This window comes from Streptomyces sp. NPDC059255 (genome assembly GCF_042752355.1).
In the GTDB taxonomy this organism is placed as follows: domain Bacteria; phylum Actinomycetota; class Actinomycetes; order Streptomycetales; family Streptomycetaceae; genus Streptomyces.
In genome coordinates, this window is the sequence record NZ_JBHYZP010000005.1 from 285874 (window position 1) to 338221 (window position 52348).

The following is a 52348-nucleotide window of genomic DNA, read 5'->3' on the forward strand; positions in this document are numbered from 1 at the left end:
TCGCCGGTCCCGTCCGGTACGGGGGCCACCTCCCGGCCCGCGCGGAAGCCGGTGAGCGTGCCGAACGGCGGCCGGGCGCGCCGTACATGCGCGTAGTCCACGGCGACCGCGAGCCCCCGCTCCAGCGTCCCGACCGCCGCCGCCCAGGCCTCGTCGCGGGGGCGGCCGATCTCCGCCCGGCTGCCGGGCCCGGCCGGCGGCCACCAGCGGTCGAGCCAGCGCGCGTCCGCGCCGCCGACCGGACCGCCCAGCTCCTCGGAGCCGTCCGGCCGCACCAGGACGTACCGTACGGTCCCCCCGGGATCCGTCCCGGCGATGTCGAGCGGCACATTGTCCAGCCACTCGTTGGCGAAGAGGAGCCCGTGGACCCCGGCCGGCGGCTCCGCGCACCACTCCACGCGCGGGTCGAGCCCCGGCGGACGCGCGGCGCGCTCGACGGCGTACGGATGCACGGTCAGCCCCTCCGGAACCGCCCCCAGCACGCCGGTCAGCAGCTCGCCCCGGCCCGCGCCGACATCGACGAACGCCACCTCGTCGCGGTCGAGCAGCCGCGCGGTCCGCACCAGCAGCCGGGCGACCGCGGCGGCGAAGAGCGGGGAGGCGTGCACCGAGGTGCGGAAGTGTCCCGCGGGGCCCTCGGGGCGCAGATAGAACCCCCCGGGGCCGTACAGCGCCGCCTCCGCCGCCGGGCGCCAGCGCACCGGCCCCGGGCCGCCCCGGAGGCGGGGCGCGCCCCGGGGCCCGCCCGCCGATTCACCTGCCGACTTACCCGTCTCATCCGTCACGGCGCCAAGTCTCCACCTTGGGGAGTACGCTTCCGCCGACCGGATCGATCCTCCGGTTGACCCTCAGGCTTATCCACTTCCCTACGCTGGGTTACGTGCAGCGCTTCTACGAGTTCCTCCGCCGACACCCGACGGGCGTCGACAGCTTCTGGGCTGTCCTGCTCTTCGGGATCTCGTTGTTGTGGGCGGTCCAGCAGAATCTCGGCGTCGAACGACGGCTGATCGCCATGGCGGTGGCCGTACCGCTGTCCCTGGCCGTGGCGCTGCGGCGGCGCGCACCCGAGAGAATGCTGCTGCTGGTGGCGGCCGTGGGGGTCGCGCAGCTCGTGCTCGGCGTGCACCCGGGGCCGGCCGACTTCGCGATGCTGGTCGTCATCTACACCGTCGCCGCGCGCGGCGGACCGCGCTGGGGCCCCCGGTTCGCGCTGGCCGGTAGCCTGCTCGCCGCGCCGCTGTCCCAGCTCCGCTGGCCCATGACGGAGGAGGGCATCGCCGGCCGGATCTTCCTGACCGTGGTGCTGACGGTGCCGTTCGTGCTGGCCTGGGTGCTGGGCGACTCGATGCGGACCCGCAGCGCCTACTTCGCGCAGCTGGAGGAGCGGGCCACCCGGCTGGAGAAGGAGCGCGCGGCGCAGGCCAAGGTGGCGGTCGCCGCCGAGCGCGCCAGGATCGCCCGCGAGCTGCACGATGTCGTCGCGCACAACGTGTCGGTGATGGTGGTCCAGGCGGACGGCGCCGCCTATGTCCTGGACGCCGCGCCCGACCAGGCCAAACAGGCCCTGGAGACCATTTCGACCACGGGGCGGCAGGCGCTCGCGGAGATGCGCCGGCTGCTGGGCGTGCTGCGGACCGGCGACGCCAAGGAGAGCGGCGAGTACGTTCCGCAGCCCGACGTCGGACAGATCGAGGACCTGATCGAGAACGTACGGGCGGCGGGCCTGGCCGTGGACTTCAAGATCGAGGGCACCCCGCGGCCGCTGCCCAGCGGCGTGGAGCTGACCGCGTACCGCATCGTGCAGGAGGCCCTCACCAACTCGCGCAAGCACGGCGGCCCGGACGTCGGGGCCAGCGTCCGGCTCGTCTACTTCGACGACGGGCTCGGCCTGCTCGTGGAGGACGACGGCCGGGGCGCGGCGCACGAGCTGTACGAGGACGGCGGCGCCGACGGACGGGGCCACGGGATGATCGGCATGCGGGAGCGGGTCGGTATGGTCGGCGGCACGCTGGACGCGGGCCCGCGGCCGGGCGGCGGCTTCCGGATCAGCGCGCTGCTGCCGCTGAAGGCAGCACACTAGTGTCCGGGCCGGTGTCCTGGCCGCGGACGCCCTGCCCGGTCCCTCCGTACGCCCCGCACGCCCCGGCCCCCGGCTCCTCCGGACCGCCGTACCAGCCGGCCCCCTGATACCCCCTACGGACAAGGACCCCCGATGTCGATCCGCGTGATGCTCGTCGACGACCAGGTGCTGCTGCGGACCGGGTTCCGTATGGTGCTGGCCGCGCAACCGGACATGGATGTCGTCGCGGAGGCCGGGGACGGCGCCGAGGCGATCGAGAACCTGCGCTCCACCGACGTGGACGTCGTGCTCATGGACGTACGGATGCCCCGGCTGGACGGCGTCGAGGCGACCCGCAGGATCTGCGCCGTGCCCGATGCCCCGAAGGTCCTGATCCTCACCACCTTCGACCTCGACGAGTACGCCTTCTCCGGGCTCAAGGCCGGGGCCAGCGGCTTCATGCTGAAGGACGTGCCGCCGGGCGAGCTGCTGAACGCGATCCGCGCCGTCCACAGCGGCGACGCGGTCGTCGCGCCGTCCACGACACGGCGGCTCCTCGACCGCTTCGCGCCGATGCTGCCCAGCAGCAATAAGCCGGAGCACCGGGAACTGGAGCGGCTGACCGACCGGGAGCGCGAGGTCATGATGCTGGTCGCGCAGGGCCTGTCGAACGGTGAGATCGCCGGCCGTCTCGTGCTCTCCGAGGCGACCGTGAAGACGCACGTCGGCCGGATCCTCACCAAGCTCGGGCTGCGCGACCGGGTCCAGGTGGTCGTCCTCGCCTACGAGTCGGGACTGGTCAGGGCGGGTGGCGGGGCGGGCTGATCCGGATGCTGGTGTGGCTCAACGGCCCTTCGGAGGCGGCAAGACCCAGACCGCCTTCGAGATCCACCGGCGGCTCCCCGGCAGCGTCGTCCGCGACCCGGAGCACATCGGCTTCGGCCTGCTCCGCACGCTGCCGCCCGCGCTGCGCGGCGACTTCCAGAACCTGACCGCCTGGCGGCAGGGCGTGTACGAGGCTCTCGATCCGGCCCTGCGGGAACACGACGGCACGGTGATCGCCCCGATGACCCTGGTCGACGCCGGCTACTTCGACGAGATCGTCGGCCGGCTCCGCGAGAACGGCCACGACGTGCGGCACTTCGCGCTGCCGGCCGAGCGCGCGACCGTACTGCGGCGGCTGACCGAGCGCGACCGGGGGCGGGGGCTGCAGCGCGAGAGCTTCGCCGTCAGGAAACTGGACCACTGCCTGGAGGCGCTGGCCGAACCGCTGTTCGCCGAGCATCTGCACACCGGCCGGCTGACGCTTCCCCAGGTCGCGGACCGTGTCGCCGCCTCCGCCGGGCTGCGGCCGGCACCGAACACGTACGGACGGCGGCGCCACCGGCTGCGCCGGATCCGCGTGGGGCTGCGCCACATCCGCTTCGCCTGACCCGGCTGCCCCGCCTGCCCGCCGCGGTCAGCGCAGCAGTCCCTCCAGGAAGTCGCTGCCGAGCCTGGCCACCACGGCGACGTCGAGCTGGTGCATCACATAACGTCCGCGCCGCCGCGTCGTCAGAAGCCCCGCCTTCCGCAGCACCGCGAGATGGCGGGAGACCTCGGGCGCCGTGATCCCGTGGGCGTCGGCCAGCTCGCTCGTCGTGTGGTCGCCGCGGGAGAGGCTGCGGCACAGCCGGATGCGCGTGGGGTGGGCGACCGCTTCGAGCCGCAGCTTGACCGTCTCCACCGGGGTGACGTCGGCCAGCTCACGGCTCGCCACCGGATACTGCACGACGGGCTGCCAGCCCGGCGCGTACAGCGCGACGAGATGGGGCCGGCCGAACGCGGTGGGCAGGAACGTCAGCCCCGAACCCTGCGCGGTCGTACGGGCGTGGGCCAGCTTGTCCACCACGATCCGCCGCCGCGGCCCGTCCTCCTCCAGGGTCATCGCGGGGGAGACCGCGGCCAGCGCCTCCGCGAGCCCCTTGTGACGCAGGATCTCCGTCTTGTGGCGGGCGTCGGCGGCGAGCTGGCTCCGGACCCGCCGCCAGGTGTCCGCGAAGAACGCCTCGTCGCAGTCCTCCAGCAGCCGCCGTATCCAGGCCCGGACGGCGGGCGGGTCGGCCAGCATGCGCTGGACGAACGCGGCCTGGGCCGGACCGCGCGCCGCCGCCAGATCCAGGGCGCGCCGCCGGGCGCCCTCGTCGGTGAGCGGGGAGTACGCGTCCTCCCCGCGGGCGTTCGGGGCGGCGCAGGAGATCTCCAGCGCGGCCCCGACATAGCGCTCGTCGTCCAGCCGGTCGAGGTCGTCGAGCTCCTCGGCGAGCGTCTCCCGGGGCGTGGGAGGCAGCAGGATGTCCGCGCGCGCCGAACGCCACATGAAGTCCGCCTCATGCAGCCGGTCGGCCAGCTCGGGCTTGAGCGCGGCCTGTGTGGTGGTGATCCAGCCGTGCAGCCGGGCGTGGTGGGCGGGCTCGGACAGCGCGTGCAGCGCGGCGGCCAGCTCGGCCAGTGGTGAGGGGCCGAAGGCGACCCGTTCCTGGGGGAGTCCGGTGACATCGATGAACACGCTCATGACCCCATGCTGCCTTCCCTCCGTCGATTGACGATGCCCGTCAATCGGCGGGCCTGCAGGGCGCAGCCCGGCGCAGGGTGGGTGCATGGACGCCATCCAGCAGCACATGCTCGACAGCTACCGCACGGCCCGTCGGGGCGAGAGCGCCCCACCGCTGCCCGGCAGGTACGACCGCGAGACGGTACGCACGATCCTGGAGTACCGCCGTACGCACCGGGCCACCCCGCACACCGCCTGGTACACCCGGCTCACCCGGCTCCCGCGCCTGCCCCGCAGAGGCTCACCACGGGGCGCCGCCACCCGGTGACGCCGGCCGGTGGTGCCCCGTACAGCCGGCCCGTGACGCTGCCCGGTGCCGCCGGCCCGTGACGCCGCCCGGTGACGCACCTCGGTGCCGCCGGCCCGTGACGCCACCCCGGCGGCTACCGACCGTCACGCCGCCTCGTCCGGCCGCCGTCCGTTCCGCTTTGCGCCCGCCACCTCCTCGTCCCGCCTCGCCTGTTCCTCCCGTACGCGGTCCACGAAGTCCCCGACCGCCGCCCGTATGTCCCGCGCCGACCACTCCAGACCCGGCCGCGTCACGGTCACCTCCGTGAAGGCGACCCCCGGCGGCCCGGCGGGCGCCGGGTGCCAGGCACGGAACAGCGTCACCTCCGTCTCCTCGGCCTGCCGCACCGCCGCTTCGTTCAGCACCTCGGGCGCGTACGGCAGCCACACCTGGAACTGATGGGTGTGCGGCGGCTCGGGGTGGACGCGGAACCACGGCACCGGCGCCGCGGCCAGGCTCTCCGCCAGTGCCCCGGCCACCACGCGCGCGTGCGCGACGTACGAGGGCAGGCGGGGCAGCTCGCGCTCCAGCCCCAGCAGCGCCGACAGGGCGGCCGGGAACTGCTGGAAGACCTGGCCGCCGTAGCGGTGGCGCCAGGTGCGCGCCTCCTCCACCAGCTCCTCGGGGCCCGCCAGCGCCGCGCCCGACAGGCCGTCCAGGGACTTGTAGAAGGACACGTACACGCTGTCCGCCAGGCCGGCGACCTCGGCGAGCGGGCGCCCGAAGTGCGTGGCGCTCTCCCACAGGCGCGCGCCGTCGAAATGCACCACCGCGTCCCGCTCGCGCGCCGCCGCCACGACGGCGGTCAGCTCGTCCCAGGAAGGGAGGACGAAGCCCGCGTCCCGCAACGGCAGCTCCAGCATCAGCGTCCCGAAGGGCTCGGCCAGCTCCCGTATCTCCCGCGCGGTCGGCAGCCGCGGCTCCGTCGTCGGACGGACCGTGAGCAGCCCGCTCACGGCCGACAGCGCGTCACGCTCATGGACCTCCGGGTGGGCCAGCGGATGCAGCGCCACCGTGCGGTTGCCCGTACGCCCCGCCCAGCACCGCAGCGCCACCTGCTGCGCCATCGTCCCCGAGGGGAAGAACGCGGCGGCCGGGAAGCCGAGCAGCCCGGCCACCCGCCGCTCCAGCTCGGCGACGACCCCGTCCCCGTACATGTCCGCGTCCTCGTCCAGGTCGTGCACCTCGCCCGCGTCCGCCGCGAGGGCCGCCAGCCGCTCGCCCAGCCGCAGATCCATGGCGGGGCGCGCCAGCACGCGACGCGACGCCCGCCACGCGGCCAGCCTCCGCCGCCGTACGGCCTCGGCCGCCTCCGCCGCCCCGGCCGGAGGACCGCTCTCCTCGGCCGCGGGTCCGGTCTCCTCGGCCACCGGTCCGGCCTTCTCGGCCGCTCCGGCCGTCCCGCTCGTCTCGTTCATGCGCCGATCATCGCCCACGCCGCACCCGCCGCGTCCGGCCCTGTGGATATCGCCCACAGCCTGTGGACAACTCGGGTGTCGGTGCGAAACGCTGGCGTAGCATGGCGAGAAATCGTCCGGTACCCCCTGCGGACTGGAACGGAAGGCCCTCGCGTGAACGCATCAGCTCAAGAGTCCTTCGATCCCCGGGACCGCCCGGCCCGGCTCACGGTCGGCGTCGTCGGGGCGGGCCGCGTCGGACCGGCGCTCGCCGCGTCCCTCCAGCTCGCGGGACACCGCCCGGTCGCCGTCTCGGGTGTCTCGGACGCCTCCGTACGGCGGGCGGGCGCCCTGCTCCCCGACGTCCCGCTGGTCACCCCGGCCGAGGTGCTGGCCCGCGCCGAGCTCGTCCTGCTGACCGTTCCCGACGACGCGCTGCCCGGGCTGGTCGAAGGGCTGGCCGAGACCGGTGCCGTACGGCCGGGACAGCTCCTCGTCCACACCTCGGGGCGGTACGGCACACAGGTCCTCGACCCGGCGCTGCGGGCGGGCGCCCTGCCGCTCGCCCTGCACCCCGCGATGACCTTCACCGGCACCTCCGTGGACGTCCAGCGGCTGGCGGGCTGCTCGTTCGGGGTCACCGCGCCGGAGGAGCTGCGGCTGGCCGCCGAGGCGCTGGTCATCGAGATGGGCGGCGAGCCCGAGTGGATCGCGGAGGAGGCCCGTCCGCTCTACCACGCGGCCCTTGCCCTGGGCGCCAATCACCTGGTCACGCTGGTGGCGCAGGCCATGGAACTGCTCCGCGCGGCCGGAGTCGCCGCCCCCGACCGGATGCTCGGGCCGCTGCTCGGCGCGGCCCTGGACAACGCGCTGCGCTCCGGCGACGCGGCCCTGACCGGACCCGTGGCGCGCGGCGACGCGGGCACGGTCGCCGCGCATGTCGCCGAGTTGCGCACGCACGCGCCCGGCGCCGTCGCGGGCTACCTCGCGATGGCCCGTACGACGGCGGACCGGGCGCTCGCGCACGGCCTGCTCAAGCCGGAGCTGGCGGAGGACCTGCTCGACGTGCTCGCGGGCGGCGACAGCCTCGGGGACACCCGCGGCGGCGCGGGAGGCACCCGATGAGCGTGATCAGCCCCGCCGGCCCGACGGCGGAAGAGCCCGGCCGAACGGAGAACCCCGGCCGAAGGGGAGAGCCCGCCGGAGCCGGAGCGAGCGCCCGCGACGGAGAGCCCGCCCGAGCCGGAGAGACCAGTGAGACCGGAGTGACGGACCCCATGAGCACAGAGCCCGCGAGCACGGATCCCGCGAGCACGGCCCCCAAGGGCCTCGAACTCGCCGCCACGCGCGCGGAACTCGACCGCGTCCTGGACCGGCGCGCCCCCGGCGCCCGGATCGGCGTCGCGTTGACGATGGGGGCGCTCCACGAAGGCCACGCGACGCTCGTACGGGCCGCCCGCACCCGGGTCGGCCCCCGGGGCCTGGTCGTGGTCACCGTCTTCGTCAACCCGCTCCAGTTCGGCGCGGGGGAGGACCTGGACCGCTATCCGCGCACCCTCGACGCCGATCTGAAGGTCGCGCGGGAAGCCGGCGCCGATGTCGTCTTCGCGCCGGGTGCCGACGAGGTCTACCCCGGTGGCGCCCCTCAGATCACCCTCACCGCGGGCCCCATGGGCGAGCACTTCGAAGGCGCCTCACGCCCCGGCCACTTCGACGGCATGCTCACCGTCGTCGCGAAGCTCCTCCACCTCACCCGCGCCGACGTCACCTTCTTCGGCCTCAAGGACGCCCAACAGCTCGCTCTGGTCCGCCGGATGGCCCGCGACCTGAACTTCCCGGTCGAGATCGTCGGCGTACCGACGGTCCGTGAGGACGACGGCCTCGCGCTCTCCAGCCGCAACCGCTACCTGTCCGTGGCCGAGCGCCGTACCGCCCTGGCGCTCTCCCGGGCCCTGTTCGCCGCCCGCGACCGCCTCGCCGCCCAGCACGCGCTGCGTGCCCGCGCCGCGTCCGCCCCGGCGCCCGGCGCCCGCGCCGCCCGTCTCTCCGCCCTCGGCGAGGCCCGCCTCGCCGCCGACGCCCACGCGGTGGCCGCCGCCGGTACGCCGGGCACGCCGGATCCCGCCGAGACCGCGGCGGGCGGCCCCGGCGCGCCGGGCCGGCCCTGCGGGGCCGACGCCGTGCGGACCGCCGCCCGGGCCGTCCTCGACGAGGCGGCCCGCGCCGTGCCGCCGCTGGAGCTCGACTACCTCGCCCTCGTGGACCCCGCCGACTTCACCGAGGTCCCCGACGGCCACACCGGTGAGGCGGTCCTCGCCGTCGCCGCGCGGGTCGGCACCACCCGGCTGATCGACAACATCCCCCTGACCTTCGGAGCTCCCCAGTGACCGGACGCCCGACCGGAACCGGATCCCCGGCCCGAACCGGCATACGGCTGACCGCCCCCGCCCCCGGCTGGGCCGTCGACGCCGATGTGGTCGTGGTCGGCTCCGGCGTCGCCGGTCTCACCACGGCCCTGCGCTGCACCGCCGCCGGGCTCCGCACCGTCGTCGTCACCAAGGCCAGGCTGGACGACGGCTCCACCCGCTGGGCACAGGGCGGCATAGCCGCCGCCCTCGGCGAGGGCGACACCCCCGAGCAGCATCTCGACGACACGCTCGTCGCCGGCGCCGGACTCTGCGACGAGGAGGCGGTACGCGTCCTGGTCACCGAGGGCCCGGCCGCCGTACGGCGCCTCATCGACACCGGCGCGCACTTCGACACCTCGGCCGAGGGCGCGCTCCAGCTCACCCGCGAGGGCGGCCACCACCGCCGCCGTATCGCCCACGCGGGCGGCGACGCGACCGGCGCCGAGATCTCCCGCGCCCTGGTCGGGGCCGTCCGCGACGCCGCGCTCCGCACCGTGGAGAACGCGCTCGTCCTGGACCTCCTCACCGATGAACAGGGCCGTACGTCGGGCGTCACCCTCCATGTCATGGGCGAGGGGCAGCACGACGGCGTGGGCGCCGTCCACGCCCCCGCCGTGGTCCTCGCCACCGGCGGGATGGGCCAGGTCTTCTCCGCGACGACCAACCCCGCCGTCTCCACCGGCGACGGCGTGGCGCTGGCGCTGCGGGCCGGCGCCGAGGTCTCCGACCTGGAGTTCGTGCAGTTCCATCCGACGGTGCTGTTCCTCGGCGCCGGGGCCGAGGGCCAGCAGCCGCTGGTCTCGGAGGCGGTACGGGGCGAAGGCGCCCACCTCGTCGACGCCGACGGCGTCCGCTTCATGCTCGACCAGCACGAACTGGCGGAGCTGGCCCCCCGCGACATCGTCGCCAAGGCGATCATGCGCCGGATGCGGGAGCAGGGTGTTGAGCACATGTATCTCGACGCGCGGCACTTCGGCGCGGAGATGTGGGAGACCCGCTTCCCGACCATCCTCGCCGCCTGCCGCTCCCACGGGATCGACCCGGTGACGGAGCCGGTCCCGGTGGCCCCCGCCGCCCACTACGCCTCCGGGGGGATCCGTACGGACCTGCGCGGCCGTACGACGGTCCCGGGCCTGTACGCGAGCGGCGAGGTCGCCTGCACGGGGGTCCACGGAGCCAACCGGCTGGCCTCCAACTCCCTCCTGGAGGGCCTGGTCTTCGCGGAGCGCATCGCCGCCGACATCGCCGCCGACATCGCGGACGGCGTCGCCGACGGCATGACGGCCGGGCCCGCCGAGGCCCCCGCCGTCCCGGTCGAACCGGCCGGCACGCCCCATCTCCCGCTGATCGCCCCCGAGGCCCGCGCCGACATCCAGCGCGTCATGTCCCGGGGCGCCGGAGTGCTCCGGTCGGCCGCGAGCCTCCGGGCCGCCGCGACGGCCCTGGAGGCCGTGTCCCAGCAAGCACTGAGCCCCGAGTCCGCCCCGGCCGGCGAGATCCCCGGCGAGACCTCCGACGGAACCCCCGGCAAGGCCGCCGTCCCGGGCGTGGACGCCTGGGAGACGACGAACCTCCTCTGCGTCGCGCGGGTCCTGGTCGCCACCGCCCTGGAGCGCGAGGAGACCCGCGGCTGCCACTGGCGCGAGGACCACCCCGAGCGCGACGACACCGACTGGCGCGCCCATCTCGTCGTCCGGCTCGACCCCGACCCCGACCGCGGCCCGGTGCTGCGCCGCACTCCGACCGCGGCCTTCCCGCCCGTCGATCCCCCGTACCTCCCCGCCGAACCCCCTTCCCACGTCGCCCCGGATTCCGACGTACCCCCACGCCCAGCCAACGCCCCCAGGGAGCCGTAACCGTGAGCACGCCCGAAGTCAGTCCGCGCCCCGAGCCCGTGGACGTACCGCTCATCCAGATCGGCGCCCCCGCCGAGGCCACCACCGGCGGCTGCGGTGACCACTGCGGCTGCGGCGGCGAGGACGGATACGCCCTCGACGGCTCGGACGGCCTGGAGTGCGGTCTCGACCCCGCCCTCGCCCAGCTCCTCGCCGACGCCGGTCTCGACCCCGTCCAGGTCGAGGACATCGCCCATGTCGCGATAGAGGAGGACCTCGACCGAGGCGTGGACGTGACGACCGTCGCGACCGTCCCCGAGGACGCCGTCGCCACCGCCGACTTCACCGCCCGGGAGAGCGGCACGGTCGCCGGGCTGCACATCGCGGAGGCCGTCCTCTCCCTCGTCTGCACGGAGGAGTTCGAGGTCGAGCGGCACGTCCTGGACGGCGACCGCGTCGCGGCCGGCCAGAAGCTGCTCAGCGTCACCGCCCGCACCCGCGACCTGCTCACCGCCGAGCGCAGCGCGCTCAACCTCCTCTGCCGCCTCTCCGGTATCGCGACCGCCACCCGCGCCTGGGCCGACGCGCTCGAAGGCACCGGAGCCAGGGTCCGCGACACCCGTAAGACCACCCCGGGGCTGCGCGCGCTGGAGAAGTACGCGGTGCGGTGCGGCGGTGGCGTCAACCACCGGATGTCGCTCTCCGACGCCGCCCTGGTGAAGGACAACCACGTCGTCGCGGCGGGCGGCGTCGCCGAGGCGTTCAAGGCCGTACGGGCCACCCTGGAGGAGAGGGGCACGCCCGACCTGCCCGTCGAGGTGGAGGTCGACACCCTGCACCAGGTGCGGGAGGTCCTGGACGCCGGCGCCGATCTGATCCTCCTGGACAACTTCACCCCGGCCGAGACCGCCGAGGCCGTCGCCGTCGTCGCGGGCCGCGCCGTCCTGGAGTCCTCGGGACGGCTCACGCTCGGCAACGCGCGCGCCTACGCGGACACGGGCGTCGACTTCCTCGCGGTCGGCGCGCTGACGCACTCCTCCCCGATCCTCGACATCGGCCTGGACCTGCGCGAGGTCGGCGCCTGATGCTGCTCACCATCGACGTGGGCAACACCCACACCGTCCTCGGCCTGTTCGACGGCGAGGAGATCGTCGAGCACTGGCGCATCTCCACGGACGCCCGCCGCACCGCCGACGAACTCGCCGTCCTCCTCCAGGGCCTGATGGGCATGCACCCGCTCCTCGGCGAGGAACTGGGCGACGGCGTCGAGGGCATCGCCATCTGTTCGACGGTCCCCTCCGTCCTGCACGAACTGCGCGAGGTGACCCGCCGCTACTACGGCGACGTGCCCGCCGTCCTCGTGGAGCCCGGCATCAAGACGGGCGTGCCGATCCTGATGGACAACCCGAAGGAGGTCGGCGCGGACCGCATCATCAACGCGGTCGCGGCGGTCGAGTTGTACGGCGGCCCCGCCATCGTCGTCGACTTCGGTACGGCGACGACCTTCGACGCGGTCAGCGTGCGCGGCGAGTACACGGGCGGGGTCATCGCCCCCGGCATCGAGATCTCGGTCGAGGCGCTCGGCGTCAAGGGCGCGCAGCTCCGCAAGATCGAGCTGGCCCGGCCGCGCAGCGTGATCGGCAAGAACACGGTCGAGGCGATGCAGTCGGGCATCCTGTACGGCTTCGCGGGCCAGGTCGACGGCGTGGTGTCGCGCATGGCGCGCGAGCTGTCCGACGATCCGGAAGAGGTGACGGTCATCGCGACCGGCGGCCTCGCGCCGATGGTCCTCGGCGAGGCGTCCGTGATCGACGAGCACGAGCCGTGGCTGACCCTGATCGGCCTGCGCCTGGTGTACGAACGCAACGTCTCCCGCATGTGACCCGCCGGGCGCCCGGCCGGAGAACGGACCGGGCGCCCGTTCCCCGGCCGTGGTACCGCGGACCCGCCCACACGCTCTCCGTACCGCTCTCCGGGCCCGTGAGGATGGCTCACGGGCCCGGAGAGGCCCTTTGCGTGGTCTCGCGACGCGCGTACCGCGGCCGGGCACGCCCGGAGTGGGGTATTAAGCGGATTTTGTCCCTTTGGCGCGTACTGTCGCCCCCATGCCCACGCCCTACGGATCCCGCGGCGGCATGGCCTTCGGCGCTGACGAGCTCTGTGTGCTCCGACGCGCCCTCGCCGCCGCCCTGCACCCCGCCCCGCTCCCGCGCGAAGACGTCCAGGACTGCCTGCGGCTCGCCGAGTCCGTGGACGAGGCGGTACGCGAGGCGGGGCGCATGCGGGCGTTCCTCGTCGCCGATCTGGCCCGGTACCGGCAGGCGCTCCCCGGCTCCGTCTCCGGCTATCTCGAACTGCTCCAGGACGCCCTGGCCACCGGCTACCCGCCGGGCCCCGACGATCTCGCCGCGCTGCGCGCCCTGCGGGGCAATCCGGCCGCCGCGGCCCTGTTCGACCACTGCCGGCTGCTCGCCGGGCGCTCGGTGCGCGCCCGCTTCGCGGGGGTGGGCGCCCCTCGCCGTACGGTCCCGGCGGCTCCCGCGCCCCGCACCCGGCTGCTGGCGCTGCCCGGCGGCCGGGCGGCCGACGGACCGGCGCACCCCCGCGAACCCCGTAAACCCGCCAAGCCGTCCGAGCCCGGCAAACCCGCGAAACCCGCCGAGCGCCCCGAGCCCGCCGAACCCCGGCGCCCCGCCGAGCCCGCCGAGCCGCGTCGTCCCGCGCCGGACAAGCCGATGCCCAAGCCGTCCGAGGTCTTTCCGCCGCGCCGCAGACCCGCGCCCCCGCCGGAACGGCTCGCCGCCGGATAGCTACTCTGGACGGCATGGACTACGTCTCCGCGCTGCTGCCCCCCGTGGTCATGGCCACGTTCTTCACCCTCCTGGTACGGACGATCGTCAAGAGCCAGGGCGGCCCCAACAAGGCCAAGGAGGACGCGGCGGTCGACGCGGCCCTGGCCCGCGCGGAGGCCGCCGGCGCGGGCGCCGCCCCGGACGCGCGCGGCGCCTGAGCGACTTCCGGAGTCGGCGGCCCCCGGGCTACCGGGCCGCAGGATCCATCGCCCCGTCGGACGTACGACCGGAACCCGGTCGTACGTCCTTTTTGTCACGTCAATAACCGGCCATTCGGGCATCTCGTACTACGGTGGCCGGGTGCCCCGTCAATTGGGAGACCTGGAAGACGCCGTCATGACACGCGTCTGGCAATGGAACCGTCCGGTCACCGTCCGGGAAGTCCTCGAAGACCTTCAGCGGGAACGGTCCATCGCCTACACCACCGTCATGACCGTAATGGACAATCTCCATCAGAAGGGCTGGGTACGCCGGGAAGTGGACGGCCGTGCCTATCGATATACGGCGGTCTCCACCCGCGCCGCCTACGCGGCGGCACTGATGAACGAGGCCTGGTCGAAGAGTGACAACCCGGCCGCCGCCCTTGTCGCCTTCTTCGGCATGATGTCGGCCGAGCAGCGCCGGGCCCTTGAGGACGCCGTCCGTATGGTCCGTGTGGACAGTGCGGACGCACCGGATGTCCCGGAAGCTCTCGCGGTCCCCGAAGGCGCCGAAGTCCCCGGAGCCCCCGCGGCTTCCGAAGCCCCGGAAGCGGGGCCGGAAGCAGGGCCGGAAGCGGGGGAGGGCCGGCCGGGAGAGGGCGGCGACGAGGGTTCCGGACCGGGGCGATAGCGTCCGGTCATGCCCTCAGTGCCTCCCGATACCGTGCCGCCCGTTCCCAATGCCGAAGCAAATGCCCTCACCGTACGGCGGGCCAGGACCAGGGACGTACCGGCGGTCCGGCGCCTCGTGGACGCTTACGTGAGCGAAGGCATCCTGCTCGACAAAGCGCCGGTGACGCTTTACGAGGACATCCAGGAGTTCTGGGTCGCGGAACGCGACGCGGACGGGACCGTCATCGGCTGCGGCGCCTTGCACGTGATGTGGGAAGACCTCGCCGAAGTGCGCACACTGGCCGTTGATCCTGCGGTCAAGGGGGTCGGTGCCGGACATCTTCTGCTGGACAAGTTGCTGGAGACGGCCCGCTGGCTCGGAGTGCGCCGGGTATTCTGCCTGACCTTCGAAGTCGAGTTCTTCGCGAAGCGGGGCTTCGTGGAGATCGGTGAGACGCCGGTCGACCGAGATGTGTACCGAGAGCTGCTGCGTTCCTATGACGAGGGTGTTGCCGAGTTCCTCGGTCTCGAACGGGTGAAGCCGAACACCTTGGGCAACAGCCGGATGCTTCTGCATCTGTGATCGTCCGACTCCGCAGAGCTCTATGTCCGAATCGCGTACGTTTCCCGTCCTGTTGCGTCTGTGAACCTCTCCCGGGGGTTTGTGTTTTCCTGAGAAAAGCGGTTTCCTTTCCGCGTACTGCATTTTCGATGAAAGGAAATCCGGTGGCACAGAAGGTTCAGGTCCTTCTTGTCGATGACCTCGACGGCGGCGAGGCGGACGAGACCGTGACGTTCGCTCTGGACGGCAAGACCTACGAGATCGACCTCACCACGGCCAATGCGGACAAGCTGCGGGGTCTCCTCGATCCGTACACCAAGGGCGGCCGGCGTACCGGCGGCCGTGCCGCGGGCAGCCGTGGCAAGGGGCGCCTGGCGGCCGGTGGCAACAAGGACACCGCCGAAATCCGCAAGTGGGCGAAGGAGAACGGCTACAGCGTCAACGACCGCGGCCGTGTTCCCGCCGAGATCCGCGAAGCCTACGAGAAGGCCAACGGCTGAGTATTCGCACGGAGCGTATTTCCGCGCAGCAAGCGGGCCCGGTGGCACTCGGTGGCCGCCGCGTCCACGAGCCGTACGAGATCGGGGGCACCCCCACCACTGCCCCCGTTGCCGTCGCCCCGTCCGGAGAGGGTGAGGGCCGGCAGCGTCGGCTCCACCTCGCGTCCCGGCACGGGGGGCCGCAGCCATACGGCGGCCCCTTGCGCGGTGGCGCCACCGGCCCGCCGCGGGGGAGCGGGGGACCGTACGGGCAGGGTGACGCCCACGGGTGCAGCCGCAGGTGCCGCAACGGGCACAGTCGCGGGCAGGGCGATGGGTAGGGCAGCCGGTGTGACGGCCGGTACGGGGGCGGTCATCCGTCCGCCCGCGCCGAGCGCCGCCAGCTCCAGGGCGATCCCGCCCCAGTCCAGCCAGTCGAGCAGGCCCGGCAACTCGTCCGCGCTCCCCTCGGCCACCAGCAGCCGCGTGAGGCCACCGCAGCCGCTGAGCGCCACCGGGCCGCACGCCGGGCCGATCCGCCGCAGCAGCGCGGCGCCCGCGTCGGCAGGCAGCTCCAGCACGTCGAAACGGACCCCGGTGACCAGCCGCAGCGGCACTCCGGGCACCCCGGGCACCGTCGCCCACCCGAGCCCGTCCTCGTACCATTCCGCGTACCGCCGTGCGTCGCGGTCCTCACGGTTCTCGCGGTCCTCGTGCCGCTCTTCGGACGGCGCGCGGGGAGGCGGAACAGTCGGAGCCATACTCCGGGCAACTCCCGACGCCCGCCCGGAGTTACGGTGAGTTGTCCCCTCGTCGCCCACAGTCCCCGATTCGGGGGCGCGCGGGCGCGTTCAGGAGCGCAAGGGTGTTCGCCCGTAGCGGAGGGAACCGGGGTGCGCCGCATGGAGTGTCCGTGCTTGCGGGTAAGACATTCCTAGTGGGAAGGGGCGACACGCGGTTCAGGACGCCTCACGTTCGCCATCGGCGTAGTGATGCGTGGGGTATCTGCCTGGCCTGCGGGAACATCGTCTCGCACCATCGGGTTGAAGCTGTTGTCCGGCGTTCGGGGCTGGGAGCCTGGGACAGGTAGTCGGCAGTTGGAATGAGCGGTCCCCGCTTGCGGGACTAAGCTGCGGAAGGACAGGGAGGGGACCGACCCCTTTACTGCCTGACCGCTCTGAGGAGCGATTAACGATGTTCGAGAGGTTCACCGACCGCGCGCGGCGGGTTGTCGTCCTGGCTCAGGAAGAAGCCCGGATGCTCAACCACAACTACATCGGCACCGAGCACATCCTCCTGGGCCTTATCCACGAGGGTGAGGGTGTCGCCGCTAAGGCCCTGGAGAGCCTCGGGATTTCGCTCGAGGCGGTCCGCCAGCAGGTGGAGGAGATCATCGGCCAGGGCCAGCAGGCCCCGTCCGGGCACATCCCCTTCACTCCCCGTGCCAAGAAGGTCCTGGAGCTGTCGCTCCGCGAGGCCCTTCAGCTCGGCCACAACTACATCGGCACCGAGCACATCCTGCTCGGCCTGATCCGCGAGGGCGAGGGCGTCGCCGCCCAGGTCCTCGTGAAGCTGGGCGCCGATCTCAACCGGGTGCGGCAGCAGGTCATCCAGTTGCTCTCCGGCTACCAGGGCAAGGAGGCCGCCACAGCGGGCGGTCCTGCCGAGGGCACGCCCTCCACGTCCCTGGTCCTCGACCAGTTCGGCCGGAACCTCACCCAGGCCGCCCGCGAATCCAAGCTCGACCCGGTCATCGGGCGCGAGAAGGAGATCGAGCGGGTCATGCAGGTGCTGTCCCGCCGTACGAAGAACAACCCGGTCCTCATCGGCGAGCCCGGCGTCGGCAAGACGGCGGTCGTCGAGGGACTGGCCCAGGCCATCGTCAAGGGCGAGGTGCCCGAGACCCTCAAGGACAAGCACCTCTACACCCTCGACCTCGGCGCGCTCGTCGCCGGCTCCCGCTACCGCGGTGACTTCGAGGAGCGCCTGAAGAAGGTCCTGAAGGAGATCCGCACCCGCGGCGACATCATCCTGTTCATCGACGAGCTGCACACCCTCGTGGGTGCCGGCGCCGCCGAGGGCGCGATCGACGCCGCCAGCATCCTCAAGCCGATGCTGGCCCGCGGTGAGCTGCAGACCATCGGTGCGACGACGCTCGACGAGTACCGCAAGCACCTGGAGAAGGACGCGGCGCTGGAGCGCCGTTTCCAGCCGATCCAGGTCGCGGAGCCGTCGCTGCCGCACACGATCGAGATCCTGAAGGGGCTGCGCGACCGTTACGAGGCGCACCACCGTGTGTCCATCACGGACTCCGCGCTGGTCGCCGCCGCGACGCTCGCCGACCGCTACATCTCGGACCGCTTCCTGCCGGACAAGGCGATCGACCTGATCGACGAGGCCGGCTCCCGGATGCGCATCCGCCGGATGACCGCGCCGCCGGACCTCCGCGAGTTCGACGAGAAGATCGCCGGAGTCCGCCGCGACAAGGAGTCGGCCATCGACTCCCAGGACTTCGAGAAGGCCGCCTCTCTCCGGGACAAGGAGAAGCAGCTCCTCGCCGCGAAGACCAAGCGGGAGAAGGAGTGGAAGGCCGGCGACATGGACGTCGTCGCCGAGGTGGACGAAGAGCTGATCGCCGAGGTCCTGGCGACGGCCACGGGCATCCCGGTCTTCAAGCTCACGGAGGAGGAGTCCTCCCGGCTGCTCCGCATGGAGGACGAGCTCCACAAGCGCGTCATCGGCCAGAAGGACGCCATCAAGGCGCTCTCCCAGGCGATCCGCCGTACGCGAGCCGGCCTGAAGGACCCGAAGCGCCCCGGCGGCTCGTTCATCTTCGCCGGTCCGTCCGGTGTCGGTAAGACCGAGCTGTCCAAGACGCTCGCCGAATTCCTCTTCGGCGACGAGGACGCGCTGATCGCTCTCGACATGTCGGAGTTCAGCGAGAAGCACACGGTTTCCCGTCTCTTCGGTTCTCCCCCCGGATACGTGGGATACGAAGAGGGCGGCCAGCTCACCGAGAAGGTCCGCAGGAAGCCGTTCTCCGTCGTTCTCTTCGACGAGGTCGAGAAGGCCCACCCCGATATCTTCAATTCCCTTCTCCAGATCCTGGAGGACGGTCGCCTGACCGACTCCCAGGGCCGGGTCGTGGACTTCAAGAACACGGTCATCATCATGACGACCAACCTCGGGACGCGGGACATCTCGAAGGGCTTCAACCTGGGCTTCGCGGCGCAGGGCGACACGAAGACGAACTACGAGCGGATGAAGAACAAGGTCAACGAAGAGCTGAAGCAGCACTTCCGGCCCGAGTTCCTCAACCGTGTCGACGACACGGTCGTCTTCCACCAGCTCACCGAGGAAGACATCATCCAGATCGTCGACCTGATGGTGCACAAGGTGGACGAGCGCCTCAAGGACCGCGACATGGGCCTCGAACTGAGCCCGAGCGCCAAGTCGCTCCTCGCGAAGAAGGGCTACGACCCGGTCCTGGGCGCCCGGCCGCTGCGCCGGACGATCCAGCGGGAGATCGAGGACATCCTCTCCGAGAAGATCCTCTTCGGTGAGCTGCGCCCCGGTCACATCGTGGTCGTGGACACGGAGGGCGAGGGTGACACGAAGAAGTTCACCTTCCGCGGCGAGGAGAAGTCCCCGCTCCCGGACGTCCCCCCGATCGAGCAGGCGGCGGGCGGCGGCCCGAACCTGACGAAGGAGGCGTGACGCGCGGTTTGCGTGCGTGACGCTGCTGGGCTGAGCGCCTGAGCGCTTGAAGGGGCTGCCCCGGACCGTTTCTTACGGGTCCGGGGCAGCCCCTTTTCGCGGCCTAGGCTCCTTCTACGGTCAGGCGGTCGCCGAAGGGTTCGGTGCCGAGGAGGACGGGCAGGGCGCCTGACCACTTGGACGAGACGGTGATCCGCAGCCCGGGGAGACCGTGCAGAGGCGTCAGATCCAGGTCCTCGCCCTCCGGGACCAGGGAGCTGAGGGTGAGCTCCGTGAGGGAGGGGAATGCCTCGGCGACATGTTCGAGCCCGGCGTAGTCGGATCCGATGTGCAGTTCCAGGCTGGTGATCTGCGGTGCTGGAGTGGTGGTGCCGCGTCTGCCGTGGACCAGCCAGGTGCAGGAATCGAGATGCAACGTCAGGGCGCGGAGTGCGGGCCACAGCCTCAGCGTGGAGAGATCGATCCGCTTGCCGCACAGGACGTCGAGGACGACCACGCCGGGGTGGGCACGGGGCAGACTGCTGGTGGAAAGCGTGCTCGGGTACTCGAGAAGCAGTGCGGCGAGTTCGGGGATATGTCTGATCGGCGCCAGTTGCGCCTGGGTGACGCCGTCCAGGCTCAGGTTGAGCAGCTCGATGTGTGTCTTCTTGAGCGAGGAGAATTTGGTGAGCGCCGGGTTGTAGAGGGCGGACAGCTCTTTCAGGAGCGGCAGCCGGTGGACGAACGCCAGATCGGTCAGCGTGGTGTTCTTCGAGATGGACAGATGGCGGACCTCTACTTCGGCCAGATGACAGGTCAGTTGAAGTTCCGAGAAGTCACCTTGGAGCATCAGGGTGCCGAAGGGGGCGAGCCCTCTGAGCAGGCGCAGTTGGTCGATGCTGTCCACCAGGACGGCTTCCTCCGCGAGCGGAATGCCGGCGAGCACTTCACGGGCGTACGCCTCCACGGGGAAGTTTCCCCAGCCCTCCACGAGTACCCTCCGAGCCGCCTGGCTCCCACGCCGGGCGAGCTGTTTCGCGTAGGGAATGGCATCGGCGCCTCCGATGTGGCACAGAAGGTCAGCCGTGCGCGCGGCGCCGTCAGGGTTCAGCTCGGACGGTTCGGGGAGGAGGGGCAGTACGTACTCCCCGAGCGATGCCACCGCCTCCACCTCCGCGCTGTTCTCGGGCGGGAGCAGTGCGCGGATACGGGCGGCGACCGACTGACCGACGATTTCGTCGACCACGACCGTGCCGAGGAGGCAGCGGGCCGCGAGTGTGTACAGGGTCACGCGCTCCGCCCGGTCCGTGGTGTCTGCCCCGTTCTTCAGCAACCCCTCGATCAGCTCACGGACTTCGTGGGGGCGGCAGTGGCCCACCGCCAGCCGGACGGTGTCCTGCCACTGCTCGTTGTGGGCGTTCCGGAGCAACTCCGGGAGCGAGCCGCCTTCCACGAAGGCGCGGGCCGCCAAATAGTCCTGGAACGTTCGGTGGATGAACTGGATCTCGTCGTCGCCGCGTTCCTGGAGCAGACCACTGCGGTTGAGCAGATGCGTCAGGACCCTTGCCGCCGAACCCTGCTTGCCGACCTGGGGCAGCCGTCGCATCGCCACACTGATCTGCCGCTCCGCCACCTCGCGGGAGAGCTGCGCCTGTCCGGCCCGTACCAGCCAGACCGCGAGGGACTGCAGCAGCTCCTGGTGCTCCTCGAAGCCCATCGTGATGCCGTCCGGGTCCGCGATGCCGCGCTGTCTGTCCCGGGTGCCGAGCAGCATCGCGAGCGTGGAGCGGTAGAGCTCCCAGCGGGTGTCCGGCAGGAGGCCGCCCCTGCGGCGGTGCAGGGCGCAGATGACGGCGCAGAGCAACGGGGTCTGGGCGAGGGTGCGCAGAGCATCGTTCTGCCTGAACTGCGCCCGCAGTTCGGTCTCCAGCGAGGTCAGTTCGGCGTGTTCCGCCTTGGCGCGGTCCTGGTCCGCGTAGGTGTCGCATTCGAGGCGTGCGGCCCGGTGCCAGGCCGTGACGAACGCCTGGATGTCCTCGTGGCGCATCGGGAGGAGCTGCAGCTCGTCGAATCTCCCGGAGCGCAGCCACTCCTCCTCGACGGCGAGCGGGCGCACGGTGGCCAGGCAGCGGGTGGCGGGATACAGGTCGAGCAGTTCGTTCAGCCAGACCCGGGTGTTCTCGCGTTGGTCGGGAGGTACCTCGTCCACGCCGTCGACCAGGAGGAAGCCCCGCCCGGCCTCCAGCACCCGCTGCGCCCAGCCCGGGGGCGCGTCGTCCGCCAGGATCTGGGCCACGGAGGGGAGTTGCGCGGGTACGGGCAGCCCGTTGCCCCGTGCGTGCACCGCACGCAGGGGGACGACGAACGGCACCAGGCCGTTGAGATCGGCCAGTTCGGGGCCCAGAGTGCCGCAGGCCGCGTGGGCCGCGAGCCACCAGACCAGGGTGGTCTTGCCCGCACCCGCCTCGCCGCGCAGGAGCGTCCGGGGGCGGCCCGCCAGCAGGCTGTCGATACGGCTCGGCCGGACCGGGGGCGGCCGGTGCGGCTCCAGCCTGTCCGGGCCGCCCGGCCGCTCCCGCCCGCCCGCCTCCAGGCTCAGATACGCCGTGTCCAGGTCCCAGGTCGACTCATTCGTGCCCAACTCGTCGATGCCGAAGATCCGGGTCTTGCGGTAGCGCGCCCTGACGGCTTTCGCGTACCCCTTCTCGAAGCGTTCGTCCTGCGGGTGGACATCGGCCAGCGGCGCGATCCGGAACGTGTCACGGACGGGGACGCCCGCCTCCAGGATCTGGATCATCGGCACGCCCTCCACCCGTAAGTGGCCGCGGCCCCGGGGCACCTCGGTGACGATGCCGAGGAGCACCGCGCCCGCGAAGACCGGGGAGCCGGAGAGGCCCTGGAGAGGGGTGGTGTCGTCGGCGCGTTCCGCCGCTGCCGGGTGGGCCAGTTCGCAGACCAGGGCGGTGCGCAGCCGGCCCGCCGCCGGGAGGACCGTCGCGCGGTACTGGTCCAGTTCCAGGGCGCCGTCCGACCCGTACCGCTGGATGTCCGGGAAGCCGATGATCTCGCAGTGCGGCAGGGGCGCCTCCGTGGCGAGGACGCCGACGCGGAGGCGGCCGAGCGGGGCCGCCGCCTCCGGGGCGAGGATGTCGTGGTCGGTGAGGAGCAGGGCCGCGTCCAGGGTGTCGTCGCGCCACTGGACCTCGGCGGTGACGGTGTCCGCCCGGCCGGGGTGGGCGATCGCCGGCCTGTCCGTGTCGCCGACCACATGCGCGGCGGTCAGCACGGAGCGCGGGGTGAGCAGGACGCCCGACCCCTGCAGCTCCCCGAGGACCGCGACGACCCGGGTGACGCTCACCGCGTGCCGCCGCCGAAGCCCGAGGTGCTGCCGTGGTCCTCGTTGCCGACCTTCCAGGGCGCGCCGGTGCGGGCGTTCCGGGGTTTCAGGGTGAAGGCGACCTTGTGGGTGTGGCCCGAGGTGCGGGAGGCGTCCGTGCCGGCCTCCACCACCCATGCCTTGACCTTCGCGCCGCCCTTGACCTCCTTGCGCAGTTCCAGGGTGAACTCCATCTGGATGTCGCCGACCTCGAAGGCGACGGGGGCGCCGGCGGCGCGGGTGGCGGCGTCGAGAAGCTGGTCGCGTACGGACTGGATCGCGTCGGCCAGTTCGATGCCGTCGAAGTCGTGGTCGTGGTCGTGGCCGCGCTCGTGGTCGTCGGGGCGGGCGTGGGCCGGTGCGGTCATGGTGGTCCCCCGTGGGCGAGTCCTGTTCGTGGAAGCTTCCGAGACTAGGGGGCGCCCCGGGCCTTTGGTCCCGAAACGGACAGTCTTCCTACCCGGTGGCCGTGACAAGGCGCACAGGCGTTTCCGGCGCTACTAGCCGGAGTAGTGCGCGAGGCCCTCGGTCGACAGGGAGTCTCCGCTGTGCGGTGGCTGTGTGGGGGGCGGGACCTGCGGGGCGTCAAGAGGCCGAGGACCGGAGGGCGGTGCTACGACGGAATGTCGTAGATGGGGTGTTTTGGGATGCGGGTGGGTCCGGGTTACCAAGGTGTGGCCAGCCCGGTGCGTGTGTGCCGGGTCCGTTCATGCCTGGAGGTTCATCCCGTATGTCGCAGCGCAACCTGTCCCGTCTGGCCCGCCCGTCCGCTCTTCGTACCCGTGCCGGCGTTCTGGCTGCCGGACTCGGAGTGACGATGGTGGCCGGGACCGGGGCCGCGTTCGCCGCGACCAGTGGTCACGCCGCCCCGGAGAGCTCCTCGGCCTCGGTCGTGAGCTCGGCCGCCGCCGTCCACCACCAGGCCGCCGCACAGGTCAAGGCCGCCGACACCGCGCAGAGCAAGGCCGCGGCCGCCGCCAAGCGGGCCGCCTCCTGGACCGACCCCGTCAAGAAGTACACGCTGAGCGCGAAGTTCGGCCGCGGTGGCTCGATGTGGGCGCACAAGCACTCCGGCCAGGACTTCGCCGTGCCGATCGGTACCGCCGTCCACGCCGCCCACACGGGCACCGTGGTCAAGGCCGGCCCCAACGGTGCCGGTGACGGTCCCGCGTACGGCAACGCGATCGTGATCAAGCACAAGAACGGTACGTACTCGCAGTACGCGCACCTGTCGAAGATCGACGTGCGGATCGGCCAGCCGGTCACGACGGGGCAGAAGATCGCCCTGTCCGGCAACACCGGTAACTCCAGCGGTCCGCACCTGCACTTCGAGATCCGTACGACCCCGAACTACGGCTCGGCCGTCGACCCGGTTCCCTTCCTGCGCTCCGTCGGCGTCAAGGTGTGACACCCGGCGTCGGGTGTCATGGTGTGACACCCGAGCACCGGGGGTGAACCCCGCACGGGGCCGCGTCTCAGGACGCGGTCCCGTGGTGTGCTTTGGTGATCAGTTCGACGGAGACCTCCAGGATGGCCTCGCGCTTCTCCTCGGGGTCTCCTTCGACGTCCTTGAGGGCGAGCATCCCGGCGTGCATGGTGAAGAGCGCACTCACGCACCGGACCTGGTCGGTCATGGACGCGTCGGGGTCTCTGAGCAGGTCGAGCAGCCCCATCATGCGGCCCTTGAAGTTCTCGCCGATGCTCAGTTCGCGTACGGTCGCCTGGTTCTCCTGCATGAAGCGGAACATCGGCGCCGCGCTCGCCAGGGCCGCGCCGTAGCGGCGCAGGATCTCCTGCTTGTTCTCCAGCGTCTTCGGGTGCTCGCGGCCCCAGGCGACCAGTTCGTCGACCGGGCGGGTCAGGTCCTGGAAGAGGCTGACCAGGATGTCTTCCTTGGTCTTGAAGTGGTAGTAGAGCGCCGCCTTCGTGACGTCCAGCCGCTCGGCGATCTCCCGCAGCGAGGTCTTCTCGTACCCCTGTTCCGCGAACAGCTCCAGCGCGACGTCCTGGATGCGCTGGCGGGTGTTCCCGCGCCGCGGGTGCTGCGTGCTGCCCATGGGTGCTCTCCCAAATAACTTACTTGACGCCCGGCAAGTAGAGGTCTACCTTACCGCAGTGTAGTCAGCTAGCCGGGCGGCAAGTAAGGGTCCGCGCGGCATGTGCACCAGGCATCAGGGCGTACCAGGGGAACGGTGGGGACGATGAGTTCGAGCGGGAAAAAGCCAGGGAAGGCCGCGGACGCGGCACCAGGGGCGGGCGACGCTCCGGCGGACGCGGGGTCCATAGCGACCGCGGCGGCCGTGGCGGGGGCCGGGGGGCCCGCGGCCGAGGCGCAGGACGGGGGGCGGCAGCCGCGCAGCGTGCGCGTCGTCCTGCTGGCGCTGATGATCGCGATGCTGCTCGCCATGCTGGACAACATGATCATCGGCACCGCGATGCCGACCATCGTCGGCGAGCTGGGCGGCCTCGCGCACCTCTCCTGGGTCGTCACCGCGTACACCCTCGCCACCGCCGCGTCCACACCGATCTGGGGCAAGCTCGGTGACCTCTACGGGCGCAAGGGCGTCTTCCTCACCTCGATCGTCGTCTTCCTGATCGGCTCCGTGCTCAGCGGCATGGCCCAGGACATGGGCCAGCTCATCGGCTTCCGGGCCGTCCAGGGGCTCGGCGCGGGCGGTCTGATGGTCGGCGTCATGGCCATCATCGGTGACCTCATCCCGCCCCGGGAGCGCGGCAAGTACCAGGGCATGATGGCCGGTGTCATGGCCCTCGCCATGATCGGCGGACCGCTGGTCGGCGGCACGATCACCGACCACCTCGGCTGGCGCTGGAGCTTCTACATCAACCTGCCGCTGGGTGCCGTGGCGCTCGCGATGATCACCGCCGTACTCCACCTCCCCGCCAAGGACCGGTCGAAGAAGGTCAAGGTCGACTACCTCGGCGCCGGGCTGCTGACCGTCGGCATCACCTCGATCGTGCTGGTCACCACCTGGGGCGGTACGGAGTACGCCTGGACCTCCTCGATGATCCTGCTGCTGATCTTCATCGGGGTCGCCGCGCTCGTCGGGTTCGTCGCCGTCCAGACCAGGGCCCCCGAGCCGATCATGCCGCTGCACATCTTCCGGAACCGCAACTTCACGATCATGTCCGTCGTCGGCTTCCTGACCGGCTTCGTGATGTTCGGCGCGGTGCTCTTCCTCCCGCTCTACCAGCAGGCCGTGCAGGGCGCCTCCGCCACCAACTCCGGGCTGCTGCTCCTGCCGATGCTGCTGTCGATGATGGTCGTCTCGCTCGTCGCGGGGCGGATCACCACCAGCACCGGCAAGTACAAGATCTTCCCGATCGTCGGCGGCGGGCTGATGGTCGCCGGGCTCTTCCTCCTCGCGCAGATGGGCCCGGACACCACGCGGCTGACCTCGGGCCTCTACATGGCGGTGCTCGGCGCCGGCATGGGCTTCCTGATGCAGATCACCATGCTCGTCGCGCAGAACAGCGTCGAGATGAAGGACATGGGCGTCGGCTCGTCCACCACCACCCTCTTCCGCACACTCGGCGGCTCCTTCGGCGCCGCGATCATGGGCGCGCTCTTCACCAGCAAGGTGCAGGACGAGATGGCGGCCCGCGTGGGCTCCGGCGGTGCCGGCGCCACGCAGCAGTCCGCGCAGCTCGACGCCGCGAGCCTGGCGAAGCTGCCGGACGTGGTGCGCGAGGCGTACCAGCAGGCGGTCTCCGCCGGTACGCACTCGGCGTTCATGCTCGGCGCGGGGATCGCGGTGATCGGATTCGCCGCGGCGTTCTTCGTCCGCGAGGTGCCGCTGCGGGGCGCGGGGCCGCAGGGGCCCGCCGAGGCCGAGGCGGTGGACGGCAAGGTCCCGCAGGCCGCCTGACCCGCCCGCCGTCCCTCGCCTCCGGCCCTGTCCCGCACCACGGGGCGGGGCCGGAGGCGGCTCCGGAGCGTGACCGTACGGATACCTGCCGGCCGTGAGAGTCCCGGCCTAGTCGTCCGGCTGGTTGAGCAGCATCGGGAAGCTGCCCGTGTTCGTCGGGGCGTGCTCCGGGAGCCAGAGGACCGCGATCGCGCCGGTGACGTGGAGACCATCCCGCTCGACCATCCCCTCGGGGGTCGCGTTACGGAACGTGAGACGGGCGCCCAGCACGCGGGCCTGGCCGGCCGCGATGGTCAGGCCCAGACCGTGCCCGTACCCCGCGCGGTCCGTGGCGCCCGTACGGAAGCGGCTGGGACCCTCGCGGAGCAGCTCCTCGGGGAAGCCGGGGCCGTGGTCCCGTACGCGTACGACCCGCCCCTCCACGGTGACCTCGACCGGCGTCCCGCCGTGCTTGGCGGCGTTGGCCAGCAGATTGCCCAGGATGCGCTCCAGCCGCCGCGGATCGGTGCTGACCCACGAGTCGTGGACCACCTGGACCGCGATGTCGGGGTTCAGGGCGGCCACCCGCCGCACGATGAACTCGCCGAGGGCTATCTCCTGGAGCTCGGCCCGCTCCGACGCGCTGTCGAGCCGCGCCACCTCCAGGACGTCCTCGACCAGGGTCCGCATGGCCTGGGCCCGGTCGCGCACCAGCTCCGTGGGGCGGCCGGGCGGCAGCAGTTCGGCCGCCGTGAGCAGCCCCGTCACCGGGGTGCGCAGCTCATGGGCGATGTCCGCGGTCACCCGGCGTTCGGCCTCGATCCGCTCGTTCAGCGCGTCCGTGAGCGCGTCCACCGCGCGGGCCAGTTCGTCCGTCTCGTCGCGTACGACACCGCCGACGGCCTCGCCGACCCGTTCGTCCGTGTTGCCCTGCGCGACCCGGCCCGCAGCCGCCGCGGCCTTGCGCAGCCGCCGCGAGAGCTGGCCGCCGACCAGTACCCCGAGGGCGCAGCCGCCGAAGACCACCGAGACCGAGCCGATGATCAGCGACCGGTCCAGGTCCTTCATGATCGTGGTGGAGCGGTCGGCGAACTGGCTGTGCAGCGAGAGCACGGTGCCGTTGCCGAGCGGGACGGCCGCCCAGACATCGGGCACCCCGTTCGGCCCGTCCTGCACAAAGGTCGCGCGCCGCCCCTGTTTCATCTTCCGCTCCAGGGAGTGCGGCAGGTTCGGGTCGTCGACCTTCGTGCCGAACTTCGCCTCCTTGGTGCTGTCGTACATCCGCTGCGCGAACAGCAGCCGCTCCAGCTGGACTTCGCGCGCGTTGTCGAGCATCGAGACCCGGGCCGAGTTGTGCACGACCAGGCTCAGGGCGACCGCGACGAGCGCGCTGACCCCCGCGATCGCGATGCTGATCTTCCACCTGACGCCGGTGCGCAGGGCGAGGCGCTTCATGCCTTGAGCTTGTAGCCGAAGCCGCGGACGGTGTCGATACGGTCCTGGCCGATCTTGGTGCGCAGCCGCTGGACATGGACGTCCACGACGCGGGTGTCACCGCCCCAGCCGTAGTCCCAGACCCGCTCCAGGAGCTTGTCGCGGGAGAGGACCGTGCCGGGCGCGGCCGAGAACTCCAGGAGGAGCCGCATCTCCGTCGGGGTCAGCGCCACCCGCTTCCCGCCGCGGCGCACCTCCATGCCCTCCGTGTCGACCTCCAGATCGCCGAAGGAGAGCACGCCCTGCTCGTCGGCCCCGTCCCGGCCGTCCGGCTCCCCGGCCGGGCGGCCCGCGTGGCCGAAGCGGCGCAGCACGGCGCGGATCCGGGCGACGAGCACGGCGCCGTCGAAGGGCTTGGTCACGTAGTCGTCGGCGCCCGCCTCCAGGCCCAGCACCACGTCGATCGAGTCGGCGCGCGCCGACAGCATGATCACGGGCACGGTCGACTCGTCACGGATCCGCCGGCACAGGCTCACGCCGTCCAGGCCCGGCACCATCACATCGAGCAGCGCGATGTCGGGCCGGTCGGCGCGGAACGCCGCCAGGCCGGAGAGTCCGTCCGGCATGGCGGTGACCACGAAGCCGTCGCGCTCCAGCGCGAGTTGGGTGGCTTCGCGGATGACGTCGTCGTCCTCGACGAACAGGACATGGGTCTCTGCCATCCTGCGGCTCTCAGTTCTCGGTGTTCTCGGTCGTCGGTCGTCGGTAGTGGTCTCATGTCGGGCTTCGCCGTCGGCGTGTGTCCTGCCGGCCGGGCGGTGCCGGCCGGGTGGTGCCTGACAGGCGGTGCCGGCCGGGCGGAGCGGGTCAGCCTCCGTCGGCCACCGTGGGCTCGGGCTTCGGGCCGTCGTCGCCGCCGTTGCCCACCGCCCGGTTGAAGTCGTTGCGTACGCGGTACCGCTCGGTGAACCTGCCGTCGCTCCAGCTGTAGGTGACCACGTCCTCGCCCGAGGGGTACGTCATGGGGTCGCCCTTCCCGTACACCTGCTGGGTGACGACCAGTTCGCCGCGGTCGATCGTGGAGTACACCGCGGGCTCCTCGGCCGTGAAGACATTCTCGTACGCGTCGTTCTTCTCGCGGTAGACGAACGTCCCGATGCCGACGGCGTCGCCGCACGTCATCACGTTGACCACCAGGTCGGGCGCGGCGCCGCCGGTCAGGTTCCCGTACGACGTGTCCACCGGGTACGTGTCCTCGGCGCACGGTTTGAGATCGGCCTTGATCCGCCGGCTGACCTTGGGGTCCGTCCTGAGCAGCGCCACCGCGTCGACGGTCGTCGCGGGCGTCACCACCGAGGCCCTGGGCGTGGGAGCGCCCCGCTCGACCGGCGCGGTCACCGCCGCGCCCTCGTCACGGGTCCCCGTACCGCCCGTCGAACAGCCGGCCGCGAGCAGCCCGAGCGCGGCGAGTCCGGCCAGCCCGGCCAGGACCGTACCCCCCGTGGCCAGGGAGGCCGTACCTCCCGACGCCGGGGAACCCCGCCCCACCGATTTCTCTCCCGACCGGTCGGGGCCTCTCAGGCCGCGCACCTCTCCCGCCCCCGTTCCTGACGGCCACCCCGGCCGCCCCGTGCGTCACGACGGACCACCACCGGCTGCTCCGGCGCGTGATCGTCCCGTTCCCGGCTCTGGGCCGCGCGGCTCTCCAGCTCCTCACGGAGCCGGGCCAGCGCGCGGTGGAGCGTGCTCTTCACGGTACCCGCCGACATGCCGAGCGCCGCGGCGGTCTCCTCCGTACTCATCTGCTCCCAGTGTCGCAGCACGACGACACTGCGCTGCTTGGGCGCCAGCACCCCGAGGATGTCCATCAGCAGCGCCCGGTCGGCCCGCTGCTCACTGCCGTCCTCGACGCTCGCGTCGGGCAACTGCTCGGTGGGGACCTCTTCGAGCTTGCGGGCGCGCCACCACTCCGTACGGGTGTTGATCATGACGCGGCGGAGATAGGCGTCGGCGAGGGACTTGTCGGCGATGCCGTCCCAGCGGCCGTACGTACGGGCCAGCGCGGTCTGGAGGAGATCCTGCGCGTCGACGGGATCGGGTACGAGACGCCGGGCGCTCCGCAGGAGTGCCTCCTGCCGGGTACGCACGTACTCCTCGAATCCGAGCACCTCACCCTGCGCCATGCCAATCGCCTCCGACCCCGTGAACACCCGCGCCGTTCGCTGACGGCGCCTCCCTGACGTCACTGAAACTACGGAGCTGTTGTCACGAGGCTGTGCGGGACAGCCGTCGGCGGACGCACGGCTGTCCATCGGTTGTGTAACGGCGACCCGTCGGGTGCCCTGCCGCTCCCGGTCCCGGGGCCCTGGCCCTCCCGGTCCCGGAGCCCGGTCCCGAGATCCGGTCCGGGTCAGCTCTGCGGCAGCCGGTACAGGGCGTTCTCCAGGGGTTCGACCAGTCCGTCCGCGACCAGTCCGTCCAGCGCCCGCGCCCGCTGCACCGGCTCGTCCCACACCGCGTCCAGCGCGGCCTGCGGTACGGGTGTGACGGCCTCCCGCAGTACGGCGAGGAGCTTGCCGCGCACCTGGCGGTCCGTGCCCGCGTACGTCTGGCCGCGCCGCGGCGGCCCGTCGTGGGCGGGCTTACCGGCGAGCTGCCAGGCGCACCGCGCGGCGATCGGGCAGCGCGCGCACCCTTCGTTCTTCGCCGTGCAGATCAGGGCGCCCAGCTCCATGGAGGACGCCGCCCAGGCCGCGGCCGTCGCCGCGTCCTCGGGGAGCAGTGCCCGCGCGAGTTTCCGCTCGGCGGCGGTGGTCGCGTTCGGCGGGTACTGGACGCCGTTCACGGCGCGGGCCAGGACGCGGCGTACGTTCGTGTCGAGCACGGCGTGCCGCTGTCCGTACGCGAACGACGCGACCGCGGCGGCCGTGTACTCGCCGATCCCGGGGAGCGAGAGCAACTGCGCGTGCTCGCGGGGTACGTCACCGCCGTGCCGCTCCGTTATCGCCTGCGCGGCGCCGTGCAGGCGCAGCGCGCGGCGCGGATAGCCGAGCCGGCCCCAGGCGCGCACGGCCTCGCCGGGCGCCTCGGCGGCCAGGTCGGCCGGGCGTGGCCAGCGGGCGAGCCACTGCTCGTACACCGGGAGGACCCGGCTCACGGGGGTCTGCTGGAGCATGAACTCGCTGACCATCACACCCCAGGCGCCCGCCTCGGGGCGGCGCCAGGGCAGATCGCGGGCGTGCGTCTCGAACCACGCGATGACGGGGGTGTGCAGGGCGGAGTGGGCGGGGGCCGACGGGGAGGACTGGAGCGACGGGGCCGACAGGGAGGACGGAGACGACGGAGACGACGGAGGCGACGGGGACGACGGAGGGGTCGGGGGCGTCGAGTGCGCGGAGATAGCAGTCATGGCAGCACCGATCCTGACATGTGCAGGAGCGCGGACGGTGCAGCAGGCAGGCGCACGCCGGAGTACGCCGGACAGCACCACGCGCCCGGGTCAGCGCTGCGCGCCTGGGGCGGTGCCACGTGTCCGGGTCCGGGTCCGGCGTGCCCCAGGGGTACGCCCTTCCGGCCGGGCTTCGATTCCGTCCGTGCTCAGTTCCGTCCGGCGCTGTGGCGTCCACGCGCCACCACCGGCTCGGTCTCGCCCGGTCCCGGGCCCGCCAGCCAGAGCGCCGCCCCGGAATTCGAGGAACGCATCGTCTCGACCAGTCGTTGCAGGGGACGGGCCGCGAGCAGGATGAAGAGCGGGGCCACGACGCCGCCCACCACCAGGCCGACCGCCACGTCGTGCGGGTAGTGAACGCCGACGAAGACCCGGGAGAACGCCATGAGCAGCGCCATCGGCACCGTCAGATAGGCGAGTACGGGGCGTGCGACGACGAGAGCGATCGCCGCCGCCCCGGCGATCGTCGCGTGGTTGCTGGGGAAGGACCAGTCGCCCACGGGCGGGCACGGTATGAGGGAGACGGACCCCGTGACGGTCCGGCAGGGGCGGTCCTCCTGGATCACCGACTTGGACAGTTCACTGCAGACATAGGCGAAGGCGGTCCCGAGCGGGGCGAGCACCGCGACCGCCACGGCACGTGAGCCGGACGGTCTGGCCTGCCACCAGACCATGACGAAGAGGGCGCCGAACAAGAGGAGTCCGGCTTCCGTCCATAGCTCCGCCAGGGACTGGAACCAGGAAGGGGTCGTGTGCGCGAAGTCGAGGACATCGCTGTAGAGGCCGCTGGTTGCGCTGCTGTTCATGGGGAGAACGTACCGATGCCACCGGGAGTTCCCCCAACCGCTACCTGAATACGCATCAGTCGAAGAAAGCCGCCCAGCTCGCGCCTCCGGGATGATGATCCGGAAAACTTGCGCGCATGAGCGGCATGTGGGGCGGGAGTTGGCCCGGATCTCTCGTACAGTTTGCGCCGTGGGATCTTTGCGCAATCCGGTCGGGCCGCTTCCCTCCACCATCTACTGGCGTCGGAGGGCAGTAGCGGCGACGCTGATCGCGCTGCTCGCTCTGCTGGTCGTATGGGTCGTCACCTCCGGTGGGGGTGGCAGCAAGAAGACCGACGGCAAGGGCGACGGCGCCAACCCCGTCACGTCCATCACCCCGGGCCCCTCCGGTTCCGGCCCCGCCATCAGCGAACAGCCGGGCGGCCGCGACGAATCGAGCGGTTCCGGCGACGGCGGCGGAGACCAGGGCGGTACGGACGCGGGTGCCGACGACGGCAAGAACGGCGACACCGGCGCCCCGGGCTCCGGCGGCGACAGCGGCGGCGCCGGCTCGGGCGGCGGCAACGACGCGTCGGACGGTGGCGGTTCCGCCGGCTCGTCCGGCGGGGGCGCGGGCTCCGGCGGGGGCGGCACCACCACCTCCGGCCGGCAGGTGCCCGCGGGCTCCGCGCTGCCGGACTGCGCGCCCGGCTCCCTGACGCTGACCCTCTCCACGACGAAGGTCGGGTACGGCCCCGGCGAGAAGCCCGTGTTCCGGCTGGTCGCCAAGAACACCTCCGAGACCACCTGCAAGGCGGACTTCGGGCCGAAGGCCGTGGTGCTCACGGTGACGGACTCCGACGACGACCAGGTGTGGTCCTCCGAGGACTGCCCCCAGGCCGGCAGCGCGTTCTTCCAGGTCCCGGCGGGCGACACCGTCACCCGCACCGTCGAGTGGGACCGCAAGCGCAGCGCGGCCCGGTGCGCCACCCCGCCCGCCGCCGCGGTCGGCCCCGGAACGTACCTGGTGGAGGCGGCGGCCCCGGGAGCGACGGTGAAGCAGGGGCAGCAGTCGATCCGCCTGGAGAAGGACTGACCCCGGAGCCGGACGTGCCGTAGTCGGACCGTCAGGCGTGCCGTAGCCGGACCGTCAGGCGTACCGCCGTCGGACCGATCGGGCGTATTGCCGTCAAACCGTCAGACGTATCGGCGTCAGACCTACCGGCGTCAGACGTACCGCTCCAGGATCGACGACTCCGCGAGCCGCGACAGGCCCTCGCGGACGCTCCGCGCGCGGGCCTCGCCGACGCCGTCCACCGTCTGGAGGTCGTCCACGCTCGCCGCCAGCAGCTTCTGCAGCCCGCCGAAGTGCTCGACCAGCCGCTCGATGATGGCGCCGGGCAGCCGCGGCACCTTCGCCAGCAGGCGGTAACCACGCGGCGAGACCGCCGAGTCGAGCGTCTCCGGAGAGCCGCTGTAGCCCAGCGCCCGCGCCACGATGGGCAGTTCGAGAAGCTCCGGGTGGGTGAGCGCGTCCAGCTCGACCAGGGCCTCGTCGACCGTACGGGCCCGCTTCGCGGTCGGCTCGGGGACGTAGTCGCGGGCCACCAGATCCCGCTCCGGCTCCACACCCGCGATCAACTCGTCCAGCTGGAGCGAGAGAAGCCGGCCGTCGGTGCCCAGCTCGACCACGTACTCGGCGATCTCCGTGGCGATCCGGCGCACCATCTCCAGCCGCTGCGCCACCGCCGTCACGTCCCGGACCGTCACCAGGTCCTCGATCTCCAGGGCGGAGAGCGTGCCCGCGACCTCGTCGAGGCGGAGCTTGTACCGCTCCAGCGTCGCCAGCGCCTGGTTCGCCCGCGACAGGATCGCCGCCGACTCCTCCAGGACCCGGCGCTCCCCGTTGACGTACAGCGCGATCAGCCGCATCGACTGCGACACGGAGACGACCGGGAAGCCGCACTGCTTGGAGACCCGGTCCGCCGTGCGGTGCCGGGTGCCCGTCTCCTCGGTGGGGATCGAGGACTCGGGGACGAGCTGCACGCCCGCGCGGAGGATCTTCGTGATGTCCTTGTCGAGGATGAGCGCGCCGTCGAGCTTGCACAGCTCGCGCAGCCGCGTCGCGGTGAACTCCACGTCCAGCACGAAACCGCCCGTGCACATCGACTCGACGGTCTTGTCCATCCCCAGGACGATGAGACCGCCGGTGTTACCGCGCAGGATGCGCTCCAGCCCGTCGCGCAGCGCCATCCCCGGCGCGACAGCGCTCAGGGAGGCGCGCATCAGCGCTTCGTTGCCGGAGCCCGCGCCGGACTTTCCGGGTGCTGATGCCCGGTCGTTGGCTGCCACTGCACTCCTCCGGCTCGTACGGATGGGCGAGACCAGGGCAAAGTCTACCGGCGAGCGTTGTCGTCCCGTGGGGCGTCCGCCCGACCTCGGCGCGGCAGCACCCTCAGAGCATCCCCCATGTCGCCCACTTCCGTGACCTTCATCCCGGGCGGGACCTTGCCCGGATCGGTCGGGACGAGCGCCTGTGTGAAGCCCAGACGGTGTGCCTCGGCCAGTCTGCGCTGGACGCCCGTGACCCGTCTGACCTCGCCCGCGAGCCCGACCTCGCCGATCGCGACCAGATTCTTCGGCAGGGGGGTGTCGCTCGCCGCCGACGCCAGCGCGAGGGCCACCGCGAGGTCCGCGGCGGGCTCCGTCAGCTTCACGCCGCCCACCGTCGCGCTGTAGATGTCGCGCTTGCCGAGCGCGCTGATCCGGCCGCGCTGCTCCAGCACCGCCAGCATCATCGACACCCGGGAGGTCTCCAGGCCCGAGGTGGTGCGCCGGGGCGAGGGGATCTGCGAGTCGACCGTGAGCGCCTGCACCTCGGCGACGAGCGGCCTGCGCCCTTCGAGGGTGACCGTGAGGCAGGTGCCCGGTACGGGCTCGTCGCGCCGGGTCAGGAAGAGGCCAGACGGGTCGGCGAGGCCGGTGATCCCTTCGTCGTGCAGCTCGAAGCAGCCGACCTCGTCCGTCGCGCCGTACCGGTTCTTCACGCCGCGGACCAGCCGCAGCCGCGCGTGCCGGTCGCCCTCGAAGGAGAGCACGACGTCCACGAGGTGTTCCAGCAGCCGCGGGCCCGCGATCGCGCCGTCCTTCGTCACGTGCCCGACCAGCAGCGTCGCCATGTCGCGCTCCTTCGACGCCCGGATGAGCGCCCCCGCGACCTCCCTGACCTGCGCCATCCCGCCCGGCGCCCCGTCGATCTCGGGGGACGCGACGGTCTGCACGGAGTCCATGATCAGCAGTGACGGCTTGACCGCGTCGAGATGGCCGAGGACGGCGGAGAGGTCCGTCTCGGCGGCGAGGTAGAGATGGTCGCTGATCGCCCTGATCCGGTCGGCGCGCAGCCGGACCTGGCTGGTGGACTCCTCGCCCGTCACATAGAGCGTCCGGTGCGCGTCGCTGGCCGCCTTCGCCGCGACGTCCAGCAGCAGGGTGGACTTCCCGACGCCCGGCTCGCCCGCGACCAGCACCACGGCCCCGGGCACCAGCCCGCCGCCGAGCACCCGGTCCAGCTCGGGCACACCGGTCGAGCGCGCCGTCGCCGTACGGATGTCGACCTGGCCGATCGGGAGCGCGGCCGTGGAGACCCGGCCCGCCGCCGTCGTCCGCACGGCAGGCGCGCCGTACTCCTCGACCGTGCCCCACGCCTGGCATTCGGGGCAGCGGCCGAGCCACTTGGCGGTCGTCCAGCCGCACTCGGTGCAGCGGTAGGACGGCCGGTCCTTGGATTTCGTACGGGCAGCCATGGCGTCACCGTATAGGGACCCGCCGACACCCGGGGCCCGGCTTCCGGGGCGGTGCCGCGGTCGTCGTGGGACCCGGACAGTGCGCGGGCGAAGTAAGTCGTACAAGGGAGGGCTCTGTACCACTTCCGACTCATCGAAACACGACAACCGTGTCCCCCTTTGAGGGATAGATTCACCCGTAAGGATTAAATGTGCTCAAGGGGTGTGAAGGGTGCGGGCCGCCCTGTCTACCGTCGCCAGGTGATGAGCAGCAGCCCCGAAACCTCCGCGGACACCACCGGCGCACACACCGGCGCGGAGCGTGCGCTCCGTCGGGCGCCCCGAGCGGTGGCGCAGCGCCCTCCGGCGCGGTACGAGCCGTATCTGGACGGCCTGTTCACCTACTGCCTCTCCGTGCTCTGCGACCACGACGCCGCCACCGAGGTGCTCGGCGACGTCCTGGCCATCTCCGAGCGCCAGTACGGCCGCTGCCCCTCCGGCGCCGGGGAGCGCAGGGCCTGGCTCTACGCCCTCGCCCGCTGGGCCTGTCTGCGCAAGCTCACCGCACAGCGCCGCACCCCCGCACACGCTCCCGCGCGGACCCCGGCACAGGCCCCCCTGCCGGCTCCCGCGGTCGCGCCGGAGACCGCCGAGCGCCGGCGGCGCGAACTGGCCCTGCTGGCCTGGCCCGAGGCCGCCGGTACGACGCCCGAGCAGCGCGAGGTCCTGGAGCTGGCGGTACGCCACGGGCTCGGCCCGAACGATGTCGCCGCCGTACTCTCCAAGGAGCCCGCCGCGACCAGGGAGCTGCTCGCCTCCGCCGCCTGCGAGGTCGAGCGGACCCGCGCCGCGCTCGCCGTGGTGGACACCGGCGGCTGCCCCTCCGTCGCCCGGCTCACCGGCGACCACCGCGTACTGCTCTCCGCCGCGCTCCGGCGCGAGCTGGTCCGCCACGTCGACGACTGCCCGCGCTGCCGCCGCGCCGCGGAGCACGCCGACGCGGCGGGGCCCTGGCCCGGCTCGCGCACGACACCGCCCCTCCCGGCCGGCCCGTCCGGCGCGGGGGAGGCGCCCTCCCCGCTGCCGCTCGTCGAGGCGCCGCGCGGCGCCGCCTACACCGCCATGATCCAGACGCCGCGCGCCCGCGCCGCCGCCCCGCGCTTCGGCCGTAACGGCTTCCCCATGGACCCCAAGGACCGCGCCGCCCGCCGCGACCGGCTGCGGGCGCGGGCCGTGACGACCACCGTCGTGGCGACCGTCGTCGCCGCGCCCGTCCTCGCCCTCTGGGCGGCGTACCGCGGGGCGCCGGGGACCGGTGAGGGCCGCGACGGCGCCTCGGTCACCGCGGCCGAGACCGCGGGCCCGCCCGCCCTGGACGGGCATCCCCCGAACGGCACCGACGGCACGGACGGCATTGACGACTACCCGCACGACGACCCGTACGAGCGCTACGAGCACTACGCGAACGCGGGCAGCGCCCAGAACCGGCCCGGCGCCCGCTTCCCCGGGGGCGGCCGCGCGCCCGCCGTCTCGGTCGAGATCGTCAGCGACGGTACGGGCGCGCCGCCGCCCGGCGAGGGCCGCCCCGGCCCTGGCCCGCTCACCGTCGAGGCGCGGCCCGCCGGTGCCGCCACCCTGATCACGCTGCGGGCCACCGGCGGCGAGCGCGTCGCCTGGACGGCCGGGACCCGGGCCCCCTGGCTCACGCTGAGCCGCCACTACGGCACGCTCGCGCCCGGCGAGTCCGTCACCGTCCGCGTCTCCGTGGACCACGGGCGCGAACCGGCGGGCCCGTGGAGCGCCCGGGTCGCGCTCTACCCGGCGGGCGCCGCCGTACGGATCCACGGGTACGGGGCCAGGCCCGCGCGCCCCGGACACCCGGGCCGCCCCGGGCCCGGCGGGCCGACCTGGGCCGGTCCTTCGGCCCCGGGCCCCGCGAGCCCCTCCGGCCCCGCGAGCCCCTCGGACTCCTCGCCCACCGTCCCTGGCGGCCCGACCGGCGGTACCGGATCCTCCGCACCCTCCGCCCCAGGACCGGGGCCGGGCGGTCCGACGCAGCCGCCCCCCGACCCGGACCCGCCCGATCCGGGCCCCACCGGCAGTTCCGGTACGAGTCCCAGTGCCGGTCCCGGCTCCACGGCCCGCGTCAGCCCCGGTGCCGGCACCGGGCCCCGCTGACCGGCGTCAGCCCCAGGTCAGCCGCGCGTCAGCCCCGCGGCGGGTCCGCCGGGTGCGGTGCCAGCAGGGGAAGCTCGCTCGCCAGGCGCCGCTCGCAGAGCTCCACCAGCCGGTCGTACCCCTCCTTGCCCATCAGCTCCGTGAGCTCGGGCCCGTACGTCCTGTACACCGGCTCGCCCGCGCCGTGCGCCGATGTCGCCGACGTGCACCACCAGTGCAGATCGTGACCGCCCGACCCCCAGCCGCGGCGGTCGTACTCCCCGATCGACACCTGGAGGACGCGCGTGTCGTCGGGCCGGTCGATCCAGTCGTACGTACGCCGTACCGGCAGCTGCCAGCAGACGTCCGGTTTCGTCTCCAGCGGCTCGCGCCCCTCGCGCAGCGCCAGGATGTGCAGCGAGCACCCCGCGCCCGCCGCGAAGCCGGGCCGGTTCTGGAAGATGCAGGACCCCTCCCAGCGCCGCGTCTGGCGCTCCCCGTCGTCGTCGGTCTGCGTCCAGCCCGTGGCCGTCCCCTCCTCGTGGAACTGCCACAGCTCGGGCGTGAGGCGCGCCACATGCTCCGCGACCCGCGCCTCGTCGTCCTCGTCCGAGAAGTGCGCGCCCAGCGTGCAGCAGCCGTCGTCGGCGCGGCCCGCCTCGATGCCCTGGCAGCCGCTGCCGAAGACGCAGTTCCACCGTGACGTGAGCCATGTCAGGTCGCAGCGGAACACCTGCTCGTCGTCGGCCGGGTCCGGGAACTCGACCCAGGCGCGGGCGAAGTCCAGGCTCTTCTCGTCGGGCACGGCCCGGTTCTCGTCGGGGTTCTTCGGGCCTTTGGCTTTGCCCGGCTTCGTCTTTTTCGTCTTCGGCACATGCCCAGCGTATGCGCGGATCGCAGTAGCGTTCCGTTTCATGAGACTCGGAGTCCTGGACGTCGGTTCGAACACCGTGCACCTGCTGGCGGTCGACGCCCACCGCGGTGCCCGCCCGCTGCCGGCGCATTCGCACAAGGCGGAGCTGCGCCTCGCCGAACTGCTCGCCCCCGACGGAGCCATCGGCCCCGACGGCGTCGACCGTCTCGTGGCGACGATCGCGGACGCCCTCCAGGCGGCCGAGGACAAGGGCTGCGAGGACGTCCTCCCCTTCGCCACCTCCGCCGTACGGGAGGCCACCAACGCCGACCAGGTCCTCGCCCGCGTCAAGAGCGAGACCGGGGTCGATCTGGAGGTCCTCACCGGCGAGCAGGAGGCCCGTCTGACCTTCCTCGCCGCCCGCCGCTGGTTCGGCTGGTCCGCGGGGAAACTCCTCGTCCTGGACATCGGCGGCGGCTCGCTTGAGATCGCGTACGGGATCGACGAGGAGCCGGACGCGGCCGTCTCCCTGCCCCTGGGCGCGGGCCGGCTCACGGCGGGCTGGCTGCCCGGGGACCCGCCCGACCCGATCGACGTGAAGGCGCTGCGCCGCCACGTACGGGCGCGGATCGCCCGTACGGTCGGGGAGTTCGCCCGGTTCGGCAGCCCGGACCACGTGGTGGCCACGTCCAAGACCTTCAAGCAGCTCGCCCGGCTGGCGGGCGCGGCCAGGTCCGGCGAGGGGCTGTACGTGCAGCGCGAGCTGAGCCGCACCGCCCTGGAGGAGTGGGTGCCGACCCTCGCCACGATGAACGCCGTCCAGCGGGCCGGGCTCCCCGGCGTCTCCGAAGGCAGGTCGGCCCAGCTGCTGGCGGGCGCGCTGGTCGCGGAGGGCGCGATGGACCTGTTCGGGGTCGAGACGCTGGAGGTCTGCCCGTGGGCGCTGCGCGAGGGCGTGATCCTGCGGAGGCTCGACCAACTCGCGCCGTGACCGTGTGAGGGCTGTGACCGTACGAATGGTGACAGCCGGCCGAGCCGCGCCCGGGAGGCCGCCTGGAGGCCCCCCGGAGGCCGCTGTACCGGGCCGGGCCGATGGCCGCGCCGCCGGGGCCCGTACGCTGTCCTCGTGGCAGATCCAGTGGTGCGCATCCCGGATACGAAGGTCGCGCTGTCGACGGCCTCGGTCTATCCGGAGTCCACGGCGACGGCCTTCGAGATCGCCGCCCGCCTCGGATACGACGGCGTCGAGGTCATGGTCTGGACGGATCCCGTCAGCCAGGACATCGAGGCGCTGCGCCGGCTCTCCGACTACCACGGCATCCCGGTGCTCGCCGTCCACGCGCCCTGTCTGCTGATCACCCAGCGCGTCTGGTCGACGGACCCGTGGGTGAAGCTCCAGCGGGCGCGGGCGGCGGCCGAGAGCCTCGGCGCCTCCACGGTGGTCGTGCACCCGCCGTTCCGGTGGCAGCGCCAGTACGCGCGCGACTTCGTCTCCGGTATCTGGCGGATGGCGGACGAGACGGACGTGCGGTTCGCCGTCGAGAACATGTACCCGTGGCGTTACCGCGACCGTGAGATGCCGGCGTACGCGCCCGGCTGGGACGTCACCCAGGACGACTACCGGCACTTCACCCTCGATCTCTCGCACACCGCGACCTCCCGCAGCGACGCCGTGGCGATGGCGGGCCTCATCGGTGACCGGCTGGGCCATGTCCACCTCGCGGACGGCAACGGCTCGGCGAAGGACGAGCACCTGGTGCCGGGGCGCGGTACGCAGCCGTGCGCCGAGCTGCTGGAGGGGCTCGCGGGCAGCGGCTTCGACGGCCATGTCGTGATCGAGGTCAACACCCGGCGCGCGATGTCGGCGGCGGAGCGGGAGGCGGATCTCGCGGAGGCGCTGGCCTTCGCGCGGCTGCACCTCGCGTCGCGCCCCGCCACCGCGGCCCCGTCTCCTTCCGCCGCACCCGCTTCCTCCGGCTCGTCCGGCTCGTCCGGCTCGTCCGGCTCCTCCGCCTCGTCCGGCTCCGGCGGCGCTGCCGCTGCCGCTGACGCGCGGTCCCAGGGCGCGGCGGCGGGCGCGGGCGCGCCGGCCGGCCGGGGGTCCCGGTCGCCTCGTACGTCCCGCAAGTCCCGTGGCAACGGCACCTCGGACGCCTCCGGAGCCCGCCCCTCATGACCACCGGCGCCACCCCCCGTCGCCGGGGCCGCCCGGCCCGCAAGGACGCGGAGTCCGGCCCCGGCGCCCGGCAGAAGATCCTTGACGCCGCCCGCGCGGAGTTCGCGGCGCGCGGCTACGACAAGACGTCCGTCCGCGGCATCGCCAAGGCGGCCGGCGTCGACCCCGCGCTCGTCCACCACTACTTCGGCACGAAGGACGAGGTGTTCGCGTCCGCCGTCGAGATCTCCTTCGAACCCGCCCTGACGGTGCCCGCCAAAGTGGTCGCCGGAGACCCCGGCACGATCGGGGAACGGCTCGCCCGCCAGTTCTTCGCCGTCTGGGAGAACCCGGCGACCCGGACCCCGCTGCTGGCCGTCATCCGTTCCGCGCTCACGCGCGACGCCGCGGCGGCGGTGCTGCGTACGTTCGTGCTGCGCCGGCTGCTCGGCCAGGTCGCGGAGCGGCTCGACGTACCGGATCCCGAGTTCCGCGCGGAGCTCTGCGCCTCCCACATGGTCGGGATCGCGCTCCTGCGGTACGTGATCAAGGCGGAGCCGCTGGCGTCGGCGGACATGGAGCAGATCATCACGATGGTCGCGCCCACGCTCCAGCGCTACCTCACCGAGGCGTGACCCTGCCGCACCGAGGCGTGACCCTGCCACCAGGTTCCGGGCCGTCGGCCGCACCGGCTGCCCGAAAGGTGAACAGGCGTCCCGTATTCCGGACGGCATGTCCAGATCTTGGATCCGGGGCGTACGCTCGAAGAAGTCATTTCTGCCGAAGGACTCGGCCGAAGGATCTGCTGAAGGAGCGAGAGACGATGCCCGAGCTGAGGTCCCGCACTGTCACCCACGGACGCAACATGGCGGGCGCACGTGCCCTGATGCGGGCCTCGGGCGTAGCGAGCGAGGACATCGGCAAGCCGATCATCGCGGTGGCCAACTCCTTCACCGAGTTCGTGCCCGGGCACACCCACCTCGCGCCGGTCGGCCGGATCGTCTCGGAGGCCATCAAGGCCGCGGGCGCGGTGCCCCGCGAGTTCAACACGATCGCCGTGGACGACGGCATCGCGATGGGCCACGGCGGCATGCTCTACTCCCTGCCGTCCCGCGACCTGATCGCCGACTCCGTCGAGTACATGGTCGAGGCGCACTGCGCGGACGCGCTGATCTGCATCTCCAACTGCGACAAGATCACCCCGGGCATGCTGATGGCCGCGATGCGCCTCAACATCCCGACGGTCTTCGTCTCCGGCGGCCCGATGGAGGCCGGCCGGGCGACGCTCGTGGACGGTACGGTCCGGAAGCTCGACCTGATCAACGCGATCTCCGACGCGGTGAACGACAGCGTCTCGGACGAGGACATCCTCCGTATCGAGGAGAACGCCTGTCCGACCTGCGGCTCCTGCTCCGGCATGTTCACCGCCAACTCGATGAACTGCCTGACCGAGGCCATGGGCCTCTCCCTCCCCGGCAACGGCTCGGTGCTCGCCACGCACACCGCGCGCAAGGCGCTCTACGAGAACGCGGGCCGCACGGTCGTCGAGATCACCAGGCGCCACTACGAGCAGGACGACGCGTCGGTCCTGCCGCGCGCCATCGCCACCCGCGCGGCCTTCGACAACGCCATGGCGCTCGACATCGCCATGGGCGGCTCCACCAACACGATCCTGCACCTGCTCGCCGCCGCCCAGGAGGCCGAGCTGGACTACGACCTCAGCGACATCGACGCCGTCTCGCGCCGCGTCCCCTGCCTCGCCAAGGTCGCGCCGAACGTCGCCCCGGGCGGCACGTACTACATGGAGGACGTCCACCGGGCCGGCGGCATCCCCGCCATCCTCGGCGAGCTGTACCGCGGCGGTCTGCTCAACGAGGACGTCCACACCGTCCACGCCCCCGGCATCAAGGAGTGGCTGCAGACCTGGGACGTGCGCGGCGGCTCGCCCTCCGAGGAGGCCGTCGAGCTGTGGCACGCGGCCCCCGGCTGTGTCCGCTCCGCCGAGGCGTTCTCGCAGTCCGAGCGGTGGGACACGCTCGACACGGACGCCGCGGGCGGCTGCATCCGCGATGTCGCCCACGCCTACTCCAAGGACGGCGGTCTGGCGGTCCTGAAGGGCAACCTGGCCGTCGACGGCTGCGTGGTGAAGACCGCGGGTGTCGACGAGTCGATCTGGACCTTCGAGGGCCCGGCCGTCGTCTGCGAGTCACAGGAGGACGCCGTCGAGAAGATCCTCCGCAAGGAGATCACCGAGGGCGATGTGATCGTCATCCGGTACGAGGGACCGCGCGGCGGCCCGGGCATGCAGGAGATGCTGTACCCCACGTCGTACCTGAAGGGCCGTGGCCTCGGTAAGTCCTGCGCGCTGGTCACCGACGGCCGTTTCTCCGGCGGTACGTCGGGTCTCTCGATCGGCCACGCCTCGCCGGAGGCGGCCTCGGGCGGCACGATCGCGCTGGTGAACGACGGCGACCGGATCCGGATCGACATCCCGAACCGATCGATCGAGCTGCTGGTCGGCGACGCGGAACTCGCGGCGCGCCGCGAGGCGTTGAACGGTGTGTACGCGCCGGCGAGCCGCGAGCGCAAGGTCTCGGTGGCGCTGCGCGCGTACGCCGCGATGGCGACGAGCGCGGACAAGGGCGCGGTCCGGGACATCTCGCGCCTCGGCTGACTCCCTTACGCGCTCACGCCACAGCCCGTGCCCCGGGCCCCGGCCCTCACGACGGAGGGCCGGGGGCGTCACCAGGACGCGGGGTCCCGGCCCGCGACGGCGAAGACGGACCCGTCGGGAGCACTCCCGAAGACCGTCATCCCCTCGGAGTCGGAGTCGGGGTCGGTGCCGGAGCCGACTCCGGCGGAACGACGGTCCTCGGCAACGATGCCGAGGACGGGCGCGGGCAGCGTGGGTACGAGCGTGTCGGGCCCTGCGGCCATCCTCGGCTTCGTCTGCCCCAGCAGCACCCCGCGCCGCGCGTCCACGGCGAGCAGCCGGCCGTCACCCGCGCTCAGATAGACCCGCTCCTCGGCGGCGGCGGGGCGTGAGGCGCGCGTCACCGAGGTCTCCAGCCGCCAGCGCACACCGCCGGCTTTCGCGCCCGAGTCCTTCGCGCCCGAGTCCTTCGCGCCCGTGTCGACGGCGAGCAGCGCCCCCGAGTAGCCGATGACGTACACGGTGTCGCCCACGACGGTCGCCTGGGCCTGGTCGACGGGTGCGCCCAGCGGCACCCGCCGTTCCGTACGGCTCGACGCGTCCAGCCGTACGACCGCCTCCGTGAAGCCGTCGACATCGTTCGCGAGCAGGAAGAGCGCGTCGTCCGAGGCGCCCACCGGGGCCAGCCCGCCCGTCAGCCGCTCCTCCCAGCGCACCGCACCGGTGGCCGGGTCGATCGAACGCACCTCGGTCGCCGAGCCGTCCCCCGAGGGGGTCGCGGCGAACAGCGCGCCGTCGGTGCCGCTCGCCGCCGTCCAGACCGTGCCGGTGCCGCCGAGCCGCTCCGTCCAGCGTTCGTCGCCGGTCGCGCTGTCCAGGGACCGTACCCGCCCGTCGTACGAGACCAGGAGGACCGAGTCGCCGCTGTGCCGGACCGTGGCGTACGCGGAGACGTCGGCGCCCCAGCGCTCGGCGCCCGAGACCGGGTCGAGCGCGGCCAGCCGCTTTGTGCCGCCCGCGCCGTGCGCGACGACGTGCAGGAGCCCGCCGGAGAGGACCGGCGCGGTGTCGTCGTCGGCGTCGTCGGCGGCGTCCGCCGCCCCGGCGGCCTTCACGGACCAGGCGGTGCGGCCGTCGAGGGGGTCGAGCCGGGTGGTCGTGCCACCGGGGCCCGCGCAGTAGACGGCCGTGGTGTCGGCCGCGCAGACGGGAGCCTTGTCGGGACCGTCGCCCAGGGTCGTCTCCCACGGCTCGAACGCCCGGGAGGGCTCCGCGTCCGTCCTGGCGGGGGCGCCGTCCCCCATGGCCCGTACGCCGAAGAATCCCGCACAGGCCACGGCCACCAGCGCCACCGCGCCCGCCACCGTGCGCACGCGGCGCGGCGACCGAGCGGGGGACGAGGACGGCGACGCAGACAGAGAAGGAGCGGTAGAAGAAGGAGCGGTAGAAGAAGGAGAAGGAGAAGGTTCAGGGAACGGCGATCGGACGGCCCCGGAGCCCCGCGCGTGATTGGTCGGTACGGAGCCCGGACCGGAGCCGGCGCCGTCGCCCGCGCCCGGACGCGCGCCGGAGCCCTGGCCGGAGCCGGCACCCGGGCCCGCACTCTCGACCGGATCCGGCCCGCGCTGCGCCGGTACGAGCGCACTCGCCCCGTACGGCCCGCGCAGGTCGTACGCGGTGGACGACACCACACCGTCCGGCGCCGACCAGTCCGGAGCCGCCCGCGACGTACGCAGCGCGCCCATCACCTCGTCCGGCGTCGGCCGGTCGGCCGGGTCCTTCGCGAGACACCCACTGATCACCGGAACGATCCGCTCCGGTACACCCGTCAGATCCGGCTCGTCGTGCACCACCTGATAGGCGACGATGTACGGGCTGTCCGAGTCGAAGGGACCCCGCCCGGTCGCCGCGTGCACCAGGACCGCGCCCATCGCGAACACATCGGCGGCGGGACCGACTTCGCGCGGTCGCTGGAACTGCTCCGGCGCCATGAACGGCGGCGTGCCGATCAGCTTGCCCGTTTCCGTCCGCAGATCGCTGTCGGCGGGGCGCGAGATACCGAAGTCGATGACCTTGGGCCCGTCCGACGCCAACAGGACATTGCTGGGCTTCAGATCGCGGTGCACGACCCCGGCGCGGTGGATGTCCCGCAGCCCTTCGGCGAGCCCCGCCCCGAGCCGGACCAACTCCTCGGTGCCCAGCGGCCCGTTCCGCTTCACCCGCTCGGAGAGGGTGGGCCCGTCGATGAACAGGGTCGCCATCCACGGCCGTACGGCCTCCGGATCGGCGTCCACGACAGGCGCGGTGAACGCCCCGCTCACCCGCCGCGCCGCCGCGACCTCCTGCTGGAAGCGCGCTCTGAACTCCGGGTCCGAGGCGTGGTTGGCATGGATGACCTTGACGGCGAGCCGCAGCCCCGAGGCGGAGGTGGCGAGATGGACCTCGCCCATTCCGCCGGAGCCCAGGGCTGATTCGAGCAGGTACCGCCCGGCGTACTCCGGACGCTCCGCTTCCGGGGCCGACCCGGTGTTGCGCAGTGGTGGCATCGCCCACCCCCGTGTATTCGTGCGCAAGCGCGACGCACGGAGCCTAGTCGATGGTGCGTGCTATCCAGCCATGGGTTGCTAGCCTGCGCGGCGCAGAGCACACACCGTCAATGGGGGAGGACCGCATGGCAGTCGACGAGGTTGAGAACACCGTCAGATCCGGGGGAGAAACCACGGCAACCGAGACAGAAGCAGCTACGGCCACGGCTACGGCTACGGCCACGGCCGCGGAAGTGGGGACCCTGGCGGCCAAGCGCTACGCGGTCCACCCGGACTACCGGGTGAACGTCCGCAGCGGTCCGGGCACCAACTACCAGCTCGTCAGGGTGCTCCAGTACGGCGCGAGCGTGCCGATCAACTGCCAGAAGCCGGGGGAGTGGATCACGGGCCCGTACGGCACGACGAACCTCTGGGACAACATCGCCAACGGCGAGTTCATCTCGGACGCGTACGTCTACACGGGAAGCAGCGGCTACGTCGCTCCCCGCTGCGCCTGAGACCCGCTGCGCCGAACCCCCACCGCGCCTGAGCCCCCACCGTGCCTGAGCCCCCACTCCGGGCGCCGGGGATAATCGCCCCGTGAGCGAGCACCCCGAGCACTCCCAGCCCCCCGCCGACGCCACCGCGACCGCGTCCGCCGCCTCCACCAGGAACGTACGGGGCGGACGTGGCCGCGGCGGCCCGGAGCCCGAGGCCATCGTGTTCTTCGGGACGACCTGGCTCGCCCGCGACGCCGGGTACGCCGCCCGCCGCGTCGCCGTCGCCCTCGGCTCCCTCACCACCGCGGTCGCCGCCTGCTTCGTCCTCCGCTTCGCCTACGAGGGCCTGGAGATCGCGAAGGTGGGCTCCTTCGTCGGCCTGCTCCTCGTCGTGATGTTCGCGGTGTGCAGCGCCATCGCCTTCCGCAGAACCTGGGACGGCTTCACCCGCCGCCCGGCCGACCCCGCCCACGAGGATTCGCTGCGCAGTGTCAAGGCGATCGGCTTCATGGGCTCGCTGATCGCCTACTTCCTGCGCTCCCTGGCCGAGGCCCCGGGCGAGGGGCTGCGCCGCAAGGAGTACGAAACGGCCCTGGCACAGTACGAACGCCGCCGCACCGCCCGCGCGGGCAACCCGGCCGCCCGAGCCGCGGCCAAGGAGAAGGGCAAGGGCAGGAACAAGGGCAAGAACACGGGCGGGAACCCCCAGCGCGCGTGACCCGAGCACATCTGGCCCGTTCCCCGTCCCCGGCACCACGATGGGGACATGACTCCCCAGACGCCTCCCGCCAACAGCCCCACGAACAACTCCACCAAGAGCTCCACCAATAGCCCTACTGCCCCCTCTCCCGCCGCCCCTCCGCGCCCTTCCCCCGGTCCGACCGCGCGCGCCTTCTCCTTCGACGCCGTCGCCGACCAGTACGACGAGGCGCGCCCCGGCTACCCGCCGGCCCTCTTCGACGCGGTCGAGGAACTGACCGGCCGCCCGCTCCGGGGGTCCCGCGTCTTCGACATCGGTGCCGGCACCGGTATCGCCACCCGCCTGCTGCGCGCCCGCGGTGCCCGGGTCACCGCGGTGGAACCGGGCCCCGGCATGGCGGCGCGGCTGCACCGTACCCAGCCGGACGTCCCTCTCATCCGCGGCCTCGGCGACGCCCTGCCGCTCGCCGACGGCTGCGCCGACCTGATCACGTACGCCCAGGCCTGGCACTGGACCGACCCGGCCCGCTCCCTGCCCGAAGCACTGCGTGTGCTCAGGCCCGGCGGCGCGCTCGCCCTGTGGTGGAACGTCGCGGACGCCGGGGTCCCCTGGATCGCCGACCAGGACGAACGGATCCACCGCTGGGCCGACGACGGTGCCCACGGCGCGCACAGCCTCCCCGGCCAGGGCGGAGACCTTCCGGCGGAGCTGCGCCCGGCCGAGCGACGGGTGGCGTGGACCCGCCGCGTCCCGCTCGACACCCACCTCGCCCACCTCGGCAGCCACTCGATCTTCCGGATGCGCGGCGAAGCGGCCACGGCCGCCTTCCTCGCGGCAGAGCGCGCGCGGCTGCTCACCCTCTTCCCCGACGGGAGCGTCGAGGAGGCGTACGTGGTGGAGCTGACCCTCATCCGCCGCCCCTGACCCCCCATCCACCGCCCCTGACCCTTGATCCGCGCCCCGGAAGAGGCGCGCCCCCGTCCCTCGTCCCCCATCCCCCGTTTCCCCGTGCGGCGCTTGACGAGTCCGTCCACCGGAGCCATTATTCATCACATGATGAATTTGTCGGCGGCCGCTGCTGTGCACGCCCGCGGCCTCACCGTCCACCGAGGCGACCGCGCCGTCCTGCGCGGTGTCGACTTCTCCGTACCGCCCGGCCGGATCACCGGACTCCTCGGCCCCTCCGGCTGCGGCAAATCCACCCTGATGCGCGCCGTCGTCGGCACCCAGGCCCGGGTCACCGGCGCCCTCGACGTCCTCGGCCGCACCGCGGGCGACCCCGCGCTGCGCGCCCGTATCGGCTACGTCACCCAGGCGCCCTCCGTCTACGACGACCTGACGGTCCGCCAGAACCTCGACTACTTCGCCGCCGTCCTCGACCCCGGCCGCGCCCGCCGTACCGCCCGCAGAGAGGCCGTCGATCGCGCCATCACCGACGTCGACCTCGCCTCCCACACCGGCTCGCTGGCCGGACGGCTCTCCGGAGGCCAGCGCAGCCGGGTCTCCCTCGCCGTCGCCCTGCTCGGCGCGCCGGAACTCCTCGTCCTCGACGAGCCCACCGTCGGCCTCGACCCCGTACTCCGCCGCGACCTGTGGGCCCTCTTCCACCGCATCGCCGCCGACCGCGCCGCGACGATCCTCGTCTCCTCCCACGTGATGGACGAGGCCGAACGCTGCCACCAGCTCCTCCTCATGCGGGAGGGAGAAGTCCTCGCCCAGGACACGCCCGAAGCCCTGCGCACCCGTACGCACACGGAGACCGTCGAAGCGGCCTTCCTCCACCTGGTCGACGAGGCCAACGCACACCAGGGGACCCCCCGATGACGACCACCGGCTCCAGCACCCCCGCCACCCCCGCCACCCCCGCCACCACAGGCACCACAGCCACCGGCGCCGGGACCCGTCGCGCCCCGGCGCCCCGCACCCGCCCGTTCTCCGCCGCCCGCACCCTGGCCACCGCCGCCCGCGTGCTGCGCCAGCTCCGCCACGACCCGCGCTCGATCGGGCTGATGATCATCGTCCCGTGCGCGATGCTCCTCCTGCTCCGTTACGTCTTCGACGGCAGCCCGCGCACCTTCGACTCCATCGGCGCCTCGCTGCTCGGCATCTTCCCGCTGATCACGATGTTCCTGGTGACCTCCATCGCCACCCTGCGCGAACGCACCTCGGGCACCCTGGAACGCCTCCTCGCCATGCCCCTGGGCAAGGGCGACCTGATCGCCGGCTACGCCCTCGCCTTCGGGCTCATCGCCGTCGTCCAGTCGGTGCTCGCCACCGGCCTCGCCGTGTGGGCCCTCGGCCTGGAGGTCGTCGGCTCCGCCTGGCTGCTCCTCCTGGTCGCGCTCCTCGACGCCCTGCTCGGCACGGCGCTCGGCCTCTTCGTCTCGGCCTTCGCCTCCTCCGAGTTCCAGGCCGTCCAGTTCATGCCCGCGGTGATCTTTCCGCAGCTCCTGCTCTGCGGACTGTTCGCGCCCCGGCCCGCCATGCACCCCGTACTGGAGGCCATCTCCAACGCGCTGCCCATGTCGTACGCCGTCGACGGCATGAACCAGGTCCTGCGCCACCCCGACATCACGGGCGACTTCGTCCGCGACGCCGTGATCGTCGCGGGGTGCGCCGTCCTCGTCCTCGGCCTGGGAGCCGCCACGCTCCGCCGCCGTACGGCCTGACCGCGCGGCGGAGACCGGCTCGGGCGACCGCCCCTCGGACACCTCACGCACGCGGACCGCCTCCGGTGCGACGATGGGGAGAAAGCCCACCCCCTACGGCGAGGTGACTCCGCACATGACCCAGACCGTCGCAGTCCTCGGCACCGGAAAGATCGGCGAGGCCCTGCTCAGCGGCATGATCCGGGCCGGCTGGCGAGCGGGCGACCTGCTGGTCACCACGCGCCGCGCGGACCGGGCGGCGGAGCTCCGCGACCGGTACGGCGTCGAGCCCGTCACCAACGCCGACGCCGCCAAGCGCGCCGACATCCTCATCCTGGCGGTCAAGCCCCAGGACATGGGCACGCTCCTCGACGAACTCGCCCCCCACCTCACCGCCGACCGCCTGATCATCAGCGCCGCCGCCGGTATCACCACGGCCTTCATCGAGGAACGTCTCGCCCCCGGCACCCCCGTCGTGCGCGTCATGCCGAACACCCCCGTCCTGGTCGACGAGGGCATGTCCGTCATCTCGGGCGGCAGCCACGCGCTCCCGGCCCATCTCACCCACGCCGAGGAGATCTTCGGCGGCGTCGGCAAGACGCTGCGCGTCCCCGAGTCCCAGCAGGACGCCTGCACGGCCCTCTCCGGCTCCGGCCCGGCGTACTTCTACTACCTGGTCGAGGCCATGACCGACGCGGGCATCCTCCTGGGCCTGCCCCGAGCCCAGGCCCACGACCTGATCGTCCAGGCCGCCATCGGCGCCGCCGTCATGCTGCGGGACAGCGGCGAGCACCCCGTGAAGCTCCGCGAGGCCGTGACCTCTCCGGCCGGAACCACCATCAGCGCCATCCGGGAGCTGGAGAACCACGGGGTACGCGCCGCCCTCATCGCGGCGCTGGAAGCCGCCCGCGACCGCAGCCGCGCCCTGGCCTCGGGCAACGGCTGAGGCCGTAACCCCGGGCTCAGTCGGCGGGCAGCAGGCCCACCGCCCGGTACGCGGCGTCGACCACGGGCCGGGCGATGTTCCTGGCCCGCGCGGCTCCGTCCTTCAGTACGACGTCCACCTGACCGAAGTCCGCGGCCAGCACCGCGTGCCGTTCCTGCACCGGCCGCAGCAGCTCGATCACGGCGTCGGCGGTGGCCCGCTTCAACTCCCCGTACGACGTGAACGCCTCGGCCAGCGCCGCCGGATCCGCGGGCTTCTCCCCGCCGGTGGCCCCGCCCGGGTCCCCGCACCCGGCCAGGATCTCCAGCAGATTGGCCACGCCCGGTTTCGTCTCCGGGTCGTACTCGACCTCCCGGCCGCTGTCCGTCACCGCACGCATGATCTTCTTCCGCACCACATCGGCGTCGTCCAGCAGATAGATGATCCCGGCGGTCGACTCATGGGACTTTCCCATCTTCGACGTCGGCTCCTGAAGATCCATGACCCGCGCGGCCACGGTCGGCCGGGTGGCCTTCGGCACGGAGAAGGTGTGCCCGTACCGCTGGTTGAACCGGGTGGCGATATCCCGCGTCAGCTCCACATGCTGGGCCTGGTCGTCGCCGACCGGTACCTCGTCCGTGCGGTAGGCGAGGATGTCCGCCGCCATCAGCACCGGATACGACAGCAGGGAGAACCGCACACTCTCCCCGGACGCGAGGGCCCGCATGCTCTTCTCCTTGTACTGGATCATGCGCCGCAGCTCCCCGTCGGTGGCCGTGCACTCCAGGAGATAGGAGAGCCGCGTGTGTTCGTCCACATGGCTCTGGACGAACACGGTGCACAGGGCGGGATCCAGCCCGGCCGCGAGCAGCAGCGTCGCCGCCTGGCGACTGAGCCGGCGCACGCGGGCCGGATCATGTTCGACGGTCAGTGCGTGCAGGTCCACGACGCTGAACAGCGCGTCGGCCCGGTGCTGATCGACCTCGACCCACCGGCGTACGGCCCCGAGGTAGTTGCCCAGCGTCAGGGGCCCGGTCGGCTTGACCCCGCTGAAGATCCGCGTCATCTCTGATTCACCCTCTCGGTAGGAGCAGCCACTTCTCGCGGCCGGTCCCCGAGCTGGGAAAATGCGAACGGCCGCCGAAGCGGCGGCCGTTGAACGCATACGTGTGAGGCGGCCGCCGTCAGGCGGCCCACCACTGAAGGACGCACGCATGCGTTGTCATGCCCCTCAGACTACTGGTCCAACCCCTCAAGTTGACACGCCCCACACAGGAACGTAATGTTCTCCGAGCTGTCCGACGTGAGCACCGGTCCCGTGCCGGTCCCCGGACAGTCATTCCGCAGGACCTACGACGAGTGAGCGACTCCATGTCGCTTTGCTTTGCGTACGCCTATGCGAAATGAGGAATCGACGCTCGAACCGAACGTCGGCACCGAAGCCCCGATTAGCGTCGGAGCCCAGGATTCCGCTAAAGTCTCACTCGTCGGAACGGCCGCAGGGCCGGGAGGACAAGCCCCGCTGACTGGGAATCAGGCCCGAAAGGATCTGGTAGAGTCGGAATCGCCGGAAAGGGAAA

45 protein-coding genes and 2 pseudogenes (1 of these 47 cut by a window edge) are annotated in these 52348 nt (G+C 72.4%); 29 read left to right on the forward strand and 18 right to left on the reverse strand.

Annotated elements, in window-relative coordinates; all coding sequences use genetic code 11:
* On the reverse strand, positions 1-701 hold the 5' portion of the coding sequence (locus ACFXKG_RS10080) for an SAM-dependent methyltransferase (protein WP_384835298.1). 289 nt of this gene lie to the left of the window's left edge; the window shows 701 of its 990 coding nt (coding positions 1-701); its start codon is at positions 699-701; its stop codon lies beyond the left edge, outside the window.
* A gap of 179 nt (positions 702-880) precedes the next feature.
* Here ACFXKG_RS10080 and ACFXKG_RS10085 point away from each other — a divergent pair, with 179 nt between their 5' ends.
* The 3 genes and pseudogenes from ACFXKG_RS10085 to ACFXKG_RS10095 all read left to right on the forward strand — a co-directional run bounded on the left by ACFXKG_RS10085 (position 881) and on the right by ACFXKG_RS10095 (position 3491).
* A complete protein-coding gene (locus ACFXKG_RS10085; RefSeq protein ID WP_384835152.1) occupies positions 881-2080 on the forward strand; it encodes a histidine kinase in 1200 nt (399 codons plus the stop codon).
* Between the two features lie 132 nt (positions 2081-2212).
* Entirely contained in the window at positions 2213-2884 is a 672-nt protein-coding gene (locus ACFXKG_RS10090; RefSeq protein ID WP_384835155.1) for a response regulator, read from the forward strand.
* A gap of 5 nt (positions 2885-2889) precedes the next feature.
* A pseudogene (locus tag ACFXKG_RS10095) lies at positions 2890-3491 on the forward strand (AAA family ATPase).
* Positions 3492-3518: 27 nt separating this feature from the next.
* Here ACFXKG_RS10095 and ACFXKG_RS10100 read toward each other — a convergent pair.
* Positions 3519-4613, reverse strand: a complete 1095-nt coding sequence (locus ACFXKG_RS10100) for a DUF5937 family protein (protein WP_384835158.1) — start codon at positions 4611-4613, stop codon at positions 3519-3521.
* An 85-nt stretch (positions 4614-4698) separates the two neighbouring features.
* Between ACFXKG_RS10100 and ACFXKG_RS10105 the strand changes: the two genes are divergently transcribed.
* Positions 4699-4920, forward strand: coding sequence for a hypothetical protein (locus tag ACFXKG_RS10105; RefSeq protein ID WP_384835161.1), 222 nt, complete (start codon positions 4699-4701; stop codon positions 4918-4920).
* Positions 4921-5045: 125 nt separating this feature from the next.
* Here the strand turns inward: ACFXKG_RS10105 and ACFXKG_RS10110 are convergent, their stop codons facing one another.
* Complete coding sequence (locus ACFXKG_RS10110; RefSeq protein ID WP_384835164.1) at positions 5046-6359, reverse strand: threonine aldolase family protein; 1314 nt, start codon at positions 6357-6359, stop codon at positions 5046-5048.
* Positions 6360-6512: 153 nt separating this feature from the next.
* Here ACFXKG_RS10110 and ACFXKG_RS10115 point away from each other — a divergent pair, with 153 nt between their 5' ends.
* The 10 genes from ACFXKG_RS10115 (at position 6513) to ACFXKG_RS10160 (ending at position 15307) form a co-directional block, all read left to right on the forward strand.
* The gene (locus ACFXKG_RS10115) at positions 6513-7463 is read left to right on the forward strand and encodes a Rossmann-like and DUF2520 domain-containing protein (RefSeq protein ID WP_384835167.1); all 951 of its coding nucleotides are present in this window, start codon (positions 6513-6515) and stop codon (positions 7461-7463) included.
* A gap of 152 nt (positions 7464-7615) precedes the next feature.
* A complete protein-coding gene (gene panC / locus ACFXKG_RS10120) occupies positions 7616-8725 on the forward strand; it encodes a pantoate--beta-alanine ligase (protein WP_384835170.1) in 1110 nt (369 codons plus the stop codon).
* Positions 8722-10602: an L-aspartate oxidase gene (locus ACFXKG_RS10125; RefSeq protein WP_384835173.1), complete on the forward strand. Its 1881-nt coding sequence runs from the start codon at positions 8722-8724 to the stop codon at positions 10600-10602. The genes panC and ACFXKG_RS10125 overlap by 4 nt, the downstream gene beginning before the upstream one ends.
* A 2-nt stretch (positions 10603-10604) precedes the next feature.
* On the forward strand, positions 10605-11666 hold the full coding sequence (gene nadC / locus ACFXKG_RS10130) for a carboxylating nicotinate-nucleotide diphosphorylase (protein ID WP_384835176.1): 1062 nt from the start codon (positions 10605-10607) through the stop codon (positions 11664-11666).
* Positions 11666-12463: a type III pantothenate kinase gene (locus ACFXKG_RS10135; RefSeq protein ID WP_384835179.1), complete on the forward strand. Its 798-nt coding sequence runs from the start codon at positions 11666-11668 to the stop codon at positions 12461-12463. The genes nadC and ACFXKG_RS10135 overlap by 1 nt, the downstream gene beginning before the upstream one ends.
* Before the next feature lie 253 nt (positions 12464-12716).
* Complete coding sequence (locus ACFXKG_RS10140) at positions 12717-13391, forward strand: hypothetical protein (protein WP_384835302.1); 675 nt, start codon at positions 12717-12719, stop codon at positions 13389-13391.
* 14 nt (positions 13392-13405) lie between these two features.
* Positions 13406-13591 (forward strand): hypothetical protein, encoded by a 186-nt coding sequence (locus tag ACFXKG_RS10145; RefSeq protein ID WP_384835182.1) that lies wholly within the window; start codon positions 13406-13408, stop codon positions 13589-13591.
* A 142-nt stretch (positions 13592-13733) separates the two neighbouring features.
* The gene (locus tag ACFXKG_RS10150) at positions 13734-14264 is read left to right on the forward strand and encodes a BlaI/MecI/CopY family transcriptional regulator (RefSeq protein ID WP_384835185.1); all 531 of its coding nucleotides are present in this window, start codon (positions 13734-13736) and stop codon (positions 14262-14264) included.
* A 9-nt stretch (positions 14265-14273) separates the two neighbouring features.
* Entirely contained in the window at positions 14274-14828 is a 555-nt protein-coding gene (locus tag ACFXKG_RS10155) for an amino-acid N-acetyltransferase (protein ID WP_384835188.1), read from the forward strand.
* A gap of 143 nt (positions 14829-14971) precedes the next feature.
* Positions 14972-15307: an Lsr2 family protein gene (locus ACFXKG_RS10160; protein WP_365806118.1), complete on the forward strand. Its 336-nt coding sequence runs from the start codon at positions 14972-14974 to the stop codon at positions 15305-15307.
* Here ACFXKG_RS10160 and ACFXKG_RS10165 read toward each other — a convergent pair.
* A complete protein-coding gene (locus ACFXKG_RS10165) occupies positions 15286-16047 on the reverse strand; it encodes an SCO3374 family protein (protein WP_384835191.1) in 762 nt (253 codons plus the stop codon). The two genes, ACFXKG_RS10160 and ACFXKG_RS10165, sit on opposite strands and share 22 nt — an antisense overlap.
* A gap of 433 nt (positions 16048-16480) precedes the next feature.
* Between ACFXKG_RS10165 and ACFXKG_RS10170 the strand changes: the two genes are divergently transcribed.
* Positions 16481-19003, forward strand: a complete 2523-nt coding sequence (locus ACFXKG_RS10170; protein WP_365806116.1) for an ATP-dependent Clp protease ATP-binding subunit — start codon at positions 16481-16483, stop codon at positions 19001-19003.
* Positions 19004-19106: 103 nt separating this feature from the next.
* On the opposite strand, the gene ACFXKG_RS10175 is transcribed toward ACFXKG_RS10170, so the two are convergent.
* Positions 19107-22340 carry an NACHT domain-containing protein gene (locus ACFXKG_RS10175; RefSeq protein ID WP_384835194.1) on the reverse strand — a complete coding sequence of 1078 codons (3234 nt, stop codon included), beginning with the start codon at positions 22338-22340 and terminating at the stop codon, positions 19107-19109.
* The gene (locus ACFXKG_RS10180; protein ID WP_384835197.1) at positions 22337-22726 is read right to left on the reverse strand and encodes a trypco2 family protein; all 390 of its coding nucleotides are present in this window, start codon (positions 22724-22726) and stop codon (positions 22337-22339) included. Before ACFXKG_RS10180 ends, ACFXKG_RS10175 begins: the two co-directional genes overlap by 4 nt.
* Before the next feature lie 362 nt (positions 22727-23088).
* On the opposite strand from ACFXKG_RS10180, the gene ACFXKG_RS10185 reads away from it, so the two are divergent.
* Positions 23089-23766, forward strand: coding sequence for a M23 family metallopeptidase (locus tag ACFXKG_RS10185; protein ID WP_384835200.1), 678 nt, complete (start codon positions 23089-23091; stop codon positions 23764-23766).
* Between the two features lie 67 nt (positions 23767-23833).
* Here the strand turns inward: ACFXKG_RS10185 and ACFXKG_RS10190 are convergent, their stop codons facing one another.
* Entirely contained in the window at positions 23834-24415 is a 582-nt protein-coding gene (locus ACFXKG_RS10190) for a TetR/AcrR family transcriptional regulator (RefSeq protein WP_384835203.1), read from the reverse strand.
* Positions 24416-24559: 144 nt separating this feature from the next.
* On the opposite strand from ACFXKG_RS10190, the gene ACFXKG_RS10195 reads away from it, so the two are divergent.
* The gene (locus ACFXKG_RS10195) at positions 24560-26245 is read left to right on the forward strand and encodes an MDR family MFS transporter (protein ID WP_384835206.1); all 1686 of its coding nucleotides are present in this window, start codon (positions 24560-24562) and stop codon (positions 26243-26245) included.
* 108 nt (positions 26246-26353) lie between these two features.
* On the opposite strand, the gene cseC is transcribed toward ACFXKG_RS10195, so the two are convergent.
* The 6 genes from cseC to ACFXKG_RS10225 all read right to left on the reverse strand — a co-directional run bounded on the left by cseC (position 26354) and on the right by ACFXKG_RS10225 (position 31912).
* Positions 26354-27679: a two-component system sensor histidine kinase CseC gene (cseC, locus tag ACFXKG_RS10200; protein WP_384835210.1), complete on the reverse strand. Its 1326-nt coding sequence runs from the start codon at positions 27677-27679 to the stop codon at positions 26354-26356.
* Positions 27676-28380 carry a two-component system response regulator CseB gene (cseB, locus tag ACFXKG_RS10205; RefSeq protein ID WP_384835213.1) on the reverse strand — a complete coding sequence of 235 codons (705 nt, stop codon included), beginning with the start codon at positions 28378-28380 and terminating at the stop codon, positions 27676-27678. Before cseB ends, cseC begins: the two co-directional genes overlap by 4 nt.
* Before the next feature lie 145 nt (positions 28381-28525).
* Entirely contained in the window at positions 28526-29137 is a 612-nt protein-coding gene (locus tag ACFXKG_RS10210) for a hypothetical protein (RefSeq protein WP_384835305.1), read from the reverse strand.
* 98 nt (positions 29138-29235) lie between these two features.
* A complete protein-coding gene (locus ACFXKG_RS10215; RefSeq protein WP_384835216.1) occupies positions 29236-29841 on the reverse strand; it encodes a SigE family RNA polymerase sigma factor in 606 nt (201 codons plus the stop codon).
* A 227-nt stretch (positions 29842-30068) separates the two neighbouring features.
* Complete coding sequence (locus ACFXKG_RS10220) at positions 30069-30983, reverse strand: A/G-specific adenine glycosylase (protein WP_384835308.1); 915 nt, start codon at positions 30981-30983, stop codon at positions 30069-30071.
* 272 nt (positions 30984-31255) lie between these two features.
* Positions 31256-31912: a phosphatase PAP2 family protein gene (locus ACFXKG_RS10225; RefSeq protein WP_384835219.1), complete on the reverse strand. Its 657-nt coding sequence runs from the start codon at positions 31910-31912 to the stop codon at positions 31256-31258.
* A gap of 169 nt (positions 31913-32081) precedes the next feature.
* On the opposite strand from ACFXKG_RS10225, the gene ACFXKG_RS10230 reads away from it, so the two are divergent.
* A complete protein-coding gene (locus ACFXKG_RS10230) occupies positions 32082-32966 on the forward strand; it encodes a hypothetical protein (protein WP_384835222.1) in 885 nt (294 codons plus the stop codon).
* 131 nt (positions 32967-33097) lie between these two features.
* Here ACFXKG_RS10230 and disA read toward each other — a convergent pair whose 3' ends face one another.
* Positions 33098-34222, reverse strand: a complete 1125-nt coding sequence (gene disA / locus ACFXKG_RS10235) for a DNA integrity scanning diadenylate cyclase DisA (RefSeq protein ID WP_384835225.1) — start codon at positions 34220-34222, stop codon at positions 33098-33100.
* Positions 34223-34266: 44 nt separating this feature from the next.
* Positions 34267-35673, reverse strand: a complete 1407-nt coding sequence (gene radA / locus ACFXKG_RS10240; RefSeq protein ID WP_384835228.1) for a DNA repair protein RadA — start codon at positions 35671-35673, stop codon at positions 34267-34269.
* A 243-nt stretch (positions 35674-35916) separates the two neighbouring features.
* Between radA and ACFXKG_RS10245 the strand changes: the two genes are divergently transcribed.
* Positions 35917-37830, forward strand: a complete 1914-nt coding sequence (locus tag ACFXKG_RS10245; protein WP_384835230.1) for a hypothetical protein — start codon at positions 35917-35919, stop codon at positions 37828-37830.
* A gap of 28 nt (positions 37831-37858) precedes the next feature.
* On the opposite strand, the gene ACFXKG_RS10250 is transcribed toward ACFXKG_RS10245, so the two are convergent.
* Positions 37859-38683, reverse strand: coding sequence for a hypothetical protein (locus ACFXKG_RS10250; protein WP_384835233.1), 825 nt, complete (start codon positions 38681-38683; stop codon positions 37859-37861).
* A gap of 40 nt (positions 38684-38723) precedes the next feature.
* On the opposite strand from ACFXKG_RS10250, the gene ACFXKG_RS10255 reads away from it, so the two are divergent.
* The 4 genes and pseudogenes from ACFXKG_RS10255 to ilvD all read left to right on the forward strand — a co-directional run bounded on the left by ACFXKG_RS10255 (position 38724) and on the right by ilvD (position 43491).
* Complete coding sequence (locus tag ACFXKG_RS10255) at positions 38724-39653, forward strand: Ppx/GppA family phosphatase (RefSeq protein ID WP_384835236.1); 930 nt, start codon at positions 38724-38726, stop codon at positions 39651-39653.
* A 135-nt stretch (positions 39654-39788) separates the two neighbouring features.
* Positions 39789-40616, forward strand: a pseudogene (locus ACFXKG_RS10260) (sugar phosphate isomerase/epimerase family protein); the annotation flags it as partial.
* A 218-nt stretch (positions 40617-40834) separates the two neighbouring features.
* Complete coding sequence (locus ACFXKG_RS10265; RefSeq protein ID WP_384835239.1) at positions 40835-41452, forward strand: TetR family transcriptional regulator; 618 nt, start codon at positions 40835-40837, stop codon at positions 41450-41452.
* A 188-nt stretch (positions 41453-41640) separates the two neighbouring features.
* The gene (ilvD, locus tag ACFXKG_RS10270) at positions 41641-43491 is read left to right on the forward strand and encodes a dihydroxy-acid dehydratase (protein WP_384835241.1); all 1851 of its coding nucleotides are present in this window, start codon (positions 41641-41643) and stop codon (positions 43489-43491) included.
* Between the two features lie 68 nt (positions 43492-43559).
* Here ilvD and ACFXKG_RS10275 read toward each other — a convergent pair whose 3' ends face one another.
* Entirely contained in the window at positions 43560-46016 is a 2457-nt protein-coding gene (locus ACFXKG_RS10275) for a protein kinase (RefSeq protein WP_384835244.1), read from the reverse strand.
* A gap of 125 nt (positions 46017-46141) precedes the next feature.
* Between ACFXKG_RS10275 and ACFXKG_RS10280 the strand changes: the two genes are divergently transcribed.
* From ACFXKG_RS10280 to proC, 6 genes are all read left to right on the forward strand, one after another.
* Positions 46142-46513 carry a hypothetical protein gene (locus tag ACFXKG_RS10280; RefSeq protein WP_384835247.1) on the forward strand — a complete coding sequence of 124 codons (372 nt, stop codon included), beginning with the start codon at positions 46142-46144 and terminating at the stop codon, positions 46511-46513.
* Between the two features lie 82 nt (positions 46514-46595).
* Positions 46596-47213, forward strand: a complete 618-nt coding sequence (locus ACFXKG_RS10285) for a hypothetical protein (RefSeq protein WP_384835250.1) — start codon at positions 46596-46598, stop codon at positions 47211-47213.
* 48 nt (positions 47214-47261) lie between these two features.
* The gene (locus ACFXKG_RS10290; protein ID WP_384835253.1) at positions 47262-48119 is read left to right on the forward strand and encodes a class I SAM-dependent methyltransferase; all 858 of its coding nucleotides are present in this window, start codon (positions 47262-47264) and stop codon (positions 48117-48119) included.
* Positions 48120-48248: 129 nt separating this feature from the next.
* Positions 48249-49019 (forward strand): ABC transporter ATP-binding protein, encoded by a 771-nt coding sequence (locus ACFXKG_RS10295; protein ID WP_384835256.1) that lies wholly within the window; start codon positions 48249-48251, stop codon positions 49017-49019.
* Positions 49016-49864, forward strand: coding sequence for an ABC transporter permease (locus tag ACFXKG_RS10300; RefSeq protein WP_384835259.1), 849 nt, complete (start codon positions 49016-49018; stop codon positions 49862-49864). Before ACFXKG_RS10295 ends, ACFXKG_RS10300 begins: the two co-directional genes overlap by 4 nt.
* Before the next feature lie 115 nt (positions 49865-49979).
* Positions 49980-50789, forward strand: coding sequence for a pyrroline-5-carboxylate reductase (proC, locus tag ACFXKG_RS10305; protein WP_384835262.1), 810 nt, complete (start codon positions 49980-49982; stop codon positions 50787-50789).
* 16 nt (positions 50790-50805) lie between these two features.
* On the opposite strand, the gene trpS is transcribed toward proC, so the two are convergent.
* On the reverse strand, positions 50806-51834 hold the full coding sequence (gene trpS / locus ACFXKG_RS10310) for a tryptophan--tRNA ligase (RefSeq protein WP_384835264.1): 1029 nt from the start codon (positions 51832-51834) through the stop codon (positions 50806-50808).
* Positions 51835-52348 lie beyond the last annotated feature (514 nt).

Excerpts from the sequence above, each read along its gene's own strand:
- ACFXKG_RS10090 (WP_384835155.1), top strand. The coding sequence starts at position 2,213 with ATGTCGATCCGCGTGATGCTCGTCGACGACCAGGTGCTGCTGCGGACC.
- ACFXKG_RS10100 (WP_384835158.1), bottom strand. The coding sequence starts at position 4,613 with ATGAGCGTGTTCATCGATGTCACCGGACTCCCCCAGGAACGGGTCGCC.
- ACFXKG_RS10105 (WP_384835161.1), top strand. The coding sequence starts at position 4,699 with ATGGACGCCATCCAGCAGCACATGCTCGACAGCTACCGCACGGCCCGT.
- ACFXKG_RS10110 (WP_384835164.1), bottom strand. The coding sequence starts at position 6,359 with ATGAACGAGACGAGCGGGACGGCCGGAGCGGCCGAGAAGGCCGGACCG.
- panC (WP_384835170.1), top strand. The coding sequence starts at position 7,616 with ATGAGCACAGAGCCCGCGAGCACGGATCCCGCGAGCACGGCCCCCAAG.
- ACFXKG_RS10135 (WP_384835179.1), top strand. The coding sequence starts at position 11,666 with ATGCTGCTCACCATCGACGTGGGCAACACCCACACCGTCCTCGGCCTG.
- ACFXKG_RS10140 (WP_384835302.1), top strand. The coding sequence starts at position 12,717 with ATGGCCTTCGGCGCTGACGAGCTCTGTGTGCTCCGACGCGCCCTCGCC.
- ACFXKG_RS10145 (WP_384835182.1), top strand. The coding sequence starts at position 13,406 with ATGGACTACGTCTCCGCGCTGCTGCCCCCCGTGGTCATGGCCACGTTC.
- ACFXKG_RS10155 (WP_384835188.1), top strand. The coding sequence starts at position 14,274 with ATGCCCTCAGTGCCTCCCGATACCGTGCCGCCCGTTCCCAATGCCGAA.
- ACFXKG_RS10165 (WP_384835191.1), bottom strand. The coding sequence starts at position 16,047 with ATGGCTCCGACTGTTCCGCCTCCCCGCGCGCCGTCCGAAGAGCGGCAC.
- ACFXKG_RS10170 (WP_365806116.1), top strand. The coding sequence starts at position 16,481 with ATGTTCGAGAGGTTCACCGACCGCGCGCGGCGGGTTGTCGTCCTGGCT.
- ACFXKG_RS10180 (WP_384835197.1), bottom strand. The coding sequence starts at position 22,726 with ATGACCGCACCGGCCCACGCCCGCCCCGACGACCACGAGCGCGGCCAC.
- ACFXKG_RS10185 (WP_384835200.1), top strand. The coding sequence starts at position 23,089 with ATGTCGCAGCGCAACCTGTCCCGTCTGGCCCGCCCGTCCGCTCTTCGT.
- ACFXKG_RS10190 (WP_384835203.1), bottom strand. The coding sequence starts at position 24,415 with ATGGGCAGCACGCAGCACCCGCGGCGCGGGAACACCCGCCAGCGCATC.
- ACFXKG_RS10195 (WP_384835206.1), top strand. The coding sequence starts at position 24,560 with ATGAGTTCGAGCGGGAAAAAGCCAGGGAAGGCCGCGGACGCGGCACCA.
- cseC (WP_384835210.1), bottom strand. The coding sequence starts at position 27,679 with ATGAAGCGCCTCGCCCTGCGCACCGGCGTCAGGTGGAAGATCAGCATC.
- cseB (WP_384835213.1), bottom strand. The coding sequence starts at position 28,380 with ATGGCAGAGACCCATGTCCTGTTCGTCGAGGACGACGACGTCATCCGC.
- ACFXKG_RS10215 (WP_384835216.1), bottom strand. The coding sequence starts at position 29,841 with ATGGCGCAGGGTGAGGTGCTCGGATTCGAGGAGTACGTGCGTACCCGG.
- ACFXKG_RS10225 (WP_384835219.1), bottom strand. The coding sequence starts at position 31,912 with ATGAACAGCAGCGCAACCAGCGGCCTCTACAGCGATGTCCTCGACTTC.
- radA (WP_384835228.1), bottom strand. The coding sequence starts at position 35,673 with ATGGCTGCCCGTACGAAATCCAAGGACCGGCCGTCCTACCGCTGCACC.
- ACFXKG_RS10245 (WP_384835230.1), top strand. The coding sequence starts at position 35,917 with ATGAGCAGCAGCCCCGAAACCTCCGCGGACACCACCGGCGCACACACC.
- ACFXKG_RS10255 (WP_384835236.1), top strand. The coding sequence starts at position 38,724 with ATGAGACTCGGAGTCCTGGACGTCGGTTCGAACACCGTGCACCTGCTG.
- ACFXKG_RS10265 (WP_384835239.1), top strand. The coding sequence starts at position 40,835 with ATGACCACCGGCGCCACCCCCCGTCGCCGGGGCCGCCCGGCCCGCAAG.
- ilvD (WP_384835241.1), top strand. The coding sequence starts at position 41,641 with ATGCCCGAGCTGAGGTCCCGCACTGTCACCCACGGACGCAACATGGCG.
- ACFXKG_RS10275 (WP_384835244.1), bottom strand. The coding sequence starts at position 46,016 with ATGCCACCACTGCGCAACACCGGGTCGGCCCCGGAAGCGGAGCGTCCG.
- ACFXKG_RS10280 (WP_384835247.1), top strand. The coding sequence starts at position 46,142 with ATGGCAGTCGACGAGGTTGAGAACACCGTCAGATCCGGGGGAGAAACC.
- ACFXKG_RS10290 (WP_384835253.1), top strand. The coding sequence starts at position 47,262 with ATGACTCCCCAGACGCCTCCCGCCAACAGCCCCACGAACAACTCCACC.
- ACFXKG_RS10295 (WP_384835256.1), top strand. The coding sequence starts at position 48,249 with ATGATGAATTTGTCGGCGGCCGCTGCTGTGCACGCCCGCGGCCTCACC.
- ACFXKG_RS10300 (WP_384835259.1), top strand. The coding sequence starts at position 49,016 with ATGACGACCACCGGCTCCAGCACCCCCGCCACCCCCGCCACCCCCGCC.
- proC (WP_384835262.1), top strand. The coding sequence starts at position 49,980 with ATGACCCAGACCGTCGCAGTCCTCGGCACCGGAAAGATCGGCGAGGCC.
- trpS (WP_384835264.1), bottom strand. The coding sequence starts at position 51,834 with ATGACGCGGATCTTCAGCGGGGTCAAGCCGACCGGGCCCCTGACGCTG.